Source organism: Nocardioides oleivorans (assembly GCF_004137255.1).
GTDB lineage: Bacteria > Actinomycetota > Actinomycetes > Propionibacteriales > Nocardioidaceae > Nocardioides > Nocardioides oleivorans.
Genome location: NZ_SDWT01000001.1, coordinates 620,697 through 675,493, shown reverse-complemented (window position 1 = coordinate 675,493; position 54,797 = coordinate 620,697). Strand labels below are relative to the sequence as shown.

The 54,797-nt window shown below is 72.5% G+C and carries 60 protein-coding genes and 1 tRNA gene (2 of these 61 cut by a window edge); 23 read left to right on the top strand and 38 right to left on the bottom strand.

Annotation, left to right across the window (positions count from 1 at the left end; translation table 11 throughout):
- Both EUA93_RS03285 and EUA93_RS22145 read left to right on the top strand, forming a co-directional pair.
- Positions 1-480, top strand: the 3' portion of a protein-coding gene (locus EUA93_RS03285; RefSeq protein ID WP_129398702.1) for a geranylgeranyl reductase family protein. The gene continues 762 nt to the left of window position 1, outside the view; the window shows 480 of its 1,242 coding nt (coding positions 763-1,242); its start codon lies off the left edge, out of view; it ends in the stop codon at positions 478-480.
- Positions 481-516: 36 nt separating this feature from the next.
- Positions 517-1,326: a lysophospholipid acyltransferase family protein gene (locus EUA93_RS22145; RefSeq protein ID WP_129398701.1), complete on the top strand. Its 810-nt coding sequence runs from the start codon at positions 517-519 to the stop codon at positions 1,324-1,326.
- Here EUA93_RS22145 and EUA93_RS03275 read toward each other — a convergent pair.
- A complete protein-coding gene (locus EUA93_RS03275; protein ID WP_129398700.1) occupies positions 1,253-2,284 on the bottom strand; it encodes an acyltransferase family protein in 1,032 nt (343 codons plus the stop codon). The genes EUA93_RS22145 and EUA93_RS03275 overlap by 74 nt on opposite strands.
- A 42-nt stretch (positions 2,285-2,326) precedes the next feature.
- Between EUA93_RS03275 and EUA93_RS03270 the strand changes: the two genes are divergently transcribed.
- A complete protein-coding gene (locus EUA93_RS03270) occupies positions 2,327-3,223 on the top strand; it encodes an NUDIX hydrolase (protein ID WP_129398698.1) in 897 nt (298 codons plus the stop codon).
- A 109-nt stretch (positions 3,224-3,332) separates the two neighbouring features.
- Entirely contained in the window at positions 3,333-4,538 is a 1,206-nt protein-coding gene (locus EUA93_RS03265; protein WP_129398696.1) for a class I SAM-dependent methyltransferase, read from the top strand.
- Here EUA93_RS03265 and EUA93_RS22140 read toward each other — a convergent pair.
- Entirely contained in the window at positions 4,535-4,669 is a 135-nt protein-coding gene (locus tag EUA93_RS22140) for an MFS transporter small subunit (protein WP_129398694.1), read from the bottom strand. The two genes, EUA93_RS03265 and EUA93_RS22140, sit on opposite strands and share 4 nt — an antisense overlap.
- On the bottom strand, positions 4,666-6,060 hold the full coding sequence (locus EUA93_RS03255) for an OFA family MFS transporter (RefSeq protein ID WP_207208595.1): 1,395 nt from the start codon (positions 6,058-6,060) through the stop codon (positions 4,666-4,668). Before EUA93_RS03255 ends, EUA93_RS22140 begins: the two co-directional genes overlap by 4 nt.
- A gap of 129 nt (positions 6,061-6,189) precedes the next feature.
- Here EUA93_RS03255 and EUA93_RS03250 point away from each other — a divergent pair, with 129 nt between their 5' ends.
- Positions 6,190-7,068 (top strand): hypothetical protein, encoded by an 879-nt coding sequence (locus EUA93_RS03250; protein ID WP_129398690.1) that lies wholly within the window; start codon positions 6,190-6,192, stop codon positions 7,066-7,068.
- 31 nt (positions 7,069-7,099) lie between these two features.
- Here the strand turns inward: EUA93_RS03250 and EUA93_RS03245 are convergent, their stop codons facing one another.
- Both EUA93_RS03245 and EUA93_RS03240 read right to left on the bottom strand, forming a co-directional pair.
- Positions 7,100-7,789, bottom strand: a complete 690-nt coding sequence (locus EUA93_RS03245; RefSeq protein WP_129398688.1) for an aspartate/glutamate racemase family protein — start codon at positions 7,787-7,789, stop codon at positions 7,100-7,102.
- 20 nt (positions 7,790-7,809) lie between these two features.
- Complete coding sequence (locus tag EUA93_RS03240; RefSeq protein WP_129398686.1) at positions 7,810-8,562, bottom strand: SDR family NAD(P)-dependent oxidoreductase; 753 nt, start codon at positions 8,560-8,562, stop codon at positions 7,810-7,812.
- A gap of 25 nt (positions 8,563-8,587) precedes the next feature.
- Between EUA93_RS03240 and EUA93_RS03235 the strand changes: the two genes are divergently transcribed.
- From EUA93_RS03235 to EUA93_RS03220, 4 genes are all read left to right on the top strand, one after another.
- Positions 8,588-9,484 (top strand): ribonuclease HI family protein, encoded by an 897-nt coding sequence (locus EUA93_RS03235; protein WP_207208594.1) that lies wholly within the window; start codon positions 8,588-8,590, stop codon positions 9,482-9,484.
- 50 nt (positions 9,485-9,534) lie between these two features.
- Positions 9,535-9,909, top strand: a complete 375-nt coding sequence (locus EUA93_RS03230) for a hypothetical protein (protein ID WP_129398683.1) — start codon at positions 9,535-9,537, stop codon at positions 9,907-9,909.
- Positions 9,910-10,013: 104 nt separating this feature from the next.
- Positions 10,014-11,279, top strand: a complete 1,266-nt coding sequence (mshA, locus tag EUA93_RS03225; protein WP_129398681.1) for a D-inositol-3-phosphate glycosyltransferase — start codon at positions 10,014-10,016, stop codon at positions 11,277-11,279.
- A gap of 12 nt (positions 11,280-11,291) precedes the next feature.
- Positions 11,292-11,828: a type III secretion system chaperone family protein gene (locus EUA93_RS03220; protein ID WP_129398679.1), complete on the top strand. Its 537-nt coding sequence runs from the start codon at positions 11,292-11,294 to the stop codon at positions 11,826-11,828.
- Positions 11,829-11,835: 7 nt separating this feature from the next.
- On the opposite strand, the gene EUA93_RS03215 is transcribed toward EUA93_RS03220, so the two are convergent.
- The 4 genes from EUA93_RS03215 to EUA93_RS03200 form a co-directional block, all read right to left on the bottom strand.
- Positions 11,836-12,753 (bottom strand): DMT family transporter, encoded by a 918-nt coding sequence (locus EUA93_RS03215; protein WP_242497218.1) that lies wholly within the window; start codon positions 12,751-12,753, stop codon positions 11,836-11,838.
- 69 nt (positions 12,754-12,822) lie between these two features.
- Positions 12,823-13,710 (bottom strand): outer membrane protein assembly factor BamB family protein, encoded by an 888-nt coding sequence (locus tag EUA93_RS03210; RefSeq protein ID WP_129398677.1) that lies wholly within the window; start codon positions 13,708-13,710, stop codon positions 12,823-12,825.
- Positions 13,711-13,776: 66 nt separating this feature from the next.
- Positions 13,777-14,454, bottom strand: a complete 678-nt coding sequence (locus EUA93_RS03205; RefSeq protein WP_129398675.1) for a response regulator transcription factor — start codon at positions 14,452-14,454, stop codon at positions 13,777-13,779.
- Positions 14,451-15,671, bottom strand: coding sequence for a sensor histidine kinase (locus tag EUA93_RS03200; protein ID WP_207208593.1), 1,221 nt, complete (start codon positions 15,669-15,671; stop codon positions 14,451-14,453). Before EUA93_RS03200 ends, EUA93_RS03205 begins: the two co-directional genes overlap by 4 nt.
- A 121-nt stretch (positions 15,672-15,792) precedes the next feature.
- Between EUA93_RS03200 and phoU the strand changes: the two genes are divergently transcribed.
- Positions 15,793-16,443: a phosphate signaling complex protein PhoU gene (phoU, locus tag EUA93_RS03195; RefSeq protein WP_129398673.1), complete on the top strand. Its 651-nt coding sequence runs from the start codon at positions 15,793-15,795 to the stop codon at positions 16,441-16,443.
- 39 nt (positions 16,444-16,482) lie between these two features.
- Here the strand turns inward: phoU and EUA93_RS03190 are convergent, their stop codons facing one another.
- The 3 genes from EUA93_RS03190 to EUA93_RS03180 are packed head-to-tail and all read right to left on the bottom strand — an operon-like array spanning position 16,483 to position 18,413.
- The gene (locus tag EUA93_RS03190) at positions 16,483-17,226 is read right to left on the bottom strand and encodes a phosphoglyceromutase (RefSeq protein WP_129398671.1); all 744 of its coding nucleotides are present in this window, start codon (positions 17,224-17,226) and stop codon (positions 16,483-16,485) included.
- Positions 17,223-17,693 (bottom strand): copper chaperone PCu(A)C, encoded by a 471-nt coding sequence (locus EUA93_RS03185; protein ID WP_129398669.1) that lies wholly within the window; start codon positions 17,691-17,693, stop codon positions 17,223-17,225. Before EUA93_RS03185 ends, EUA93_RS03190 begins: the two co-directional genes overlap by 4 nt.
- 21 nt (positions 17,694-17,714) lie before the next feature.
- On the bottom strand, positions 17,715-18,413 hold the full coding sequence (locus EUA93_RS03180) for a UbiA prenyltransferase family protein (RefSeq protein ID WP_165355040.1): 699 nt from the start codon (positions 18,411-18,413) through the stop codon (positions 17,715-17,717).
- Between the two features lie 156 nt (positions 18,414-18,569).
- On the opposite strand from EUA93_RS03180, the gene EUA93_RS03175 reads away from it, so the two are divergent.
- From EUA93_RS03175 to EUA93_RS03165, 3 genes are all read left to right on the top strand, one after another.
- On the top strand, positions 18,570-19,055 hold the full coding sequence (locus tag EUA93_RS03175; RefSeq protein WP_056602200.1) for a CarD family transcriptional regulator: 486 nt from the start codon (positions 18,570-18,572) through the stop codon (positions 19,053-19,055).
- Positions 19,056-19,152: 97 nt separating this feature from the next.
- Entirely contained in the window at positions 19,153-19,686 is a 534-nt protein-coding gene (locus tag EUA93_RS03170) for a hypothetical protein (RefSeq protein ID WP_129398665.1), read from the top strand.
- The gene (locus EUA93_RS03165; RefSeq protein ID WP_129398663.1) at positions 19,683-20,372 is read left to right on the top strand and encodes a 2-C-methyl-D-erythritol 4-phosphate cytidylyltransferase; all 690 of its coding nucleotides are present in this window, start codon (positions 19,683-19,685) and stop codon (positions 20,370-20,372) included. The genes EUA93_RS03170 and EUA93_RS03165 overlap by 4 nt, the downstream gene beginning before the upstream one ends.
- On the opposite strand, the gene EUA93_RS03160 is transcribed toward EUA93_RS03165, so the two are convergent.
- From EUA93_RS03160 to ispF, 17 genes are all read right to left on the bottom strand, one after another.
- Entirely contained in the window at positions 20,341-20,649 is a 309-nt protein-coding gene (locus tag EUA93_RS03160; RefSeq protein ID WP_129398662.1) for a hypothetical protein, read from the bottom strand. The two genes, EUA93_RS03165 and EUA93_RS03160, sit on opposite strands and share 32 nt — an antisense overlap.
- Positions 20,646-21,443, bottom strand: a complete 798-nt coding sequence (locus EUA93_RS03155; RefSeq protein ID WP_242497217.1) for an IspD/TarI family cytidylyltransferase — start codon at positions 21,441-21,443, stop codon at positions 20,646-20,648. Before EUA93_RS03155 ends, EUA93_RS03160 begins: the two co-directional genes overlap by 4 nt.
- 62 nt (positions 21,444-21,505) lie before the next feature.
- A complete protein-coding gene (locus EUA93_RS03150) occupies positions 21,506-22,834 on the bottom strand; it encodes an NAD(P)H-dependent oxidoreductase (RefSeq protein WP_129398660.1) in 1,329 nt (442 codons plus the stop codon).
- A complete protein-coding gene (locus EUA93_RS03145) occupies positions 22,831-23,235 on the bottom strand; it encodes a PTS glucitol/sorbitol transporter subunit IIA (RefSeq protein ID WP_129398658.1) in 405 nt (134 codons plus the stop codon). Before EUA93_RS03145 ends, EUA93_RS03150 begins: the two co-directional genes overlap by 4 nt.
- Entirely contained in the window at positions 23,232-23,603 is a 372-nt protein-coding gene (locus EUA93_RS03140) for a PTS glucitol/sorbitol transporter subunit IIB (RefSeq protein ID WP_129398656.1), read from the bottom strand. The genes EUA93_RS03145 and EUA93_RS03140 overlap by 4 nt, the downstream gene beginning before the upstream one ends.
- A gap of 91 nt (positions 23,604-23,694) precedes the next feature.
- Positions 23,695-24,279 (bottom strand): PTS glucitol/sorbitol transporter subunit IIB, encoded by a 585-nt coding sequence (locus EUA93_RS03135; protein ID WP_129398655.1) that lies wholly within the window; start codon positions 24,277-24,279, stop codon positions 23,695-23,697.
- Entirely contained in the window at positions 24,276-24,905 is a 630-nt protein-coding gene (gene srlA / locus EUA93_RS03130; RefSeq protein WP_242497216.1) for a PTS glucitol/sorbitol transporter subunit IIC, read from the bottom strand. The genes EUA93_RS03135 and srlA overlap by 4 nt, the downstream gene beginning before the upstream one ends.
- Positions 24,906-25,050: 145 nt before the next feature.
- Positions 25,051-25,449, bottom strand: coding sequence for a transcriptional regulator GutM (locus EUA93_RS03125; protein WP_165355039.1), 399 nt, complete (start codon positions 25,447-25,449; stop codon positions 25,051-25,053).
- A 1-nt stretch (position 25,450) separates the two neighbouring features.
- The gene (locus EUA93_RS03120; protein ID WP_129398651.1) at positions 25,451-26,434 is read right to left on the bottom strand and encodes a sugar-binding transcriptional regulator; all 984 of its coding nucleotides are present in this window, start codon (positions 26,432-26,434) and stop codon (positions 25,451-25,453) included.
- A gap of 189 nt (positions 26,435-26,623) precedes the next feature.
- Entirely contained in the window at positions 26,624-27,085 is a 462-nt protein-coding gene (locus tag EUA93_RS03115; protein WP_129398650.1) for a PTS sugar transporter subunit IIA, read from the bottom strand.
- The gene (locus tag EUA93_RS03110) at positions 27,082-28,473 is read right to left on the bottom strand and encodes a PTS galactitol transporter subunit IIC (protein ID WP_129398648.1); all 1,392 of its coding nucleotides are present in this window, start codon (positions 28,471-28,473) and stop codon (positions 27,082-27,084) included. The genes EUA93_RS03115 and EUA93_RS03110 overlap by 4 nt, the downstream gene beginning before the upstream one ends.
- A gap of 51 nt (positions 28,474-28,524) precedes the next feature.
- Complete coding sequence (locus EUA93_RS03105; protein WP_129398646.1) at positions 28,525-28,800, bottom strand: PTS sugar transporter subunit IIB; 276 nt, start codon at positions 28,798-28,800, stop codon at positions 28,525-28,527.
- Positions 28,797-29,771: a sugar-binding transcriptional regulator gene (locus EUA93_RS03100; RefSeq protein ID WP_129398644.1), complete on the bottom strand. Its 975-nt coding sequence runs from the start codon at positions 29,769-29,771 to the stop codon at positions 28,797-28,799. Before EUA93_RS03100 ends, EUA93_RS03105 begins: the two co-directional genes overlap by 4 nt.
- Before the next feature lie 127 nt (positions 29,772-29,898).
- Entirely contained in the window at positions 29,899-31,149 is a 1,251-nt protein-coding gene (locus tag EUA93_RS03095; RefSeq protein WP_165355038.1) for a dihydrolipoamide acetyltransferase family protein, read from the bottom strand.
- Positions 31,149-32,162, bottom strand: coding sequence for an alpha-ketoacid dehydrogenase subunit beta (locus EUA93_RS03090; protein WP_207208592.1), 1,014 nt, complete (start codon positions 32,160-32,162; stop codon positions 31,149-31,151). The genes EUA93_RS03095 and EUA93_RS03090 overlap by 1 nt, the downstream gene beginning before the upstream one ends.
- Before the next feature lie 28 nt (positions 32,163-32,190).
- Positions 32,191-33,168, bottom strand: a complete 978-nt coding sequence (locus EUA93_RS03085) for a thiamine pyrophosphate-dependent dehydrogenase E1 component subunit alpha (RefSeq protein WP_129398640.1) — start codon at positions 33,166-33,168, stop codon at positions 32,191-32,193.
- Between the two features lie 185 nt (positions 33,169-33,353).
- Entirely contained in the window at positions 33,354-33,827 is a 474-nt protein-coding gene (gene ispF / locus EUA93_RS03080) for a 2-C-methyl-D-erythritol 2,4-cyclodiphosphate synthase (RefSeq protein ID WP_129398639.1), read from the bottom strand.
- Positions 33,828-33,861: 34 nt separating this feature from the next.
- Here ispF and EUA93_RS03075 point away from each other — a divergent pair, with 34 nt between their 5' ends.
- Positions 33,862-35,376 (top strand): molybdopterin-dependent oxidoreductase, encoded by a 1,515-nt coding sequence (locus EUA93_RS03075; protein WP_129398637.1) that lies wholly within the window; start codon positions 33,862-33,864, stop codon positions 35,374-35,376.
- Between the two features lie 16 nt (positions 35,377-35,392).
- Here the strand turns inward: EUA93_RS03075 and EUA93_RS03070 are convergent, their stop codons facing one another.
- Positions 35,393-36,598, bottom strand: a complete 1,206-nt coding sequence (locus EUA93_RS03070) for a peptidase C39 family protein (protein ID WP_129398635.1) — start codon at positions 36,596-36,598, stop codon at positions 35,393-35,395.
- Between the two features lie 105 nt (positions 36,599-36,703).
- Here EUA93_RS03070 and cysS point away from each other — a divergent pair, with 105 nt between their 5' ends.
- The 4 genes from cysS (at position 36,704) to EUA93_RS03050 (ending at position 42,356) form a co-directional block, all read left to right on the top strand.
- Positions 36,704-38,104 (top strand): cysteine--tRNA ligase, encoded by a 1,401-nt coding sequence (cysS, locus tag EUA93_RS03065; protein ID WP_129398633.1) that lies wholly within the window; start codon positions 36,704-36,706, stop codon positions 38,102-38,104.
- 63 nt (positions 38,105-38,167) lie between these two features.
- The gene (gene rlmB, locus EUA93_RS03060) at positions 38,168-39,127 is read left to right on the top strand and encodes a 23S rRNA (guanosine(2251)-2'-O)-methyltransferase RlmB (protein WP_129398631.1); all 960 of its coding nucleotides are present in this window, start codon (positions 38,168-38,170) and stop codon (positions 39,125-39,127) included.
- A gap of 7 nt (positions 39,128-39,134) precedes the next feature.
- Entirely contained in the window at positions 39,135-40,640 is a 1,506-nt protein-coding gene (locus tag EUA93_RS03055; RefSeq protein WP_129398629.1) for a metallophosphoesterase, read from the top strand.
- A gap of 207 nt (positions 40,641-40,847) precedes the next feature.
- Positions 40,848-42,356 (top strand): HEAT repeat domain-containing protein, encoded by a 1,509-nt coding sequence (locus tag EUA93_RS03050; RefSeq protein WP_129398627.1) that lies wholly within the window; start codon positions 40,848-40,850, stop codon positions 42,354-42,356.
- A 25-nt stretch (positions 42,357-42,381) separates the two neighbouring features.
- Here EUA93_RS03050 and EUA93_RS03045 read toward each other — a convergent pair whose 3' ends face one another.
- Positions 42,382-43,590, bottom strand: a complete 1,209-nt coding sequence (locus EUA93_RS03045) for a DUF4032 domain-containing protein (protein ID WP_129398625.1) — start codon at positions 43,588-43,590, stop codon at positions 42,382-42,384.
- Between the two features lie 9 nt (positions 43,591-43,599).
- Complete coding sequence (locus EUA93_RS03040; RefSeq protein WP_129398623.1) at positions 43,600-45,429, bottom strand: glycoside hydrolase family 13 protein; 1,830 nt, start codon at positions 45,427-45,429, stop codon at positions 43,600-43,602.
- Positions 45,430-45,478: 49 nt separating this feature from the next.
- Here EUA93_RS03040 and EUA93_RS03035 point away from each other — a divergent pair.
- Positions 45,479-45,551: transfer RNA gene (locus EUA93_RS03035), tRNA-Thr, on the top strand.
- Between the two features lie 21 nt (positions 45,552-45,572).
- Here the strand turns inward: EUA93_RS03035 and pdxY are convergent.
- The 6 genes from pdxY to EUA93_RS03005 form a co-directional block, all read right to left on the bottom strand.
- Positions 45,573-46,436, bottom strand: a complete 864-nt coding sequence (gene pdxY, locus EUA93_RS03030; RefSeq protein ID WP_129398621.1) for a pyridoxal kinase PdxY — start codon at positions 46,434-46,436, stop codon at positions 45,573-45,575.
- Between the two features lie 23 nt (positions 46,437-46,459).
- Positions 46,460-47,233, bottom strand: coding sequence for a dioxygenase family protein (locus EUA93_RS03025; protein WP_129398619.1), 774 nt, complete (start codon positions 47,231-47,233; stop codon positions 46,460-46,462).
- Between the two features lie 75 nt (positions 47,234-47,308).
- Positions 47,309-48,019, bottom strand: coding sequence for a uracil-DNA glycosylase (locus tag EUA93_RS03020; protein ID WP_129398617.1), 711 nt, complete (start codon positions 48,017-48,019; stop codon positions 47,309-47,311).
- Positions 48,019-49,476 carry a pyridoxal phosphate-dependent decarboxylase family protein gene (locus EUA93_RS03015; RefSeq protein ID WP_129398616.1) on the bottom strand — a complete coding sequence of 486 codons (1,458 nt, stop codon included), beginning with the start codon at positions 49,474-49,476 and terminating at the stop codon, positions 48,019-48,021. Before EUA93_RS03015 ends, EUA93_RS03020 begins: the two co-directional genes overlap by 1 nt.
- Positions 49,473-50,831 (bottom strand): MFS transporter, encoded by a 1,359-nt coding sequence (locus tag EUA93_RS03010; RefSeq protein WP_129398614.1) that lies wholly within the window; start codon positions 50,829-50,831, stop codon positions 49,473-49,475. Before EUA93_RS03010 ends, EUA93_RS03015 begins: the two co-directional genes overlap by 4 nt.
- Complete coding sequence (locus tag EUA93_RS03005) at positions 50,828-52,141, bottom strand: alpha/beta fold hydrolase (protein WP_129398613.1); 1,314 nt, start codon at positions 52,139-52,141, stop codon at positions 50,828-50,830. Before EUA93_RS03005 ends, EUA93_RS03010 begins: the two co-directional genes overlap by 4 nt.
- Positions 52,142-52,240: 99 nt before the next feature.
- On the opposite strand from EUA93_RS03005, the gene EUA93_RS03000 reads away from it, so the two are divergent.
- The 4 genes from EUA93_RS03000 to EUA93_RS02985 form a co-directional block, all read left to right on the top strand.
- Positions 52,241-52,888, top strand: coding sequence for a fasciclin domain-containing protein (locus EUA93_RS03000; RefSeq protein WP_129398611.1), 648 nt, complete (start codon positions 52,241-52,243; stop codon positions 52,886-52,888).
- 83 nt (positions 52,889-52,971) lie between these two features.
- Positions 52,972-53,538 (top strand): RNA polymerase sigma factor, encoded by a 567-nt coding sequence (locus tag EUA93_RS02995; RefSeq protein ID WP_129398609.1) that lies wholly within the window; start codon positions 52,972-52,974, stop codon positions 53,536-53,538.
- Positions 53,519-54,223, top strand: coding sequence for an anti-sigma factor (locus EUA93_RS02990; RefSeq protein ID WP_129398607.1), 705 nt, complete (start codon positions 53,519-53,521; stop codon positions 54,221-54,223). Before EUA93_RS02995 ends, EUA93_RS02990 begins: the two co-directional genes overlap by 20 nt.
- Before the next feature lie 70 nt (positions 54,224-54,293).
- A protein-coding gene (locus EUA93_RS02985) for an FMN-binding glutamate synthase family protein (RefSeq protein ID WP_129398605.1) crosses the window boundary here: on the top strand, positions 54,294-54,797 show its 5' end (the start). It continues 1,068 nt past the right edge of the window; 504 of the gene's 1,572 nt are visible here — the first part of the coding sequence; its start codon is at positions 54,294-54,296; its stop codon lies beyond the right edge, outside the window.

Genomic DNA, 54,797 nt, shown 5'->3' with positions numbered 1-54,797 from the left:
GACACGATCGGCAAGGACTTCGGCCTCTCCGGCGAGCTGCGGATGCCGACGTCGGCGCTGCTGCCGATGGGCGGCGCCGTGAGCAACGTCGCCGGTCCCAACTGGGCGCTGATCGGCGACGCCGCTGCGTGCGTGAACCCGCTCAACGGCGAGGGGATCGACTACGGCCTCGAGACCGGGCGGCTCGTCGCCGAGCACGTCGCGAGCGGCACGGGCCTCGGCGAGGCGTGGCGCTCGACCCTCGTCGAGCACTACGGCGAGGCGTTCTCCATCGCCCGCCGGCTGGCCGGGATCGCCACCCAGCCGAAGGTCGTGTCCGCGCTCGGGCCTGTGGGGATGCGCTCGGACTGGCTGATGACGCTGGCCCTGCGCTGGATGGGCAACCTGGTCGACGACGCCGACCGCGACCGCGCCGCGCGGGTGTGGCAGTGGGCCGGGCGGCGCTCGATGGCGCGCGACGCCCGGCCGCCCTTCTCGTGAACCGATCCCCAGGGCGTGCCGCTACGAAGCACCTCCATGGGTGAGGCCGTCTACCGTGCGACCAACGTGCTCGGTCGCGGCGTGCTCCGACTGCTCGGGGTGCGCACGGAGTGGTCGGGGCTCGAGCACCTGCCCGAGGTCGGCCCGGTCATCCTGGCCGCGAACCACGTGGGCTTCCCCGACTTCGTCGTCGTCGAGCAGGCGGCCGTGGAGCGAGGGCGCTACGTCCGCTTCCTGTGCCGTCACGACATCTGGGACGCACCGCTCGTCGGCCGTGCGATGGACCGGATGCGGCACGTGCCGGTGGACCGCGACGCTCCCGCGGGGGCGTACGTCGCCGCCCGCCGGCTGCTGGCCGGGGGCGAGGCCGTGGGGATCTTCCCCGAGGCCGGGGTCAGCCAGTCCTTCACGGTGCGGTCGCTGATGCGGGGAGCGGCGAGCCTGGCGCGCGAGACCGGTGCCCCGGTGGTGCCGGTGGCCGTGTGGGGCACGCAGCGGATCTGGACCGCCGGGAGGCGGCCGGACCCGACCCGCGGGAGACGGGTCGACCTGCGGTTCGGCCGGCCGATGACCATCGGCCCGGGGGACGACCTGACCGGATGGACCGAGAGGCTCGGCGCGGCGCTGACCGAGCAGCTCGAGGCGCTCCAGCGGCTGCCGCACCACCGGCCGGAGCCCGGCGAGACCGCGCCGTGGTACCCCGCGCACCTCGGTGGTGACGCGCCGACCCGGGCGGCGGCGGCACACCTCGACAGCGTGCCGCGGTCGGCGGTCAGCCCGACGTGGGGGCCGTGCGCTCCCGAGCGGCGGAGCGACGCTTCTCCACCCAGCCCAGCGGGTTGGTGAACGGTTCGAGCACCCGGCGCACGGGTGGGCTCGCCAGCGCGAGCGCCAGGACGACCGCGCCGAGCACGGTGAGCACCAGCCCCAGCACCGGGTGCGCGGCGGTGTAGTCGGGCCAGCCGAGGGCCTTGACGGTCTTGATGACGAAGCCGTGGAACAGGTAGACCACCATCGTCGCCGTGCCCATCGTGGTGAACCAGCCGAGGTTGCGCCGCGGCACCAGCGACATCGCCGCGAAGGCTCCGACGAGGCCGACCATCATCACGGTGAGCCGGGTCTGGAAGACGAACTCGTCGTCGATCGGGATGTCGGAGTAGCCGGTGTCGTACCAGAGCAGTGCCGCCGCGGCCCAGGTGTCGGTGTAGACCGCCATCACCCCGATCCCGACGAGCATCGGCACGGCCGCGAGGCGGACCCACACGTCGTCGAGGTGCTTGAGGTGGCGCGGCTTGAGGTGGAGGCCGAGCACGAAGAACGGCAGCAGCCCGAGGAAGCGCGGGATCATCAAGGTGGTGTCGGTCCACAGGCCGCCGAGCAGGCTGACGAGCACCGAGAGCGGCAGGAAGAGCCAGTGCCGCTTGAGGATCGGTGTCACGAGGCGCCACATCAGCAGCACGATGAGATACCACATCGTCCAGTGCGGGACGAGCCAGATCGGCCCCTGCACGTCCTCGCCCGCGACGCCGCGGCGGAAGTAGAACAGGGCCGGCTCGAAGAGCAGGTAGGGGATCAGCAACGTGTAGACGAGGCTCTTGAGCCGACGCGGGTCCCACTCGAACGACTTCGAGAGGTAGCCGCTCACGAACACGAACGCCGGGATGTGCCAGAGGTAGATGAAGTCGTAGACCCAGTGGCTGCCGGCGCTCTCCTCGACCAGTCCGATCGCGTGCCCGACGACGACGAGGGTGACGAGGACCATCTTGACGTTGTCGAGCCAAGGGTCGCGGGACGGGGGAGCCACGGCGCTCACCGTACTTCACGCCCGCCTCACTAGGTTGGGGGCATGAGCACCCTCCCGCGGCGACAGCGAGTGGCCGCGTACGCCGTCATGCTGCGCGAGCGCGAGGGCCGCGTCGAGATCCTCCTGAGCCGCCTCGCGCCGAAGGTCTCGCGCTCCGAGCTGTGGACACTGCCCGGCGGCGGCGTCGACCACGGCGAGGACCCGCGGGCCGCGCTGGTGCGCGAGATCCACGAGGAGACCGGGCTCGACGCGACGGTCGGCGAGACCGCGCACGTCTACAGCGCGCACCTGCCGCGCGCCACTCGCGACGGTCGGCTCGTCGACGCCCACGCGATCCGGATCGTGTACGACGCCTGGGTGCCGACCGACGCCCCTGCGCCGCGCGTGGTCGAGGTCGACGGCTCCACGATCGAGGCGGCCTGGCACGCCCTGGACGACGTCGCCTCGGGCGCCGTGCCCGTGGCCGCCCAGGTCACCGACGCCCTCGTCGACCACCAGCCCTACCGCCTGCAGCGGGTGGCGGCCTACGCACTCGTGCGACGCGGCGCCACCGGCGAGGGAGAGGTCCTGCTCACCCGCCTGTCGCCGCGCGCGGCCCACCCGGGACGCTGGACCCTGCCCGGCGGCGGCGTCGACCACGGCGAGCACCCGTCGGTCGCCCTGGCGCGCGAGGTCGAGGAGGAGTGCGGCCTCACCTGCGAGGTCGGCGAGCTGCTCGGGGTGCACGACACCCACTTCTCGGGCCACGCCCCCTCCGGTCGCATCGAGGACTACCACGGCATCCACCTGGTCCACCGGGCCACGGTGGGCGCGGGCGAGCCCCGCGTGCAGGAGGTCGGCGGCACGACCGACGAGGTCGCCTGGGTGCCGGTGGCGGACGTGCGGTCCGGCGAGGTGCCGGTGCTCGACCTCGTCACCTACGCCCTCGCGATGTCCTGACCGGCATCCGCGCGACCTAGGATGCAGGGGTGAACCCCCGCCACCGTCGACTCGTGATCCCGGTGGCGTTGGGGGCACTGATCCTCATCGTCGTCCTCGCCGCCGTCCTGTGAGCGAGTGGGAGCAGCTCAGGTCTGCGATCCTCGCCCCCGACCGGCTGGTCCGGGCGCTCGCGAGCGGCCGTCGCAAGGGGCAGCCGGCGCCGGTCGTCGGGAGCCGGGAGGTCCGCCGGGTCGAGGTCCGGGTCGTCGACCTCAAGTCCGGGCCGCACCTGCAGGTGGTGTCGTACGACGCCACGCAGGCGTACACCACCAACCACGCGATTGGTGAGGCTGCGGACGCGGCGGTCGATGCGCTGCTCGCCGAGCCGTTCGCCAACTGGCACGTCGACACCATGGGCGAGACCCACCAGCTCCGGGTGACGAAGAAGGGCGTGCCGATGCTGCACACGGCGCCCCGCAGCGAGGCGGTCGAGGTGTCGCGCGACCACGACCGCGCGAAGGACCGGCTGCTCGCGGAGGACGACCCCGTGCTCGTGGCGCTCGGCATCAGCGACGCGCAGGGGCGGGTCAAGCCCACCCGGCAGGCGAAGTACCGCCAGGTGGAGGAGTTCGTCCGGCTCCTCGACGCGAGCCTCATCGAGGCGATCGCCCAGGGCCAGGTCCGCACGCCGACGCCCGACGACCCGCTGCGGGTCGTCGACCTCGGCTGCGGCAACGCCTACCTGACCTTCGCTGCGCACGCCCACCTCGCTCGGCGGGTCCCGGTCCGGATGACCGGCGTCGACGTGAAGCAGCAGTCGGCCGACCACAACTCACAGGTCGCGGCCGGCCTCGGCATCGACGCGGCCTTCGTGGTCGGCACGATCGCCGACGCGGACCTGGACCGGGCACCCGACGTCGTGCTCGCCCTGCACGCCTGCGACACCGCGACCGACGACGCCCTCGCGCGGGCGCTGGAGTGGGAGGCCTCGCTCGTGCTCGCCGCCCCCTGCTGCCACCACGACATCGCCGCCCAGCTCCGGACGACCGAGGTGCCGGAGCCCTACGCGATGCTGACGCGCTACGGCATCCTGCGCGAGCGGTTCGCCGACACCCTCACCGACGCCCTGCGGGCCTCGCTGCTGCGACGCGAGGGCTACCGGGTCGACGTGGTCGAGTTCGTCGAGAGCGCGCACACCCCGCGCAACACGCTCCTGCGGGCCGTGCGCACCGGCGCACCCAGCGCCGACGCGGCACGGGAGTACGACGACCTCCTGGCGTCGTGGGGCGTGCGCCCGAGGCTGGGCGAGCTGCTCGGCCCGTCCGCCGTCTAGCCCGTGAAGAGCGCCGACGCCCGGTCGATCGTCTGCCACAGGCCGTAGGCCAGCGGGATCCCCACCAGCAGCCAGGCCAGTGCCACGAGGACGGGACTGGTGGTGGTCGTCGTGGTGCTCGGCTCGCTCATCGGGCGGCCTCCTGTCGCTGGCTGATGCGGTCCTCGTTGGCGGCGTGCGCGTCCTGGTCGAAGTGCGTCTCGGCGACCGGCTTGATCATCAGGTTCGACACGAAGCCGACGGTCAGCACGCCCACCATGGTGAGCAGGGCGGGACGGTAGTCGGCGGCGACCAGGTTGCCCGGCTCGCCGATGCTGTCGAGGATGCCGTTGACGATGAGCGGCCCGGCGACGCCGGCCGCGGCCCACGCGGTGAGGAGCCGGCCGTGGATCGCGCCGACCTCGAGGGTGCCGAAGAGGTCCTTGAGGTAGGCCGGGACGGTCGCGAACCCTCCGCCGTAGTAGGAGATGATCACGACCGCGAGCGCCACGAAGACGACGGTCGAGCTGCTGCCGAACAGCGCCAGCAGCAGGTAGAGCACGAGTCCGACGCCGAGGTACATGACGTAGGTCGGCTTGCGCCCGATCCGGTCCGACAGGCTCGACCACACGAAGCGGCCGAGCATGTTGGCCAGTGACAGCACGCCCACGAAGCCGCCTGCCGCTGCCGCGGAGATCGAGCTGGTGCCGTTCTCCCGGAAGAAGTCCTGGATCATCGGCGCGGCCTGCTCGAGGATGCCGATGCCCGCGGTGACGTTGCAGAACAGCACCACCCAGAGGAAGTAGAACTGCGGCGTGCGGATCGCCTGACGGGCCCGCACGAGCGCGCCGTTGGTGCCGGGGGAGTGCTCGGCGGTGCTGTCGTCGCCGTGGCCCGGGGGGACCCGGATCAGCGTGGCGCCGATCAGCATGAAGACCGTGTAGACGATGCCCAGCGTGAGGAACGTCTGCGCCAGCGCCGACCCGGACGCGACGGCGCCCGGCTCGGTCGGCACGAAGTCGGAGTCGTAGAGCGACATCAGCTTGTTGGACAGCGGCGAGGCGATCAGCGCTCCGCCGCCGAAGCCCATGATCGCCATGCCCGTGGCCAGGCCCGGGCGGTCCGGGAACCACTTGATCAGGGTCGAGACCGGCGAGATGTAGCCGATGCCGAGGCCGATGCCGCCGATCACGCCGTAGCCGAGGTAGAGCAGCCACAGCTGGGAGGTCGCGATGCCGGCGGAGCCGACCAGGAACCCGGTCCCCCAGCAGATCGCGGCCGCGAGCATCGCCTTGCGCGGCCCGGAGCGCTCGACCCACGTGCCGAGGACCGCGGCGGAGAGGCCGAGCATCACGATCGCGATCGAGAACACCCAGCCGATCGCGGTCAGGCTCGTGTCGAAGCTCGCGACCAGCGAGGTCTTGAACACCGAGAACGCATAGACCTGGCCGATGGACAGGTGGACCGCCAGGGCGGCGGGCGGGATCAGCCAGCGGCTGTAGCCCGGTCCGGCGACGATCGCCGACTTGTCGAGACGCGACATGCACATCTCCTTCCGAGAGACCCTCGTCACGTTAGGTCCGGGTGGTTGAGGTGTCACCTACCCGCAGGGAGGTCGCACGCCGAACGGTCGGTCCGGTACGCCCAACGGCCGCGCGGCTACGGTGGCGGCGTGCGAGCGCGGGGAGCAGCAGTGGCGGCGATGGTCGCGCTGCCCTTCCTGCTCGGTGCCGCGTCGGGGGAGCCGGGCGTCGACGCGCAGGAGGCGTTCCGCTTCGCCGACCCCGACGTCGTCGAGTCGAGCGGGCTGGTCGTCGTCGACGGCCTGGTGGTGACGGTCAACGACTCGGGCGACTCCGGCCGCGTGTTCGCCGTCGACCCGGCCACCGGCGAGACGGTCGGCGTCACGTCGTGGTCCCCCGCGCCGGTCGACGTCGAGGCCCTCGCCCCGGCGGGCCCCGGGCACGTCTGGGCCGCCGACACCGGCGACAACCGCCACGTGCGCGACTCGGTCGAGGTGCTCCGGGTCCCGGTGGGTCGCGGCGACCGCAGCGTCCGGCCCACGTCGTACGAGCTGGTCTACCCCGACGGTGCGCACGACGCGGAGGCACTCGTGCGCCACCCGCTCACCGGCCGCCTCCACGTGATCACCAAGGGCGTCTTCTCCGGGACGGTGTACGCCGCCCCGCCGCGGCTGCGTGCCGACCGCCCCAACGCGCTGGTGGCGGTGGGCGAGGCGCCGGGCATCGTCACCGACGCGACCTTCCTGCCCGGCGGCGGCGGGGTGGTGCTGCGGACCTACACCAGCGCCCACCTCGCGGCCTACCCCTCGTGGGAACCGGTGTCGTCGTGGGACCTCCCCGACCAGGACCAGGGTGAGGGTCTCGCGCTCGCCGGTCGCGAACTGCTGGTCAGCACCGAGGGAGCCCGCTCGCAGGTGCTGCGGGTCCCGCTACCTGCCGAGGCGCGTGCCACCGACCGGCGCTCGGTCGCGTGGACCGCCCTGTGCTGGCTCGCCATCGCACTCGGCGCACCGGCCAGCGCGGGTTGAGCAGGCCGCGCAGAGACCGTCGCGGAACCGGTCAGCCGAGCGCGAGGTCCAGCGCCGCCTGCACGTGGAGCGTCGTGCACGGGAAGACGGGGAGCTCGACGTCGGCCTGCTTGACCAGCAGTTCGAGCTCGGTGCAGCCGAGCAGGACACCGCCGGCGCCGGCGTCCCAGAGCTCCTCGATGATCCGGACGACCGCGCTGCGGGTGCGGGGGAGGACCACGCCGTGGACGAGCTCCTCGTAGATCGCGTCGTTGAGCAGGTCGTGGTGGGCGGCGTCCGGCACGAGGACGGTGAGGCCGTGGCTCTCGAGGCGCTCGACGAAGAACGACTCCGACATCGCGACCTTGGTGCCGATCAGGCCGACCGTGGAGACGCCGGCGGCCCTGACTGCCTCGGCCACCACGTCGGCGAGGTGCAGGACCGGGATCTCCACGGCCTCCTCGACCTGGTCGGCGACCTTGTGGAACGTCGTGGTGCACAGCAGCAGGAAGTCGGCCCCGGCCCGCTCGACGCCCTGCGCGGCGTCGGACAGCAGCGTGCCGACCTGGTCCCAGCGCTCCTCGTCCTCGAGGTGGGTGACCTCGGCGAAGTCGACCGTGGTCAGCGCCAGCTTCGGGGAGGAGAGGCCGCCGAGGCGCTCCTGCATCCCGAGGTTGAGGTCGCGGTAGTAGGCCGCGCTGCTCTCCCAGCTCATGCCGCCGACGAGTCCGATGGTCTTCACGCGCGGCAGTCTTCCACGACTCAGCTGCGGTGCACCTTGTGTGCCGCTGCTTGGGCGCGGGGCTTGATGACCAGCTCGTCGATGTCGACGTGGGAGGGCCGGGTGGCCACCCAGGAGATGGCGTCGGCGACGTCCTCGGCGAGCAGCGGCTGGTCGACACCGGCGTACACCGCGTCGGCCTTGGCCTGGTCGCCGTCGAAACGGACGAGCGCGAACTCGTCGGTGCGCACCATGCCCGGGGCGACCTCGCTGATCCGGATCGGCTCGCCGTTGAGCTCGAGGCGCAGGGTCTCGGTCACCACCTTCACGCCGTGCTTGGCGGCGGTGTAGCCGGCGCCGCCCTCGTAGGCCCAGCGGCCGGCCGTCGAGCCGACGTTGACGATGATCGCGTCGCCACTGGCCCGCAGGGCGGGCAGCAGCGCCTTGGTGACCCGGACCAGGCCGAGCACGTTGATGTCGTACATGTGGCGCCACCCGTCCAGCTCGGCGGCGTCGACCCGGTCGGCACCGACCGCGCCGCCGGCGTTGTTGACCAGCACGTCGCACGTCGGCACCGCCGCGGCGAGCGCGTCGACCGATGCCTGGTCGGTGACGTCGCAGGTGATCGCGACACCGCCGATCTCGGCCGCGAGCTCCTCGATGCGCTCGGTGCGGCGGGCGGCGCAGACGACCCGGAAGCCCTGGGCCGCGAGGGCGCGGGCGGTCGCGGCGCCGATGCCGCTGGAGGCTCCGGTGACGACGGCGGTGCGGGGGAGGGTCTGCTCGGAGGTCATGTGGCCATCCTGCCAAGATGCTCCTGTGATCTACGCGGCGGCCGACGGTTCGGCACTCGGCAACCCCGGCCCGGCGGGCTGGGCGTGGTACGTCGACGACGGCTGCTGGGCGTCCGGCGGCTGGCCCCGCGGCACCAACAACATGGGTGAGCTGATGGCCGTGCTCGACCTGCTCCAGCAGACCGCGCACCTCGACGACGACCTGCACGTCTACTGCGACAGCAAGTACGTCATCGACTCCGTCACGAAGTGGATGGCGGGCTGGAAGCGCAAGGGCTGGAAGAAGGGCGACGGCAAGCCGGTGCTCAACGTCGAGCTGATGAAGGCGCTCGACGAGGCCATGGACGGCCGTCGCGACCGGGTCCGCTTCGAGTGGGTCAAGGGCCACGCCGGCCACGAGCTCAACGAGGCCGCCGACAGGCGCGCCAACGCCGCCGCGTCGGCCTACCAGCGAGGCGCCGAGCCCGACGCCGGCCCGGGCTTCTCGGGCAGCAGCACCTCCCACCCGGCCGCGGCCGTCGGCCAGGTCGAGGAGGAGCCCGACCTGTTCAGCGACCTCGAGGACGTCGCGCCCACCACCGACGAGGAGCACGTCGTCGCGATGGAGCGGGCCCTGCTCACCGACGAGGTGCGCGGCGACCGGGCGGCGGTGGCCGCCCTGCTCCACCCGGCCTGGCAGGAGGTCGGCCGGTCGGGCCGGCTGTGGAGCCGCGACGACATGCTCGACGCGATCGGTCCGGGCGAGCCGGTGCGGCTCGACGTCGTCTCGGTCGAGCGGGTCGACCGCGACACCATCCTGCTCGTGTGGCGGGCGCTCGCCGATGGTCGCTCGACCCTGCGCAGCAGCCTCTGGGTCCGTGACGGCGGCACCTCCGGCGGGCGCTGGCAGCAGCGGTTCCACCAGGGCACCGACGAGCCCTGAGCTGCGCGCGCGCGCTGGGTGCGTCGGGCGTGACGTGGCACACTCGCTGGATGCCTCCCGCGAAGCTCGCAGCCTCCGCCGCAGTCCTCGGCGGAGTGCTCTGGATCGCCCACGCCGTGCTCGGCGGTGGTGACGACCCGCTCTCCAGCACCTTGTTCCTCGTCGGCCTGGCCGCCCTGGTGGTGGCCGCCGGCATCTTCGGCACGAGCCTCGTCAAGAGCAACGCCGTGGCCATGCGCGTCACCGTCGGGGTGGCCTCCGGCCTGCTGATGCTCAGCCTCGTCGAGGCGTTCCGCCCGCCGGGCACGGCCTGGTACAACGGCTTCTGGGGCATCCTCGCGCTCGTGGTGGGTGGCACCTCGCTCCTGCGCAGCCGCGGCAGGGCCGCCGACGGCCGCCCCGCCCAGGGCGCGCACGCTGGCTGACCCTCCCCGGCGACCCACCCCTCGGGGCGACGCCCGGGAATCCCGGGCACGCGTGGCAGGTTGTGCCTGAGGTGCCCGCTCCCGGGCGCCACCGACTCGAGCTCATGGAGGCAGCGTTGGGCGACCGCGTGGCGATGATCAGCCTGCACACCTCACCCCTGGACCAGCCGGGCACGGGGGATGCAGGCGGGATGAACGTCTACGTCATCGAGCTCTCCCGTCGCCTCGCCGCCCAGGGCCTCGCCGTCGACGTCTTCACCCGCGCCACCTCCTCGGCGCTGCCGCAGGTGGTCGAGGCCGCCGACGGGGTGCTCGTGCGCCACGTCGCCGCCGGCCCGTTCGAGGGCCTCGCCAAGGGTGAGCTGCCCGGCCAGCTGTGCACCTTCGCCCGCGAGGTGCTGCGCACCGAGGCCCTGCAGCCGCTCGGCCACTACACCGCCGTCCACTCCCACTACTGGCTCTCCGGCCAGGTCGGCGCCCTCGCGCGCGACCGCTGGAACGTCCCGCTGGTGCACTCGATGCACACGATGGCCAAGGTCAAGAACGAGGCGCTCGCGCTCGGCGACACCCCCGAGCCGGTCTCGCGGGTGATCGGTGAGGAGCAGGTGGTGGAGGCCGCCGACCTGCTCGTGGCCAACACCGACACCGAGGCCCGCCAGCTCGTCGACCTCTACGACGCCAGCCCCGACGCCGTCGAGGTGATCCACCCGGGCGTCGACCTGACCGTCTTCGCCCCCCGCGGTCGCGCCGAGGCGCGCCGCGAGCTCGGTCTGCCCGACGACGCGGTCGTGCTCCTCTTCGCCGGTCGGATCCAGCCGCTGAAGGCCCCCGACGTGCTCCTGCGTGCGGTCGAGGTGCTGCTGCGCGACGACCCGTCGCTGCGCCACCGCCTGGTCGTGCCCGTCGTGGGCGGTCCGTCCGGCAGCGGCCTCGAGCACCCGACGGCCCTGGCCGACCTCGCGGCCGACCTGGGCATCACCGACGTCGTGCGCTTCGTCCCGCCCGTGACCCAGCCCGAGCTGGCCGTGTGGTCCTCGGCCGCCACGGCCGTCGCGGTGCCGTCCTACAACGAGTCCTTCGGCCTGGTCGCCGTCGAGGCGCAGGCCACCGGCACCCCGGTCGTCGCGGCCGCGGTGGGCGGCCTCACCACGGTCGTCAGCGACGGCGTCAGCGGGCTGCTCGTCGACACGCACGAGCCGCGCGACTGGGCCGCCGCCCTGCGCCGCCTCGTCGACGACCCGGAGCTCGTCGAGCGGCTCGGCCGCGGGGCCGTCGCGCACGCCCAGGAGTTCTCCTGGGAGCGCACCGCGGAGCACACGCTGGCCGCCTACGAGCGCGCTGCTGCCCGCATGCGTGCGGTCCCCGCGTGATGGGATGAGGCCATGAGCACCTCGCCGGTCGAGACGATCCGCACCTACCTCGCGGACAACGGGATCGAGCACGAGGAGAGGACCCGTGAGGGCGTCGAGGGCGCGAGCTTCTCGCTGACCCTGCCGGGCGAGAAGAAGCTGCAGACGCCGGTGCGGCTCGACGTCGGACCGCACGCGCTCGGCGTGCACGCCTTCGTGTGCCGCAACCCCGACGAGAACCACGCCCGCGTCCACCGCTGGCTGCTCGAGCGCAACCTGAGGATGTACGCCGTCTCCTTCGCCGTCGACCGGCACGGGGACATCTACCTCGAGGCGCGGCTGCCGCTGGCCTCGGTGAGCGACGACGAGCTCGACCGCCTGCTGGGCTCCGTGCTCGCCAACGCCGACGAGTCCTTCAACGCGATCCTCGAGCTCGGGTTCGCCTCCTCCATCCGCAAGGAGTGGGACTGGCGGATCTCGCGCGGGGAGTCGACCCGCAACCTCGAGGCGTTCCGCGGCTGGCTCGAGGCCGGCGCCGAGCCGACGCCGGACTCCGCGCCCGACACCTGAGCCGGCGTCAGGCCGCGGGCACGGCCTTCGGCCTGCGACGGGTCATCAGCACCCCGGCGATCGCCAGCGCGCCGCCGACGAACGTCAGCGACGGCGGCACCTCGTCGATCGTGAGCCACGCGATCAGCGTCGCGATCAGCGGGACCAGGAAGGTCGTCAGCGACAGCGCTCCCGCGTCGGTGTGGGTGAGCGCGAACGCCCACGTGGTGAAGGCGATCGCGGTCGGGAAGACGCCGAGGTAGACGATCCACCAGAGCTCCGGGCCACCGTCGGCCACGATGCCGGGGAGGTCTCCCGAGAACGGCAGGCAGGTCACCGCGCCCATCAGGAACGAGACCAGCACCACCTGGACGGACGGGATGCGGCGCAGCAGGACCTTCTGGGTCAGCACGCCGACGGCGTACATCGCCGCGGCGACGAGGACGAGCACCACCCCGAGCAGGCTCGCGCCGGCGTCGGTCGAGGACCCGCGGGCGATCACCGCCACCCCGGCGAAGCCGACGAGCATGCCCGCGACCAGCCAGCGGTGCAGCACCTCGCCGAAGAGCGGGACCGCGAGCAGCGCCACGATCACGGGGCCGATCTGGATGATCATCGCGGCGGTGCCGGCGTCGACGTGCCGCTCGCCGGCGTTGAGGGCCAGGTTGTAGACGCCGAACCACCCGACACCGCCCAGCGCGAGCAGCAGCCACTCACGGCCCGTCGGGCGGACCCAGCCGCGGCGCAGCACCAGCGGCAGCACCACCAGCGCGGCGACGAGGAGCCGTCCGGAGCCGAGGGCTCCCGGGCTGACGTCGTGCGCCACGTGGCGGATGACCACGAACGCCGAGGCCCACATCACGAGCGTCACCGCCCCGGCTGCGGCGGGCAGCCAGGCGGGCGGGGCGGTAGTGGGAGCGGTCTCGGGGGAGGCGGTCGTCGTCACGAGTCAAGACTAGGAACGGTCATGACCCGCCGCCAGCGGTTTTCGGACGGGGATCGCCGAGATCCCGCCTCAGTCACCCAGGGCGGGGATCGGCTCCGACTCGACCGAGACCGACCACCCCGCACCCCGGACGACGCCAGGATCCCGGGGGTCGGCTCGCGGCGAGCCCGGCAGGCGCGACCCGGTCGCGGCGTCCAGCGCGAACACGTCGGGCCCGCGACCGGCCCCCGGTCGGGCGGTCACGACCACGGCGCTCCCCTGCGCCCGCACGCTCATCACGTAGCGGTCCTTCAGCGTGGTGGCGGTCCGGCGCCAGAGCACCGTCCCGTCGTCGGCCCTCACGCCGTACACCGAGCCCTCGGTGCTCGCGAGCACCACCACGTCGCCCACGTGCACGATGGCGGGGTCGCGGAGGACCGGCAAGGTGGTCTCCCAGCTGGGCGCGCCGGTGGCCGTACGTCGCTCCAGCCGTCGCTCGTCCGACACGATGTAGAGCGAGTCGTCGACGACACGCGCCCAGACCCGCTCGGGGTAGGTGGCCGCCATGCCGACACCGACGCCCGGGACCTCACGCCCGACGACCGGTTCGGCTTCCACCGAGTAGCCGTCGAGCGCGGCCTCGTCCTCGAGGACGAGCTCCTTCACCGAGTAGACGAAGCCGCCCGCGACGCCGACGGTCCCGCGCCCGTTGCCGGTCCGCACGACGTCCCCGTCGACGAGGTCGAGGAGGGTGAACCCGCACGGGTGGTGCACCAGGACGTAGCCGCCACTGATCTGCGGGGCCTGGTCGGTCGGCAGGGGGAGCGTGGTCCGCCAGTGCCTGTCGCCGTCGCTCGCCGAGACCGTCGCGTGCGCCCCCGCGCCACAGTCATCCGTGAACGGCGGCGCCTCCGGCCCGGTACAGCCGGTGAGCCCCACCATCGCGGCCACGCACAGGACCGCACCACGACGTCGCATGTGCGTCAGACGCAGGCGGTCCCGAGCCGGTTGCACCAGCCCGTCCGGCGGACCACCTCGCCGTGGTCAGAGGTCCAGCTTGTAGCCCAGGCCGCGGACCGTGACGAGGAACTTCGGCTCGCTGGGGTCGGGCTCGAGCTTGGCGCGCAGGCGCTTGACGTGCACGTCGAGGGTCTTGGTGTCGCCGACGTAGTCGGAGCCCCAGACGCGGTCGATGAGCTGCCCGCGGGTGAGCACCCGGCCGGGGTTGCGCAGGAACATCTCGAGGAGCTCGAACTCCTTGAGCGGCAGGCGCTGCTCGCTGCCGCCGACGGTCACGACGTGGCGCTCGACGTCCATCCGGACCGGTCCGGCCTCGAGGGTGTCGGGCATCAGGTCGGGCTCCTGGCCGCGGCGCAGCACGGCCCGGATGCGGGCGACGAGCTCGCGCGGGGAGTAGGGCTTGGTGACGTAGTCGTCGGCGCCGAGCTCGAGCCCGACGACCTTGTCGACCTCGTCGTCCTTGGCGCTGACCATGATCACCGGGACCGAGGAGGACTGCCGGATCTGGCGGCACACCTCGGTGCCGGGCACGCCCGGCAGCATGAGGTCGAGCAGGACGATGTCGGGTCCGAAGCGGTCGAACTCCGTGAGGGCGGTGTTGCCGTCGGCGGCGATCGCCACCTCGTAGCCCTCCTTGCGGAGCATGTAGGCGAGCGCGTCGCTGTAGCTCTCTTCGTCCTCGACGACGAGTACGCGGGTCATCTGCTGGTCTCCTGCTGTGTTCTGCGTGTGGGATCGGGGGTGCGGGTCATCGCGGGCGCGACGACCTCGACAGGGGTGGTGGGGCCGCCCTCGTGGGGGCCCGAGTTGCGGGGGAGGGTGAGGGTGAAGGTCGAGCCCTGGCCCTGCACCGACCACACCGAGATGTCGCCGCCGTGGGTCGCCGCGACGTGCTTCACGATCGCCAGGCCCAGGCCGGTGCCCCCGGTGGAGCGGTGGCGGGCCGGGTCGACGCGGTAGAACCGCTCGAAGATCCGGTCGATGTCCTCGGCGGGGATGCCGATGCCCTGGTCGACGACGGAGACCTGGACCTGCTCGCCCTCGGCGCGCGAGGTGACCACGACGCGCGAGCCGTTGTTGGAGTAGGCGACGGCGTTGGCCACCAGGTTGCTGATGGCGGCGCCGATCTGCTCCTGCGAGCCGAAGACCTCCAGGCCGTGCTCGCCGCGCGACTCGACGGTGATCTCCTTCGCGGTGGCCTCCATCGCGCTCGTGTCGACCGCGGTCGCGACGGCGGCGTCGACGTCGACCATCACCGGCTTCTCCAGGGGGTCGTGCCCCTGGAGGCGCGACAGCTCGATGATCTGCTGCACGAGCTTCGAGAGCCGGTCGCTCTCCTTGAGCATCCGGTTGGCGAAGCGCTGGACGGCCTCGGGGTCGTCGGAGGCGTCGGTGACGGCCTCGGCCAGCAGCCGGATGGCGCCGACCGGGGTCTTGAGCTCGTGGCTCACGTTGGCGACGAAGTCGCGCCGCACGGCCTCGACGCGGCGCTCGCGGGTGCGGTCCTCGACCAGCGCCAGCACCAGTCGCGCACCGAGGGGCGCGACCCGGGCGGTCAGCGTGCGTCCGAAGCCCCCGTCGGCGGCCGGCAGGTCGATCTCGCTCTCCCGGATCTGCCCGTCGCGGCGCACCTGGGCCACGCTGTCGAGCAGCTCCGGCACGACGACGGTGTTGCCGCGCACCAGCCCGAAGGCGTACGCCGGGGCGGAGGCCTTGAGCACGTGGTCGGACTCGTCGACGACGATCGCGCTCGAGCGCAGGATGCTCAGGACGGCGGCGGCGCCCTCCTGGACGGCGGGCTCCTCCCGGGCGGGCATGCTGGAGCGCTGGCGGTCACTGATGTGCCACGCCAGCACGGCCCCACCTGCCACGATGGCCCCGATGATGGCGGCCAACCCGGCCTGCATCGTCGGATCCACGCCCACCATCGTACGCACGCGGCGACCCCCGCCAGACCCGCTGGACGGTGGGCGCCGAGTGTTCATCCCGCGTTCATCGAGGACGTACGGGTGTTCGCTTCGGCTGCCTAGAGTGGCTCCCATGCGCGAGGCCTTCCACGACCAGCTAGACGGCATCTTTGCCGACCTGTCCGAGATCTGCGGTCAGGTCGAGGTGGCCGTCCGTGAGGCCACCAAGGCCCTGATGACCGGTGACGTCCACACCGCCGACCAGGTGATCGGCAACGACAAGGCGATCGACGCCGCACGCGAGCGCGTCGACGACACCGCCTTCTCGCTGCTCTCCCTCCAGCAGCCCGTCGCCGGCGACCTCCGGGTCATCGTCTCGGCGCTGCGGATGGCCACCGAGCTCGAGCGGATGGGCGACCTGTCCGTCCACGTCGCGAAGATCGCCCGCCTGCGGGTGCCCGCGGTCGCCGTGCCCGACGAGCTCCGCCCGACCATGCAGCGCATGGCCGAGACCGCGGAGGACATGGTCCGCCGGGTGCGCGACATCATCATCGAGCGCGACGTCGAGGCGGCCATCGAGCTCGGCCGTGACGACGAGGTGATGGACCAGCTCCGTCGCCGCAGCTTCACCGAGCTGCTGTCGGCCGACTGGCAGCACGGCGTCGAGGCCGCGGTCGACGTCGCCCTGCTCGGCCGCTACTACGAGCGCATCGCCGACCACTCGGTCTCGGTCGCCAACCGCGTCGTCTTCGTGGTCACCGGCGACCTGCCGTCCCGCGACTGAGCGATCCCGCCCGGGACCGGCTCCGTCGGCCCGCGCTGCTCAGCGACCCTGGTTGGCGACCGCGGCAGCGGCTGCGGCCGCGGCCTCGGGGTCGAGGTACTCGCCACCGGGGACGGTCGGCTGCAGCGACTCGTCGAGGCGGTAGACGAGCGGCATCCCGGTGGGGATGTTGAGCCCGGCGATGTCCTCGTCGCTGATGCCGTCGAGGTGCTTGACCAGCGCCCGGAGGCTGTTGCCGTGGGCGGCGACCAGGACCGTCCTGCCGGACCGGAGGTCGGGCACGATCTCGGACTCCCAGTAGGGGAGGAACCGGGCGATGACGTCCTTGAGGCACTCGGTGCGCGGCAGCTCGTCGCCGAGGTCGGCGTAGCGCGGGTCGTCGGCCTGGGAGAACTCGTCGGCGTCGTCGAGCGGCGGCGGGGGGACGTCGAACGAGCGGCGCCAGAGCATGAACTGCTCCTCGCCGTACTCCTCGAGCGTCTGCTTCTTGTCCTTGCCCTGGAGGGCGCCGTAGTGGCGCTCGTTGAGCCGCCAGCTGCGCTTGACCGGGATCCAGTGGCGGTCGGCGGAGTCGAGGGCGAGCGCGGCGGTGTTGATCGCGCGCCGCTGCAGGGAGGTGTGCACGACGTCGGGGAGGATGCCGGCGTCCTTGATGAGGGTGCCGCCGCGGACGGCCTCCTCGCGACCCTTCTCGGTCAGCGCGACGTCGACCCAGCCGGTGAACAGGTTCTTGGCGTTCCACTCGCTCTCGCCGTGGCGGAGCAGCACGAGCGTGTAGGTCATGAGGCGTCCATGCCTTCCCAGTAGCCGGAGTCGTCGGGGACGACGGGCACGTTCAGGGTGATGCGCTCGCCGTTTCCGAAGTCGACCGCGAGCGGGACGAAGTCGCCCGCGGCGAAGTCGCCGGTGAGCACGATGTCGGCGGCGGGATCGGCCAGGTTGACCAGGCCGCCCGGGGCGACGGCGATCGGGTCGAAGTCGGCCGCCTGGACCGAGCTGTCCTCGCCGGAGACGCCGGTGAAGCTCTGCTCCTCGTCGACGTCGTTGTTGGAGAGCGACGCGACGAACGTGCCCGACCCGTCGGCCGCCGAGACCACGACCGCGGAGAGGACGTCGACGACGCCGTCGCGGTTGTTGCTGCCACTGCCGGGGGTGTAGTCACGCTCGGTCGCGTAGCTGAAGCCGCAGGAGGACAGCGGAGCGGCGAGCGCGATGACCGCGGCAGCGGTCGCGAGGGGTCGAAGTCGCATGGCCCACAGCCTAGCGTCGGGTCACGTCAGTCCGACCGTCCGCCCTGCGATCAGGATGGCGACCACGGCGGCCGCGGTCCACACGCTCGCGATCACGAGCATCCGGGGCGTCCCGGTGCGCAGCGCGAGCAGCAGCGGGAGCGAGCGTTCGCCCTCCTCGTGGTCGTGCACGAGGCCCGGCAGCGCGAGCAGCACGTGCACCCCCAGCCCGAGGGCCGCGGCGAGCCCGACCATGAGCGGCGTCGGCGGGGTCGACGTACCGGCTCCGTTCCATCCTCCGTGGGCGAGGAAGACGGGGTAGAGGCCGAAGCTGACCACCCAGGGCACGAACGAGAGCACCGTGGCGTGCAGCAGGCGGTCGCCGATCGCGGAGACCGCCAGGAGCGAGAGGTACGCCGTCGCGGCCACGCGCCCGTGGGCGACCGCGAGGGGGACGACGAGCAGCACCGCGCAGGCGATCGCGAACCAGGCGGTGCCGGGGTCGAGGGACTCGTTGCCGAGCGGCTTCTCGGGCCGGTGCCGCGCGTCGCGCGGACGGTCGGCGAGGTCGTCGGCCCAGCCGAGGACGGCCTGCCCGACGAGCACGGTGCCGCCGACCAGCGCCACCTCCCGCAGGGGCCGCCCGGCCACGGTCGCGGCGGCCGCGAGGGCGGCGGCGGTGGCCAGGGCCTGGCGCGGGTGCGCGGCCCGGAGGAGGGCCAGCGTCGAGGACGTCGGCATGGCCCGCAGTATGCCCACCTGGGCCTCCCGAGGCTGCGCGCACCACATCGACATATGTTCTGTCAACCCCGGATGTGGCCTCTGACCTGCGGAAACGCGTCGGAGGCCGATTCGAACCCGTGTTAGAATGGACACCTAGGAAGGGGAACTGAACATATGACTTTCACCGTTGGCGAAACGGTCGTCTATCCCAATCACGGGGCCGCAGTCATCGAGGACATCGAGATGCGGACGATCAAGGGGGAGGACCGGCAGTATCTCGTCCTCAGGATTGTCGCTCAGCAGGACCTGGTCGTTCGCGTGCCGGCCTGCAACCTCGACCTCGTCGGCGTCCGTGACGTCGTCGACAAGGAGGGCCTCGACCGCGTCTTCGACGTGCTGCGTGCCGCCCACGTCGAGGAGCCGACGAACTGGTCGCGTCGCTACAAGGCCAACCTGGAGAAGCTGCACTCCGGCGACGTCATGAAGGTGTCGGAGGTCGTGCGCGACCTGTGGCGCCGCGAGCGTGACCGCGGCCTGTCGGCCGGCGAGAAGCGCATGCTGGCCAAGGCTCGCCAGATCCTGGTCTCCGAGCTCGCGCTGGCCGAGAAGACCAACGAGGACAAGGCCGAGGCCATGCTCGACGAGGTCCTCGCCTCCTGAGCGCAGGCTCACCCGCACCACGACCCGACCCCCGGCACACGTCCCGTGCCGGGGGTCGCGTCATGTCCGGGGCCGACGGGGATAGCGTGGCCCCGCGATGGACCCAGCGATGATCGACGACGACGACCCCACCCCTGCCCTCGGCATGGTCGTGGACGAGGGGCGCGGTGCCCTTCCCTACCAGCTGGTCCACGGCGAGTCGCTCGTCGCCTGCGCCGCTTGGGCGCTGGGCCGGTCCGGGGTCGACCTGGTCGACGCGAGCGTGCCGTGGTCCGGCCTCGTCGAGGCGGGCGAGGACCTCGTGCTGCACGACGCGCTCTGCCCGATGACCCCACCCGAGTTCATCGCGGCCTGCCTCGCCGCGTCCCGCGAGACCGGGCTCCCCGTCGTGGGAGTCGAGGAGTCGGGCGCCGTCCTCTCGCCCGTCGTGCTCCCGGCCCGCGTGCTCGGCACGCTGCCGCAGCAGCCCTCCCCGGACCTGGGCCGGCTGGTCGAGGTGCTCGAGGCGTCGTACGACGTCCAGCGGCGGGTCGCACCGGCCGCCGCTGCCCGCGTCGCCTCGGCCGACGAGATCGCGGCCCTCGAGCGGCTGACCACCCCCGACGTCGACGACGTCCAGGCGGACGCGTGAGCGCCACCGCGGTGCTCGCGATGGCCGGTCGCGGGGGACTGCCGTTCGCCTCGCTGCACCGTGCGCCCCTCTACCTCCACGCGCTGCGGTCGCTGGCCGCGTCGGGCGTGGACCGGCTCCTGGTGGCCGTCGACGCCGCCGACCACGACCGGGTGGTGCGCGAGGTGCGCCACGCAGGCGTCGCCGCCGAGGTGCGGGCCGGCGCGGGCTGGTGGGACGAGCTGCGCGCTGCCGGCACGACCTCCGCCCTCCTGGTGCACGACGCGCTCTGCCCGCTGGCCTCGGCGGAGTTCCTGCGCGAGGTCCGCACCGGTGCTGCCGCGACGCCGGAGGTGTCCGCGCTTGCCTTCCGTCCGGTCACCGACACGGTGAAGACGGTCGTGGACGCCCGGATCGGCGGGACGATCGACCGCGAGGGGCTCGCCGCGCTGGTGTCGCCGGCAGTGGTCGCGGCGCCGGTGCTGGCCGCGGCGCTCGAGCGCGACGCCCGGCCGCCGATCGACGACTTCGCCCGCCTGGCCGCCTGGCTCCGGGCGCACGGGGAGGTCGGGCTGGTGCGCGCCCCCTCGCTCGCCCGGCGCGTCGACGACGCGTCGTCGGTGAACCTCCTGGAGTGCGTCGACGAGCTCTCGCGGCGGGTGCGCCGCGAGCCCGTCAGCGACGCAGGAGCCCCCGGAACTCCCTGAGGAACTTGCCGGGCTGGCGCAGCACCGCCCGCGGCAGCTGGCGCACGTAGCCGACCGGGTCGCGCGCGACCCGGCGCATCATCCGCCGCGGCTTGCTGACCAGGCGCTGCTCGAGGTCGAGGGCGTACGCCGGGATCAGCGCACGCGAGGACAGCTCGACGTGGGTGCCGCAGCGGGTGCAGCGCACGGAGTCGAGCAGGCGACCGGTGTAGTGCAGCTCGTGGTCGGTGAGCAGGTGGCACACCTCGCAGTGCAGCTCGGCCTCGCTCGTGCTCATGAGCGGTCACGCTCCCCGTGGGGGAGCAGGTCCCGCAGGTGAGACATCGCAGACTCCCGTCGGTGGCGCTGCCGTCCGGACAGGTCCCAGTCTGCCTTGGCGAGCAGCCGCTCGGCGAGGAAGAGGTCCTCGGGGAACGTGATCTTGATGTTGCCGGCGTCGCCGTCGACGCAGAGCACCGGCACGTCGGTGTAGCGCTCCATGCAGCTCGCGGTGTCGGTGCCGACGAAGCCGTCGGCGTCGGCGAGGCGGTACGCCTCGAGCAGGGGACCCGCCCGGAAGGCCTGCGGGGTCTGGACGGCCACCACGCGGTCCGGGGGCTGCTCGCCGCCGTCGTCGAGCGCGGTGAGGTGTCCCTGGTCGCGCACCGGGATCGCGCCGCCGTGCTCGAGCGCGGCCTCGATGACGGAGGCGAACATCGTCGTCACCGCCAGCGGGCGGGCCGCGTCGTGGATCACCACCACGTCGATCTCGCCGGCCTCGATCATCGGGGCCAGCGCCTGGAGGGCCTGCCACTCCGAGCTGTGCCTGCTGTCGCCGCCGACGACGACGGCCACGTCGGGCTGGCCCACCTCACGGTCGAGGGTGGCCATCACGGTCTCCCGGTCCTCCTCGCGGATCACCAGGACGGTGTGGGTCACGGTCGCGAGCCGGCGGGCCGACTCGATGGACCAGGTGAAGACCCCGCGACCGGCCAGCGGGAGCAGGACCTTGTTGGTGTGGTGCCCACTGCGGCGCCCCTCGCCCGCGGCGAGCATGACGACCGCGGCGCGGGCGGACGGGGGGAGGGGCACCGCGCGAGCCTAGGACATCGCGCGGCTCGCGACGGCGTACGCCCTCCTCCCGCCGCCTGCGGTCACCCTGCGAGCAGGGCCGCCAGCTCGCCGAGGTTCGGGACGTCGCTGCCGTCCTTCTCCATCGACTCCTGGATCCGGCGCATCCGCACGATGAGCGAGGACTCGTCGAGCTCGACGTCGTCGTAGGTCAGCGTGTGGTCGACCGGCACGTCGTGCTTGAGCGTCGCGCCCGCGAGCACGCCGAGGGGCACGAGGTTGTCGCGGGCGAAGTCCTCGGCCGGGTCGATCAGGCCGCGGACCATCATGCCGCCGATGCCGTCGATGCGCTCGCCGGCCTTGAGGGCGCGCTTGGCCTGCGCGCCGACCTCGGCCGTCCAGTGCTCCGAGGTCAGGCTCGGGCGCTTGTCGAGGACGATCTCGTAGACCGTCAGCGGCGCCTCGATGCTGGCCAGGTGGTAGGGGCGGTAGAGGGCGAAGTAGGGCCCGTCGCCCATCTGGAGGTAGGTCATCTCGTGGTGCACGTAGGGGTCGTCGGTGCGGATGATGACGAAGACGCCGGGGGCGACGTCGCCGGTGCAGTAGTCGACGACGCCGGCCTGCTCGATGATGCCGCCGTCCTTCGCGAGCGCGAAGGTCTCGTGGAGGGTGGCGACCGACGACGGCGGGCCGTGCATGCCGCGCTTGCTGACGCCCAGGCCGGTGGTGTTGGCCAGCGACGCCATCTCGATCATGGCCTTCGAGCCGTCGACGAAGCTCGTGAGCATCTTCGGGTTCATCTGCTTCTGGGCCGCGCGGTCGGCGAGCGACTCCGGGGTGGCGTAGGGGTCGAGCGGGTTGTTCTTGCCCTTGCCGGCGCAGATGACCTCGAAGTTCAGGTCGCGCGCGTAGTCGACGAGGATCTTGGTCTCGACCGGCTCGTCGCCGCGGCAGACCGAGTAGACCGCCTCGGACTCGTCGGCGAGCTGGGCGAGGTAGCGGCCGACGGTGACGTCGGCCTCGACGGTGAGGGTGGCGACGCTGATCCCGGCGGCGAGCGCCTGGACGGCGACGGACACCGCGACCTCGGGGACGCCGGTGGCCTCGACCACGACGTCGAGCGGCAGCCCGGCGAGGCGGTCGACGCTGGTGAGCGCGACGCTGCCGCCGCCCTCGATGACGGCGACGGCGGTGGCCGTGTCGGCCGCGTCGGTGGGGGTGATGCCGGCCTGGGTCAGCGCCTCGACGGCGCGCTCCTGCTGGACGTCCAGCACGGCGGACAGCGTTATGCCGGGCATCCGGAGCAGCTGGGCGGCGAAGCCGCGACCCATCTGCCCGGCGCCGACGAGGCCGACCCGCAGGGGGCGACCCGTCTCGTCCAGCCGGTGCTGGAGCCTGTCTCGGTAGCTCATGAGTGGTCCTGTTCGGGGGTGTTTTCCTGCCGGGTGATGCGGAACGCGTCTCCCGTGGCCAGGAGGGGGATGGGGCCCTTGCGGACGCAGACGTCGCCGGGCAGCTTGGCCTCGGTCAGGCCGTCGGCCTTGATGTCCATGTGGCCCAGGTTGAGGAGGTTGTCGCGTACGACGTCTCCCACCGCGAGGACCTCGAGGGTCTCCTCGCCGAGGTGGACGAGGTCACCGGGGCGGGGGCCGTCGTCGCAGACGGTGACCCGGTGGAGGACCGAGATGTCGTGGAGCTCGGCGGGGGCGTGGTCGCCGAAGAAGATGAGGATCCCGTGCTCGAGGAACGCGGGGACCTGCTCGCCCACAGCGGTCACCGTGGTGTCGTAGACCGTGGTGGTGCCGGTGCTCACGTCTCCTGCACGTCCTCGGGCTTCACGCCGGAGACGAAGAGCTCCTCGGTGATGAACTGCGCGAGCGGGCCGGCCGGGCTGGTGGCGTGCACGTCGACCGTGAGCACCTTCTTCATCGGGTAGACGCCGACGCGGGCGGTGCCGCCGCAGTCGATGACGGCCACGGCGATCTTGTCGAAGGGGGCCGAGGACTTGAAGCCGTCGAAGGCCTGGCCGCCGGTGAGGTCGGCGATGCGCTGGGCGACGGGGTGGATGCCTCCGCCGGTGATCGAGGCCACCAGGGGACGGTCGTCGGTCGGGAGGACGGTCAGGGGACCGCCCCAGCCGCCGCGGCCCTTGCTGACGACGACGGACTTGTACTCGCTCATGACTTCTCCTAGGGGTTGGGGGGAGGGGGTCGAGTCGGGTGATCAGGGGGTGGTGGTCCGGCCGGCGGGGTCGCCGGCCGGACCGGGTGGATCAGCTGCTGCTGCTGTAGAGGCCGAAGCTCGCGAAGTAGGCGATGACGACCGACAGCGGTCCGGTGACCAGGCGGGAGATCAGGACGGCGGGGACGCCGACCTCGACGGTCTCCGGCTCGGCCTCACCGAGGGCCAGGCCCACGGGGATGAAGTCGCAACCGACCTGCGGGTCGATGGCGAACAGGGCCGGGAGGGCGTACTGCGGGGGGATGTCGCCCTCGCCGATCCGGGTGCCGAGCACCACGCCGACGACCTGCGCGATGACGGCACCGGGGCCGAGCACCGGCGAGAGCACCGGCAGGGCGCAGAAGACGCTGATCGCGAGCAGGCCCACGAGGCTGCCGGCCAGCGGCTCGATCAGGTGCGCGAGCCAGTCGCCGAGACCGGTCTCGTTGATGATGCCGATCAGGACCGCGATGAAGGCCATGAAGGGCAGGATGTTGCGGATGACGGTGTCGATCGTGTCGCGGCCGGCCTGGTAGAGGGTGCCGACGACACCACCGACAGCGGTGCCGATCTTGACGAGGACCTTGTTGATCCCGTCCATGCCGCCGCCGGACTTGGTCTGGGTGGTGGTGCTCATGCCGAGACCTCCGCGTTGCTCGTGCGGCGGGCCAGCATGCGCGTGGTGATGATCTCGGTGAGGACGCCGCGGATGAAGATCACGACGAGGCCGACGATCAGGTAGCGCACGGCCAGGTCGCTGGTGTTGAGGCCGAGCGTGGTGATGCCGGCCGCGATGCCGAGGTAGACGAACAGCTCACCCGCGTTGGCGTGCGGGAAGATGCCGGTGATCGGGTGCACGAAGCTCACCGCGGAGTCGTAGAAGGCGGGCTTGTACTTCTCGGGGAGGAAGCGGCCCATCGTGTACGCCATCGGGTTGGTCAGGAAGAACACCGACAGCACCGGCAGCAGCAGGTAGCGGACCGGGTAGTACTGCAGCCCCGGTCGCGCGGCGACCTCGCCGAGCTTGTCGATCTTCTCCGGGCCGATCATCCGGATCAGCGCGTTGACGAAGGTCAGCAGCACGATCAGCGTCGGGATGATGCCCGTCACGAGGCCCACGAAGGTCTCGCCACCGGCGTTGAAGATGCCGATGAACCAGTTGGCGGCGTCGGCGAGGGCGCCGAAGACACCGGTCGGCGGGTCGACCGTGGGGGTGTCGGCGGCCAGCGGGAGGCCCGCCAGCGCCATGGGGGTGAATGGCATGATTGCTCCTGTCGAGTCGGCTCTGTGGTGAACCTGGTCGTGATGCTTGCCCGGCATCTCTCTCACCGGCGGACGTGATCCGCTCGATGTCTGACCCACCGTCCGGCCCCGGGCTCCACCCCGGGGCGGGTCGGTGGTGTTGCTGCTACACCTCGGCGCGGACCGACGTGCGTGCTGCGCCGTAGAGCTCCGCTGCCTGGCGTGCGGCCAGGCGCTGGGACGGCGAGACGTGGGGGATCGCGCGGTCGCCGCGAACGACGGAGACCTTGAGGTCGAAGAGCCCCGGGAGGGGCTTGGACCGCGCGAAGGTGGTGAGGCCGCCGAGGGTGATCGCGTCGCGGACGATGCCGTCGGGGTCGATGGCGATGGCGACGAACGAGCGGCGGCCCTTGTAGCGGTTGCCGCCGACGCCGACGCTCACGGTGCCCTTCGTGCGCAGGGTGCGGACGTCGTCGTTGAAGGCCATGGACTGGCGGTAGGTGAAGAAGATCTGGACCAGCCAGCCCGCCACGAGGGCGGCGATGATGATGAATCCTGCGTGCACGTCAGTTGCCTCCGTGGGTGGAGCCGGAGCCGGCAGCGCTGAGCACGCTGCGGGCGAGGGCCTCGTCGCAGACGAGGGAGTCGATGATGCGGCCGCGGAGGGCGCCCAGGACGCCGGGCGCCTTGGCGCGACCCGAGGCGACGCCGACCACGTTGGGGATCTCGAGCAGGTCCTCGAGGCTGATGCCGAGGACGCGGTCGTCCACGCCTCCGCGGATCGGGGTGCCCTGGGCGTTGTAGTAGCGGGCGGCGACGTCGCCGACCGGCTCGTGGCTCCAGAACTCGTCGCGCTCGGCAGGGCTGAGGCTCAGCGAGTCGAGGATCGCCGACGACGAGCCGTGGGTCGGGGTGCCGACCCCGATGAAGGCGATGTCGGCGCTCTTGGCGTCGTCGAGGGCGTCGGTGATCGACGGCTCGGCGAGCAGCGCGTCGCGGGAGGTCGAGCTCTCCAGCGTCGCCGGCGCGTGGAGGAAGCGGTACTCCGCGCCGAGCCGCACGGCGAGCTCGCGCACGAGCTCCTGGCCGCTGATCTCGTTGCTGATCGACGACAGGCCGCCGACGAGCTGGACCAGGGTCACCCGGTGGTGCTCGTGGTCGGCCGTCGTGGCGTAGACCATCGACTGCAGGGCGTGGCCCCACGACATCGCGACGGTCATCGAGTCCTTGAGCTCGTCGAGCAGGAGGCGCGCGGCCTGGGTGCCGACGGCGTCCTCGACCCGGAGGCCGGGGACGTTGCGGGTGTGGGCGACGCGGACCTCGCTGAGGCCGAAGGTCGTGCGGAGCTCGTCCTCGAGCTCGTGCACGCGGCCCTCGGGGTCGTTGATGCGGATCTCGACGATGCCCTGGCGCTGCGCCTCGGTGAGCATCCGGGAGACGTTGGAGCGGCTGGTGCCGAGCGTGGCGGCGATCTCGGCCTGGGACCGGTCCTGCTGGTAGTAGAGGCGCGCTGCTGCCAGCAGCGTGGCCGGGTCGCGTGGGGCTGGCATCGTCACCTCCGTGCAGATAGGTCGTCACATATGATCGGGCTGGAGCAATGAAAGCCTGTGGCGTCGGTCACGTCAAGACCCCCGGCCGAAGTTGTGGCAAGCCTGTGGAGATCGGCGCGACGCACGACGCCCCCGCACCCGGGTCGGGTACGGGGGCGTCGCGGTGCGGGGCCCTGCGGGGTCGGTGGACTAGGCCAACAGCGCGTTGAACCGTGCCGCGAGGTCGTCGGGGCCGGTGAGCCCGGCCAGGAGCGTCTCGTCGAGGTCGGGTGCCCGGAGGAGCCCGATCACCCGTCCGAGGAGCGGCACCTGGGCCTGCGGGTCGGTGACGAAGAGCATCAGCACCAGACGGGCCTCGATCGTGCGGTCCCGGCTGCCCATCTCGCCGAAGACGAGTGGCGAGCGGGGCACGAGCGCGCCCAGCGCGGGCCGCGCGACGTGCTCGGCGCCCACGTGCGGGATCGCCGCCGGCACGGGGAGCGGGAGCCCGGTGGGGTACTCCTCCTCGCGCGCCAGGACCGCGTCGACGTACGACGGGTGCGCCACGCCCTCGGCCACGGCGCGCTCGGCCAGGAGCCGGATCGCGGCCCCGGCGTCGGCGACGTCGGCGTCGAGCACGCAGAGCCCGGCCTCGAGCGAGGCTGCCGTCATGCGGCGGCCCCGGCGGTCTCCTGCTGGGCCTCGGCGGCGTCGCGGCGGGCCACGATGCGTCGTACGACGAAGGCGAACGCCAGGGCGACCACGAGCATCACGATCGCGGCCACCGGCCCGAGCTCGCCCATCCCGACCAGCAGGCCGGTCAGCGGGTTGGCGCCGTCGACGAGCGAGGAGATCCGGTTCGACCCGGAGACGTTGTCGAAGCCCGAGGCGAGCGCGACCGAGGTGAAGGTGCCCGAGATCGCGGTGGCGATGAACAGTCCGCCGCCGATCGCGATGGCCCCGCCGATGACCGAGCGGACGATGTTGCCGCGGAAGAGCGGCACCATCACGGCCACGATGAACGGGATCGTGGCGAGGTCGACCAGCGGGAGGACGCGGTTGCCCAGGGGTGCGAGCAGGATCGCGACGAGGAGCGTGACCGGGACCAGGATGAGCGACGTCGCCACCACGGCGGGCTGGCCGGCCGCGATCGCGGAGTCGAGGCCGATGTAGTAGCGGCGGCCCGGGAAGCGCTTCTGCATGAAGGTGCGGGCGGACTCCGAGACGGGGACCAGGCCCTCCATGAGGATCGCGACCATCCGCGGCAGGATCACCATGACCGCGGCGACGGTGATGCCGAGCGTCAGGATGGCGATGGAGTCGGCGCGCGGGTCGTCGAACCCGTAGCCGGCGAGGCCGATCACGAGGCCGATCACCAGGCCGAGGAACATCGTCTCGCCGAACAGGCCGAAGCGCTTCTGGATCGAGGCCGGGTCGGCCTCGAGCTTGTTGAGGCCCGGGATCTTGTCCATCAGCGAGTTGAGCGGGATCGCCAGCAGCGCGTAGGGCGCCGACGTCATGTGCGGGAAGGAGATGTCGGGGAACCCGAAGTACTTCTGGATCATCGGTGCCGAGAGGTCGGCCAGGGCGAGGGTGATGATCATCGCGATCCCGGCGCCGAACAGCCCCCACCAGAAGCTGTCCATGACCACGGCCACGAGCGCGCCGCCGAGGGCGAAGTGCCAGTAGTTCCACAGGTCGATGTCGAAGGTGCGGGTCAGGCCGGTCAGCAGCAGCACCACGTTGAGCGCGAGGCAGAACGGGATGATGACGGCGCCGACCTTGGAGCCGAACGCGATCGCCGCGCTCGAGGGCCACCCGACGTCGACGATGTCGAGGTTGACGCTGAGCCGGGTGGCGAGCTCGGTGGCGGCGGGGCCGATCGAGCTGCCGAGGAGGCCGATGACGAGGTTGACGCCGATGAAGCCGACGCCGATCAGGATGCCCGAGCGCAGGGCGCGGCCGGGCTTCTGGCCGATCGCGATGGCGAACAGCGTGATCAGGACGGGGAGGACCACGGCGGCGCCGAGGTCGGTGATGTAGGAGGAGAACGCTTCCATGGGGTGCCTGTTCTGACGGGGGACGGGAACGTGGCCCGAGCCGGGGAGGGGCTACTGCAGGTGGGAGACGACCTCGGCCAGGGCGGCGTCCTGGCCGATGCCGGTGAGGAACGCGAGGCCGGCGACCACCGGCACGGTCACCGTGTCGGGGACCGCGGTGGTGGCGACGATGAGGTCGACGTCGGGGGTGCCGTTGACGAGGTCCATGACCTTGCCCTGGCTGATCTGGGCGTCGATGCCCTGGCTGGCGAGGTGGTCCTTGATGCTGCTGGCGACCATGGTCGACGTGGCGACTCCGGTGCCGCAGATGACGAGGATCTTCTTCATGTGGTGCCTTCCTGGCTGGGGGACTGGTGGGTGAGGAGGCTGCGGGCGAGGCTCTCGTCGCAGACCAGGGCGTCGACGTGGTGGCCGAGCAGCGCGCCGTGCACCGCTGCCGTCTTGTCGCGGCCCAGGGCCACCCCGATGACGAGCGGGATCGCGGCCAGGTCGTGCAGGCTGACGGAGATGACGCGGTCGTCGACGGGCCCGTCGACCGGGGCGCCGGTCGCGGTGAAGTAGCGCCCGGCGAGGTCTCCGACGGGCTCCTGGTCCCAGAACGCACGGGCGTCGGCCGCGTCGAGGGCCAGGGACTCCACGACGGCGGCCGAGGAGCCCGAGGCGGGCGTGCCGATGCCGACCAGCGCGATGTCGCAGCTGCGGGCGGCCTCCAGCGCCTGCGCGACGCTGGGCTCCTCGCGCAGGGCCTGCGCGGCCTCGGGCGAGCCGAGGGTGGCAGGTGCGTGCATCAGCCGGTAGGTGCCGCCCAGGGCCACCGCGAGGGAGCGGGCGAGCTCCTGCCCGCTGACCTCGTTGCCGATGGCCGACATGCCACCGAGGAGCTGGACGACGGTGACGTCGTGGTCGCGGTCGGTGCTCATCGCCTCGACCGAGGCGTGGAGGGCGCGGCCCCACGAGATGCCCACCGTCGTGGACTCCCCGAGCTGGTCGAGCAGGAGCCCGGAGACCAGGGCGCCGACGCGTGAGGCGGTCTCGCCCGCGTGCGGGTTGCGCGCCGAGACCCGGACCTCGCTGAGCCCGAAGGCCTGTGCGAGCCGGCGCTCGAGGTCGCGGACGCGTCCGCTCGGGTCGTGCACCTTGATCTCGACGATGCCCTGCCGCTGGGCCTCCTTGAGCATGCGGGAGACGTTGGGGCGGCCCGTGGACAGCAGCTCGGCGATCTCGGCCTGCGACTTGTCCTCGAGGTAGTAGAGCTCGGCGACCCGCATCAGGATGGCGGGATCGCGTGCGGCGGGCATCGGCACCTCCGTGCTTATGGGTGGCACGGGAGTGCCTAGGCGGGAACCGTAGATGTGATCGGGGTCACGGTCAAGAGCCACAGCGGGCGCGCGGACGGAGGTCCGCGCGCCCACCGGGAGGGTCGGCTCAGAGGCCGCCGGAGAGCCGCCTCGAGAACGCCTCGAGCAGCTGGGCGCCGTGCGCCCCGTCGGCCACCCGGTGGTCGACGGTGAGGCCGGCGTTGACGGTGAGCGCGACACCCAGCCCGCCCGGCACGGCGACCGGCCGCTGGGTGATCGTGCCCAGCGACAGCACGCTCGCCTGCGGCGGCGTGAGCAGCGCCTGGAACTGGTCCACGCCCAGGCCGCCGAGGTTGGACACCGAGCCGTTGGCCACGCCCATGTAGGCCGGGTCGAGCTTGCCCTTCTGGACCTGCGCCACCACCGAGCGCACCTCGGCGTCGACGTCGGCGATCGGCCGCGCGTCGGGCTCGAGGAACGTCGGCACCATGAGCCCGCGCTCGGTGGCGACCGCGAGCGCGATCGCCGGCGGGCCGGCCTCGGTGGGTGCGTCGTCCTCCCAGCGCGACAGCAGCTCGGGCACGTCGCGGAGGGCGGCGGCGTACGCCCGCAGGAGGACGGTCGTCCACGAGACGCCGTTGCGCACCGCGTTGGCGGTGTCGAGGTGCACCTGGCGCCAGACGGTGAACTGCGGGATCGCCGCGGTCGGCACCATCTTGCGCGCGACCGCCCGGCGGACCGCGATGCGGCGGTCGTCGGTCGGCCTCGGCGCGCTCGCCGCCGCCGGTGCGGCTGCGACGGGAGCAGGCGCGACGGGAGCGGGCGCAGGGGCGGCAGGGGCGGGGGGTGCGGGTGCGGCGGCAGGGGCAGCCGGCGCGGCTGCCGGCCGTACGACCTGCTCGACGTCCTCGACGCGCACCAGTCCCTCGGGGCCGGTCGGCGTCACGGAGGCGAGGTCGACCCCGTTGTCGCGGGCCAGGGCCCGGGCGCGCGGCACAGCCGGCACGATGCCCGTGGCGGCGGGGGTCGCCGGCTCGGGCTCGGGTGCCGCCGCGACCGGCTCGGGCTCGGTCGCGGTCACGTCGGCGTCCGGCTCCGGGGCAGGGCCGGCGAGCAGGTCGCCGAAGCCACCGCCGGTGTCCTCGCCCTCGACCCAGCCGATGGGCTCGCCCACCTCGACGGTGCCGGACTCGACGACGATCTCGACGAGGGTGCCGGAGACGGTGCTCTCGACCTCCATGTCGACCTTGTCGGTCATCACCTCGCAGACGACGTCGCCCTCGGCGACCTCGTCACCGACGCGCACCATCCACTCGTTGACCTCGCCCTCGGTCATCGTCATCGACATCTTGGGCATCCGGATCGCGAGCCTGGCCATCAGGACTCCTTCATCATCGTCTTGGCAGCCTCGACGATGTTGTCGACCTGCGGGACGGACGCCTTCTCCAGCTGCGGGGCGTAGGGGATCGGCGCGTCGAGGCCGCTGAGCCGGCGCACGGGCGCGAGCAGCCGGTAGATCGTCGGGGACTCCGCGATCCGCGCGGAGAGCTCCGCGGTGAAGCCGACGTGGCCGGGTGCCTCCTGCACGAGCAGCGCGCGGCCCGTGCGCGAGACGTCCTCGTGGATCGGGGCGTCGTCGAGGGGGGTGAGGGTGCGGGGGTCGATCACCGAGACCTCGATGCCGTCGGCGGCCAGGATCTCGGCGGCCTCGAGCGAGCGGGAGACCATGACGCCCGTGGCGACGATCGTGATGTGCTCGCCGCGGCGGTGCACGGCACTCTTGCCGAGGGGGACGCGGACGGCCTCCTCCGGGACCGGGCCCGAGGTGCGGTAGAGCAGCTTGTGCTCGAGCACGATGACCGGGTTCGGGTCGTCGATCGCCGAGAGCAGCAGGCCCTTGGCGTCAGCGGCGGTCGCCGGCATGACGACCTTGAGCCCGGGCACGTGGGCGAACCACGCCTCGAGGCTCTGCGAGTGCTGGGCGGCCGCACCGGTGCCGGAGCCCAGAGGCGCGCGCAGCACCATCGGCACCGACATCGCACCGCCGAGCATGTAGTGGATCTTGGCGGCCTGGTTGACGATCTGGTCCATCGCCTGGTTGGTGAAGTCGGAGAACTGGATCTCCACGATGGGGCGCATCCCGGCGAGCGCCGCGCCGACGGCCGCGCCGACGATGCCGAGCTCGGAGATGGGGGTGTCGCGGATCCGGTCGGCTCCGAAGCGGTGGTAGAGGTCGCCGCTGACGCCGAAGGCGCCGCCGTAGATGCCGATGTCCTCACCGAGCATGAAGACGCGCTCGTCGGCCTCCATGGCCTGGCCGATGGCCTCGCGGACTGCCTCGGAGTAGGTGATGACGCGGTCGGTGCCGGTCTCGTTCTGAAGGGTGCTCACGGGGATGTCTCCTGTGTCTGGTCGCGGGTCAGGCGCGGGCGAAGACCGCGTCGAGGAGGTCGGACGGGTCGGCGTCGGGTGCGGCGTTGGCCTGGCGCACGGCCTCGCGCATGTCCTCCATGGCCTGGGTGCGGATGGCCTGCACCTCCTCGTCGGTCAGCAGGCCGGACTCCTTCACCTGCGCCTCGAAGCGGAGGATCGGGTCCTTGGCACGCCAGTCGGCGATCTCCTCCTTGGTGCGGTAGAGGTTCTTGTCCGACTTGCTGTGGCCCTTCCAGCGGTAGGTCAGGTTCTCGACAAGCGTGGGGCCCTCGCCGGCGCGGGCACGGGCCACGGCGGTGCTGACGGCGTCGTGCACCGCGTCGAGGTCGTTGCCGTCGACGGTGACGCCGGGGATGCCGTAGGCCGCGCCGCGCTCGGAGATGTTCTCGATGGCGAAGGACTTCTCGGTGGAGAAGGACATGCCGTACTTGTTGTTCTCGCAGATGAAGACGACCGGGAGCTTCCAGATCGCGGCCAGGTTGACCGCCTCGTGGAAGGCGCCCTCGTTGGCGGCGCCGTCGCCGAAGAAGCAGGCCACGACGCGGTCCTCGCCGCGCATCTGGAAGGCGAGCGCCGCACCTGCGGCGATCGGGATGCCGCCGGCGACGATGCCGTTGGCGCCGAGGTTGCCGGTCGCGGTGTCGGCGATGTGCATGGAGCCGCCGCGACCGCGGCAGTAGCCGGTCTCCTTGGCGAGCAGCTCGGCCATCATCCGGGTGAGGTCGGCGCCCTTGGCGATGCAGTGGCCGTGGCCCCGGTGGGTGGAGGTGATGGCGTCGTCGGTGCGCAGGGCCAGGCACGCGCCGGTGGCCGAGGCCTCCTGGCCGATGGAGAGGTGCATCGTCCCGTGCATGAGGCCGCGTGCGAACAGGTCGTCGACGGCCTCCTCGAAACGACGGATGGTCCACATGGTCAGCAGGGCGTGCGCGGCGGTGTCGTGGTCCGTGCCGGGGGTGGCAGTCATGCGAGCTCCTATATGCACATATGTGCTTGTGGTCGTCACGTTTGACCCGATGGTAGGTGACGGCTGTCACCGGGCGCAAGGGTCCGGGCGTGCCGGATCGGCCCCGGGGCGCGCGGCATCGTGGCGGCGCGCGGCCGCGCGCGGGCCGGGCCGGAGCGCGTACGCCGCCGGGGTGGCGGGACGTGTCAGCCGGTGACGAGCGCGGTGGCGATGGCGGCGACGCCCTCGCCGCGACCGGTGAGGCCGAGGCCGTCGGTCGTGGTGGCGGAGATGCTGACCGGTGCGCCGACCGCGGCGGAGAGCGCCTCGGCGGCCTCGGCGCGACGGGGGCCGAGGCGCGGCACGGTGCCGATCACCTGCACGGCGACGTTGCCGATCTCGAAGCCGGCCCCGCGCACGCGGCGGGCGGCCTCGGCCAGGAGCGTCGCCCCGGACGCGCCGGCCCACTGGGGCTCGGACGTGCCGAAGTTCGAGCCGAGGTCACCCAGCCCGGCGGCGGAGAAGAGGGCGTCGCACGCGGCGTGGGCGGCGACGTCGGCGTCCGAGTGGCCCTCGAGACCGGCCGGCTCGTTCGGCCACGCGAGCCCGGCGAGGTGCATCGGGACCCCGGCGACCAGGCGGTGCACGTCCGTGCCGATGCCGATCCGGGGTGAGGTCACGCGGGCATCATGCCCGACGCGCAAGAATGGTCCGATGACCACCCGTGCGCACTGGCGGCTGGCCGGCGTCCTGGCTGGGCTGGCCGGCCTGGCGACCAGCTACGCGACGGCGATGATCTTCACGATCCGGGAGTCGCCGGTCGTCGCGGTCGCCGAGCTGGTCATCCGGCTCACCCCCGGATCGGTCGCCGAGCGGGCGATCCAGGTCCTCGGCCACCTCGACAAGCCGGTGCTGGTGACCGGGGTGCTGGTCGTCGTGCTCGCCGCGTTCGCGTGGGCGGGGTCGCTGGCTCGCCGGGCCTGGTGGCGCCCCCTGCCGGTGTGGGTCGCGCTCGCCGCGGTCGGGCTGGTGTCGGTCCTGGCGCAGCGGGGCGCGGGCCTGGTCGACGTGCTCCCGGTGGGGGTCGGGCTGGTCACCTGGATCGCCGTCCATGCGGCACTGACCGACGCCCTGCACCGCGGCGTGCTGCGTCCCGACCTCGAGTCGCGCGAGCGGCGCGTGTTCCTCCTCGTCGCGGGCACGATCGGCATCGCCTCGCTCGGCATCGCGGTCGCCGGCCGCGTGGTCGGCGCCGGTCGTCGCCAGGTCGAGACCAGCCGCCAGCTGCTCCGGATCCCCGGCGTGACCCGCCGACCCGCCCCGCCGGCGACCTCGCTCGGGCTCGCCGGGATCAGCCCGTGGCAGACCCCCAACGACGACTTCTACCGGATCGACACCTCGATCACCGTGCCCACGATCGAGCCCGACGCGTGGTCGCTGCGCATCCACGGCCGGGTCGACCGGGAGGTGACGCTCACCTACTCCCAGCTCGTCGCGCGCCGGCTGACGGAGTCGTGGATCACCCTCAACTGCGTCAGCAACGAGGTGGGCGGCGACCTGATCGGCAACGCCCGCTGGAGCGGCGTACGCATCGCCGACCTGCTCGAGGGCCTCGGCGTGAGCGCGGAGGCCGACTGCGTGCTGCAGACCTCCCACGACGGGTGGACCTGCGCGACCCCGCTGGCGGCGCTCACCGACGACCGCGACGCGATGCTCGCGGTGGCGATGAACGGCCGTCCGCTGCCCATCGAGCACGGCTTCCCCGTGCGCACGGTGGTGCCGGGGCTCTACGGCTACGTCTCGGCCACGAAGTGGGTGGTCGACATGGAGGTCAGCACGTTCGCCGACTCGGTCGGCTACTGGACGACGCGCGGCTGGTCGGCCGAGGGGCCGGTGAAGATCGCCTCGCGCATCGACGTCCCGCGCTCCGGCGACGACGTGGCCGTCGGCCCGGTGGCGATCGGTGGCGTCGCGTGGCACCAGCACACGGGCATCTCGCGGGTCGAGGTCCAGGTCGACGGCGGCGCGTGGGAGCCCGCGGAGCTCGGCCGGGTCCCGTCCGACGACACCTGGGTGCAGTGGGCGCTCACCGTCGACCTGGACGAGGGCGACCACGAGGTCCGGGTCCGCGCGACCGGCAAGGACGGCGAGACCCAGACCAGCGTCGTCGTGCGGCCCGACCCCGACGGCGCCACCGGGTGGCACACCATCGAGGTGACCGCACGCTGAGGCGAGCTCCCGGCGGCTAGCTGTTGCGGATGACGTACGCCGTCCCGCCGGAGGCCGCGATCCAGATCCGCTCGAGCTGCGCGCGGTCGTAGACCCGGCGCACCTCGGCGTCGGTGGCGCCGGCGGGGTCGTTGACCACGACGTCGCCGTCGGCCTCGAAGCCGACGATGACGAGCAGGTGGCCGTTGCTGGCCGAGATCGGCGCGCCGGTCAGCTGGTTGCGGCCGAAGGCGATCGACACGACCAGCGGCACCCCGGCGGCGATGTAGTCCTCGGCCTCGCGCAGCCCGCTCATCCGGGTGACGTAGGAGTCGCCGGCCACCAGCGTGGCGGCGTAGGCGGTGTTGAAGGCCCAGTTGCCGGTGCCGCGGTAGCCGTGGTCGTAGACCATCTTCGCGGTGTGGTCGACGACGGCGTCGACGTGACCGGCCGCGATGCCCGTGGGGGCGGGGGCGATGCCGTAGTAGCCCAGGACCATCGCGGTGGAGGTCGCCGAGCACCACGCCTCGCCGCCACCTCCCCACTGCGGGTAGTGGCCGGTGTGCACCATCTGCGACAGGGGCGGGACGTCGAGCACCGTGCCCACGCCGGGGCCGGGGACGGACGTGGGCCGCGGGGTCTTCTCGCCGGCCGAGGCGACGGCGCCGACGCGCTCGAGGGTCACGGCGTTGGTCGATCCCTTCGGCCGCATCAGCGTGACCCGGACCTGCCAGGCGCTGATGGTGCTCGCGGCGGTCCAGGTGTCCACGTTGACCGAGCCGAGGTCGTCGGCCTGCCCGGAGTACGTCGTCCGCCTGACCGGGCGGTTGGTCCGGGACCAGTCGGCCATGGTGTCCCAGCTGCCGGTGCGACCGTCGCTGCCCTTGGCGCGGACCTCGACGCGGACCATGCTCCGCCCGGGGGTCGAGGCCTCCCAGGTCGGGACCAGCGACGTGGCGCCGAAGCCGGGGGTGGCCCAGGGCGAGGTCCAGGTGCCGGCCTCGTAGGCCCGGCCCGCGACGGTGCGCGGCTTCGCGGCGCGCACCGAGACCAGCCCGCGGCCGAGCTTGAGGCCGCTGCGCGTGCCCGCCTTGAAGTCGGCGTACGTGCTCCACGACGTCAGGGCGACCTGCGACGCCGCGCGGGTGCGTACGACGTCGTGGTCGGACGCAGTGGCCGGCGCGGTGAGCCCGCCGAGCAGCAGGGTGGCGGGAAGGGCGAGGGAGGCGACGCGTCGGAGCACCGGTCGACGATAACCCGCGAGGTCCCACACGTCACAGGAGTCACAGGATCCGTGGCTGCGTCCGTCGAGTCGGGGGATCGCCGATCCGCCCCTAGACTTGCGCGGGTGACACTCAGGCTCCACGACACCGCCACGCGCGAGACGCGCGACTTCGTCCCCCTCGTCGAGGGCCGGGCAGGCATCTACGTCTGTGGGCTCACCGTGCAGTCCGAGCCGCACGTCGGGCACGTGCGCTCCGCGGTCAACTTCGACGTGCTGCGGCGCTGGCTCTCCGCGACCGGCCACGAGGTCGACTTCATCCGCAACGTCACCGACATCGACGACAAGATCCTCACCAAGTCGGCCGAGCAGGGCGTCCACTGGTACGCCCTCGCCGCCGCGATGAAGCGCGAGCTCGACAAGGCCCTCGCGGCCATCAACGTGCTGCCGCCGACCTACGAGCCGGGCGCCACCGGCCACGTCCCGGAGATCGTGGAGCTGACCGAGGAGCTGATCGCGAAGGGCCACGCCTACGCCGCCGAGGACGGCAGCGGCGACGTCTACTTCGACGTGCGCAGCTGGCCGGCCTACGGCGAGCTGACCCGGCAGAAGGTCGACGACATGGAGCCCGCCGGCGACGCCGACCCGCGCGGCAAGCGCGACCCGCGCGACTTCGCCCTGTGGAAGGGATGGAAGAAGGAGTCCGAGCCGCAGACCGCTGCCTGGCCGTCCCCGTGGGGTCCCGGTCGTCCGGGCTGGCACATCGAGTGCTCGGCGATGGCCGGCAAGTACCTCGGCCCCGCCTTCGACATCCACGGCGGCGGTGTCGACCTCCGCTTCCCGCACCACGAGAACGAGCAGGCGCAGTCGCGTGCCGCGGGCCGTCCGTTCGCGTCGTACTGGCTGCACAACGCCTGGATCACCACCGCCGGCGAGAAGATGAGCAAGTCGCTCGGCAACTCGCTCCTGATCCCCGAGGTGCTGAAGCGGGTGCGCGGCCAGGAGCTGCGCTACTACATGGTCGCCGCCCACTACCGCTCGCACGTCGAGTTCAGCTTCGAGGCGCTCGACGACGCCGCGACCGCGTTCCGGCGGATCGAGGACTTCCTCGACCGCGCCGCCCCGGTCGTGGGTGAGTGGTACGCCGCCCTGCCGGACGCGTTCGTCGCCGCGATGGACGACGACCTCGGCACCCCGGCGGCAGTGGCCGTGATCCACGACTCCGTGCGCGAGGGCAACCGGCTGCTCGCGGACGGTGCGTCCGAGGCGCTCTCCCAGAAGTTCGGGGAGGTCCTCGCGATGCTCGACGTGCTCGGCCTGAGCCCGGCCGACGAGGCATGGGCGACCGGCGGCTCCGACGACAAGCTGACCGAGGTCGTGGACGCCCTGGTGCAGGGCCTCCTGGCCGACCGGGCGGCGGCGCGCGAGGCGAAGGACTGGGCCCGCGCCGACGCCATCCGAGACCAGATCAAGGCGGCCGGCGTCGAGGTGGAAGACACCCCGACCGGCCCGAAGTGGAGTGTGTAGGAATGGCCGGGATTTCGAGACGGGCGCTGCGCGCCCTCCTCAATCACCGAAAGGGGTCACTCCGTGGCTGGTAACTCTCAACGCAAGGGCTCGATCAAGAAGACCGGCAAGGGCAACCCCACCGCCGGCTCGGGTGGTCGCGTCCGTCGCGGGCTCGAGGGCAGGGGCCCGACGCCGAAGGCGAAGGACCGGCCCTACCACCAGGCGCACAAGGCGGCCAAGCGCACCGAGCGCGCCAAGGAGACCCGTCCCCGGCGGCGTACGTCCTCGGACGCCGAGTGGGCGGCCGGCCGCAACTCCGTGCTCGAGCTGCTCCAGGGCGGCGTGCCCGTCACCGCGGTCTACGTCGCCGAGGGCACCGAGCGCGACGGCCGGATGCGCGAGGTGTTCAAGCTCGCCGCCGAGCAGGGCCTGACCATGCTCGAGGTCACCCGCAACGAGATGGACCGGATGACCAGCGGCGCGGTCCACCAGGGCCTCGCCGCCCGGCTGCCGGCCTACGAGTACGCCCACGCCGACGACCTGCTCGAGCGGGCCGACGAGGCCAAGGAGCCGGCGCTCATCGTCGCGCTCGACTCGGTGACCGACCCGCGCAACCTCGGCGCCGTGATCCGCTCGGCCGCAGGCTTCGGTGCGCACGGCGTCGTCATCCCGGAGCGGCGCGCGGCCGGCATGACCGCCTCGGCGTGGAAGACCAGCGCCGGTGCGGCCGCCCGCCTCCCCGTCGCGCAGACGGTGAACCTGACCCGCCAGCTGAAGGCCTACCAGGACGCCGGCTGCATGGTCGTCGGCCTCGCCGCCGACGGCGACCTGTCGCTGCCCGAGCTCGTCGCGCCCGGTGGCCTGGCCGAGGGCCCGCTCGTCGTGGTCGTCGGCTCGGAGGGCAAGGGCCTGGGCCGGCTCGTGTCCGAGACCTGCGACCAGGTCGTGTCGATCCCGATGGCCGGCCAGCTGGAGTCGCTCAACGCCGGCGTGGCAGCCTCGGTCGCCCTCTACTCGATCTCGCAGGCCCGCCTGCAGTGAGCACCTGATGGGCCGCCGCCGTCGCCTCGTGGCGGGCATCGTGGTCGTGTGCCTGAGTGTGCTGCTCGGGGTCTCGGTCGCGGTCTCGCTGTTCCTCAACAGCAGCCGGACGACCGTGCTGGTCGGCCACGACACCGTCGTGCGCCCGACGCTCGAGCGCGACGCGGTCGTGGAGACCGGCCCGCTGCTGCCGGACTTCCGGTTCCGCGACGTCGGGCCGGTCGGGGTGACGCTCGCCCTCGGCAAGACCGAGGTCGGCTCGATCGAGGAGCTCGTCGAGCGCTACGCCTACATCGCCGGCGACCCGACCGCGCCGGTCGGGAAGGTCGAGGACGTCGTCGTCGACATGGCCGTGTCGGCCGCGCTGCGCGGGCTCGGCGTCGGGCTCGTGCCGATCGCGTTCTACTTGCTGCTCGGCCGGCACCGCCGTGGCCAGCTCTTCCGCGGGCTGCGCACGCGCAACGGCATCCTGGCCCTCGCCCTGCTGCTCGCGCTGCCGGTCCTCGTCTGGCAGCCGTGGGAGGCCGACGAGGAGACCCAGGAGGACCAGGGGACCTGGCAGACGCTCGCCGAGCTCGCCGGCCCCGACGTGACGCTCCCGGCGGAGACGCGCGGCATCGAGGTGCGGACCGGACCGGTCACGACCGAGAGCAAGAAGCTCGTGCTGAGCGCGGTCGACACCTACGAGAAGAGCAAGGAGTTCTACTCCACGGCAGCCGAGGGTGCCGCCGACCTCGACGTCCGCCAGCCCGAGGAGGGCGAGACCGTGGCGCTGCTGGTGACCGACCGTCACGACAACATCGGCATGGACCGGGTGGCCCGGGCGATCGGCGAGGCGGCCGGTGCGACCGTCGTGCTCGACGGCGGCGACGACACCTCGACCGGCCAGCCGTGGGAGGCCTTCAGCCTCGACTCGCTCGCCGCCACGTTCGAGGAGTGGGAGCGCTTCGGCATCGCCGGCAACCACGACCACGGCACCTTCGTCAGCTCCTACCTCGCCGACAAGGGCTGGACGATGCTCGACGGCGAGGTGGTCGACGCACCCTGGGGCGGCACGCTGCTCGGCGTGGACGACCCCCGCAGCAGCGGCCTCGGCAACTGGCGCGACGAGTCGGGGCTGAGCTTCACCGAGGTCGGCCTCCGCATCGCCGACGCGGCCTGCGCCGCCGAGGACGACGGCGAGCGGGTCAGCACGATCCTCGTCCACGACGCGAACCTCGGCCGCGAGGCCCTGGCCCGCGGCTGCACGGACCTCGTGCTCGGCGGGCACACGCACGTGCAGGCCGGCCCCGACGCGGTCGAGGGCGAGGACGGCGAGGTCGGCTACACCTGGACCAACGGCACCACCGGCGGGGCGGCGTACGCCATCGCGCTGGGCAGCAAGCCGCGCCGCGACGCCGACGTCAGCCTGGTGACGTACGCCGACGGGCGACCGGTCGGCCTGCAGTGGGTGCGGCTGCGCACCGACGGCTCCTGGCTGGTGGGGGACTACTCCCCGATCGAGCCGGGCTGAGCGAGCCGGGCTGAGCGAGCCGGGCTGAGCGAGCCGGGCTGGTCGAGCCGGGCTGGGCCCCCACGGTCCCAACCCGGCCCCGTCGATCCTCCGTTCCGTCAAGGCGCGGGCAAGCCGGGATTCAGTTTCGGCTCCCGCTGAAACCCGTTCCCCTCAAGATCCGGACGGCACGCGGTCACGTGTCAGGGATTCCCTGATACTCGCCACGTGCCGGAGCAGCCGCGGATGACGGTCGTCGACGACGCCACGCCCCTGGGTGGCGCGTCGATCGACGTCGCGGCGCGCATCGCCTGGACGCTGCGGATGGCGCGGACGACCTCGGGCGCCCCCGACAGCCGGATGAGGTCGCTCGCCTCGTCACTGGGCACCAGCACCGCCCGGCTCTCGCGCGCCGAGACCGGACAGCTGCGCGACGGCTCGCTGGTCGACGGCTACGAGCAGGTGCTCGGCCTCCCCGAGGGGTCGCTGCGTGCGCCGATCGACGTGCTCGCGCGCACCTTCCCGTCGGCCAGCCCGCCGGACGTCCGGCCGGGGGAGGTGATCACGTCGGTGGCCGAGCTGTCCGAGCTCACCGAGCGGCTCGACTCGGGCACGACCGCGACCGGAGGTGACTGGCTGCGATGGACGCGGGCGATCGCGGCACCCGGCAACATCGGGATGCCCGTGCCGCTGGCCCAGCGCGTGGTCGGCCGGCTGGTGCGCGAGCTGGCCCGCTCGTGCGGCCACGGCTACCCGAGCCGCTACGAGGCTCTGGCCAAGCTCCGCTGCAGCGACTACGGCTTCCTCGTGCTCAGGGCCGCGCAGCACGAGGTCGCGCACCCGCATGCGCAGGGCCTCGCCGACCTGCTCAGCGCCGTGGGCGAGGCCGTCACCCCGGACGGGGTCGAGTGGTGCCTGGAGCTGCTGCGCTCGGACCAGGCCCACCTCGCGCTGTGCGGAGCCCTCGCGCTGGAGAACATGGGGGAGATCAGCCCGGCCGGCACCTTCTGGCCCGGGGTGCTCCCCGGGCTCGTCACGGCCTTCGACCGCTCCGAGCCGGGATCCTCGCAGGAGGAGTGGGCGGCGCACCTCGTCCGGCTGGTGCCGCCGGCGACGTGGCGCTCGTCCACCACCAAGCCGGGCCGGTCGCTGCCGCCGGCACCCGAGGTCGAGGGCTTCGACCGGCACCGGGCCAACCGCCAGTGGCAGCAGTGCGCGGCGATCGCCAGCGACGTCGGCCACGAGGTCGGGGTGGGCGACCAGCCGATGCTGGCCCGACTCGTCTTCGACATCGGCTACGGGCACTGGGAGACGCGTGGCGTCACCGGCTACCTCCTGCTGGCAGGGCTGCCCGCCCTGGCCGCCCCCGTGTGGGACCGGTTCCGGACGCTGGTCGACGCCGAGCCCGACCAGCGGATCCGTCACCGGATGGCCCGACGCCTCCACGGCGCCCTCGCCGGGCGGGCGATCCCCGGCATCGCGGAGTGGCTCGACTCGCCCGACCCCGTGCTGCGCTCCGCCGCGCTCCAGGTGCTGGGCTCGGCGGGGCAGGTGCTCCCGCTCGACGACGTACGCACCGCGCTCGCCGACCCGGGCACGGTCCGGGCCGCGACCTACGCGGTCGGCATGAGCGGGCACCCGGCGCTGCCGCGGATCGCCCGGGACAGGACGCTCGACGCGCACGTGCGTGGATCCCTGGCGTGGTGGCTGGAGCGGGGCTCGCGCCTCACCGTCTGAGGCCGGCCGCTCACGGGTGGGCCGGTCACTCCTCGCCGGTGATGGCCTCGTCGGGGCGTGCGGTGAGGTAGCGGTCGATGTAGTCGCGGGCGGTCTCGTGGATGCCGACCTCGTGGCCGGCGCGCTCCGAGAGGTACCACCGGTGCTCGAGGATCTCGTGGAAGACCTCGGCCGGCTCGAGCTTGCCGGTCGCGTCGGGCGGGATCATCGCCATGATCGGCTCGAAGATCTCGTGCATCCACTTGCTGGCGACCAGGTGGCGGTCCTCGCGCCCGAGGTCGAAGTGGGCGGTGAAGGCGGCGAGGTCGTTGAGCAGCCGACGGGCCTGGTTCTCCTCGACCGACATGCCGGTGAGCGCCTGGACCTCGCGGGCGTGGTGGCCGAGGTCGACGACCTTCGGCTGGATGCGGATGGTGTCGCCGCCGAGGTCGGTGACGATGTCGAGCTCGTCGACGTCGAAGCCGAGGTCGTTCAGCCGCTCGACGCGGCGCTCGATGCGCCACATCTCGTCGGCGCCGAACTCCTCGAGGTCGGTCAGCTCGCTCCACAGCGCCTCGTAGCGCTCGCGGAGGTGGCTGATGATCGCGAAGCCGTCGATCGGGTGCTGCACCGCACCGCTGGCGCTGAGGTCCATCAGCTCGGCGAAGATGTTCTCGCAGCCGACGGTGATGTCGTAGTCGCGCATCCGCTCGCTGACCGCCTCGTGCAGCTCGCCGGTCTCGGCGTCGACGAGGTAGGCCGCGAACTCGCCGGCGTTGCGACGGAAGAGCACGTTGGACAGCGACACGTCGCCCCAGAAGAAGCCGGCCAGGTGCAGGCGCACCAGCAGCACGACGATCGCGTCGATCAGCACCGGCACGTGCTCGGTGGTCATGCCGCGGCTGAAGAGGCTGCGGTAGGGCAACGAGAACTGCAGGTGCCGGGTGACCAGCGCAGCCGGCAGCTCCGTCCCGTCCGGGGCCTCGCGCCCGGTGACGACGCCCTGCGGGACGACCGAGGGCATCCCCAGCCGTTGCAGGTCGCGCAGCATCCGGTACTCCCGGAAGGCGATGTCGTCCTGGGTCTCCTTGACGGCGTAGACCCGCTCGCCGAGCCGCACGATCCGGACGACGTGCCGCGACAGCCCGCGCGGCAGGGGTACGACGACGTCGTCCGGCCAGCCCTCGAGCGGGGTGTCCCACGGCAGGCCGAGGATGGCCGGGTCCGGCCGGCTGGCGACGATCCGCATGGCCATCCGAGCAACCTACTCCGTCGTGACGCTCCACAGGTCGACCCGCGGGCCGTCGCTCGCCGGGACCTCGAGCCCGTCCGGTCCGGCGACCAGGTCGGCGCCGCCGGGCTCGGAGCCGAAGAGGTGCGTGGCACCGGCCAGCGGCAGGGTGAAGGCCGCGCCGCCCGCGCGGCGCGCGACCACCAGCACCGAGCCCTCGGGGTGCTCGCGCAGGTGGGCGATGGTGTCGTCGTCGACGTGCGCCCACCGCAGGCCCCCGCGGCGCAGGGCCGGGTGCGAGCGCCGCAGCCGGGCGAGGTCGGCGTACGCCGTCATCGTGGTGGTGTCCCACTCGTCGCTGAGGTGCCAGGGCATCGTCCGGCGGGCGTCCTCGCCGTTGACGCCCTCGAGCCCGATCTCGTCGCCGGCGAAGACCATCGGCACGCCGGGCAGGGTGAACTGCAGGCCCACGGCGACCCGGTGCACGGCGGCGTCGCCTCCGACCACCGTGCGGATCCGGGCGGAGTCGTGGGAGTCGAGGATGTTCCAGCTGTTGGCGCTCGCCCGCCACCCGAGCGTGCCTTGCCAGGCGCGGAAGGTGTCGACGACGGCCTGGCCGCCGCGCCGGGGCACCGGCACGGGACGGCCGAAGGCGCGCGCCGGCGACGCGGGGTCGCGCACCCACGACCAGACCGGCCACGAGAAGCCGGAGTAGTTCATCGTGCCGTGCCAGCCGTCCCCGTCGACGTCGCCGGTGGCGTCGTGGTTGTGCTCGCCGATGACCCACGGGTCCTCGCGCAGCGCGGCGGCGGTCGCGCGGGTGGCGCGCGCGACGTCGTGGGCGACGTCGATCGGGCCCAGGCGACCGGTCATGTTGGCGACGTCGATGCGCCAGCCGTCGACGTCGAAGGGCTTGCGCAGCCAGCGCCCGACGACCGAGTCCGGACCCTCGACCATCGCGGCGCGCAGGTCGGGGTCGGTGTGGTTGACCTTGGGCAGCGTGCCGTGGCCCATCCAGCAGGCGTAGGTGCCGTCGTCGTCGAAGTAGTAGTAGGTCCGGTGCGGCCCGGTGGGGTCGTCGCTGGCCGACAGGAACCACTCGTGCGTGTCGCCGGTGTGGTTGGTGGTGAGGTCGCCGAGGATCCGCCACCCGCGCTGGTGGACCGCGGTGCTGAGCCGGTCGTAGGCCGCGTCGCCGCCGAGGAGCGGGTCGACCTCGGTGAAGGTGGTCGCGTTGTAGCGGTGGTTGCTCTCGCCGGGGAAGACCGGTGTCGTGTAGAGGATGTCGGCCCCGACCCGCTCGATGTGGTCGAGGTGCTCGGTGATGCCGTCGAGGTCGCCGCCGAAGAGCTGCATCGGGGTGCGCGGGTCGGTGCCCTCGAAGGCCACCTCGTCGTCCCACGCAGCGGCCAGGGCCCAGTCGGGCAGCTCGCGCGAGTCGGCCGCCGCCGAGCGGGCGAACCGGTCGGGGAACACCTGGTAGACGACGCCGTCGCGGCCCCAGTCGGGAGCCGCCGGGTAGGCGGCCAACCGGAAGTCGGCCCCGTCCGGGACGTCGTGGGCCACCAGGCCGGCGCCGGTCAGCCACTCCTGCTCCTCGCCCGTCACGAGCAGGAAGCGGTAGTGGGTCACCGGGTTGTGGACCGGCAGCTCGGCAGCCCACCAGACCACGCCGCCCTCGGTCGAGGCGGTCGTCGGGTGGTAGACCGGTTCGGCGTCGTAGGTCGTGCGCAGCCAGACCGCGTCGACCGGGTGGCTCGCGCTCGTGCGCACCCGGACGACCACGGTGTCGCCCAGCGTCGGCGCCTCGTCGGAGACGAACAGCGCGGAGCCGTCGTGGTGGGGGAGGTGGAGGAGGCTCACGGGCCCCATCCTTCCTCACCTAGGATGGCCGCCGCGCCGCAAGGCGCACGCCGGTGTAGCTCAGTTGGTAGAGCGTTTCTCTTGTAAAGAAAATGTCGCGGGTTCGATTCCTGTCACCGGCTCGACCCCTTGCTGCTGGACCGTCAGCGGACCTGCTCGACCACGAACTCGTTGGCCGGCGACGCGATCGCGTCCTGGGCCTCGATGAGGCGCAGCTCGCGCTCACCGGACTCGTGGGTCGCCCTGAGGACGGCGAAGACCGACGACGCCGTGCGGGCGAGCGCGTCGGCGGCGGAGCCGGTGGTCCTCAGGTGCGCGGTGAAGAGCGCGGCGGTGATGTCGCCCGAGCCGTTGGCCTTCATCGGCAGGCGCGGGGTGGTGACCAGCCAGGCCTCGTCGCCGGTGACGGCGAGCATCTCGATCGAGTCCTCGGGCGCGCCGATCCGGACGACCGAGGTGACCAGCACGGTCGACGGGCCGAGCGCGCGCACCTCGTCGACGGCCTCGAGGACGCTCTCCAGCGACGACGCCCCGCTGAGCCCGTCGCGGTCGGTGATGAAGCCGAGCTCGAACTGGTTGGGCGTCAGCAGGTCGGCGACGGGGATGATCGTCGAGCGGTACTTCGGCGGGATCGCCGGGTTGACGAAGCAGCCCGAGGTCGCGTTGCCCATGACCGGGTCGCAGGTGTACGTCGCCTCGGGGTTGGCGGCCTTGACCTGCGCGACCGCGTCGACGATGACGTCCGCGATCTCCGGCGAGCCCTGGTAGCCCGACAGGATCGCGTCGCAGGTCGCGAACGCGCCGCGCTCGCCGATGCCGGTGATCACCTCGGCGACGTCCTCGGCGGCGATCAGCGGCCCGCGCCACTCGCCGTACCCGGTGTGGTTGGAGAAGTTCACCGTGAGGACCGGCCACACCTCGTGACCGAGGCGCTGGAGCGGGAAGACGGCTGCGGAGTTGCCGACGTGGCCGTAGGCGACGTGGGACTGGATCGAGAGGACGCGCACGTCCCGAGGGTAGTCCCGCGCGGTCAGGCCACCTGCAGGGACCGCTTGGACAGGCCCATCCAGTAGCCGTCGATCACCTGGATGCCGGGTACGTCGGCGGCGGTCGCGGCGCCCAGCGTCACGAACAGCGGCGTGTAGTGCTCGACGGTCGGGTGGGCGTACGGCATGCCGGGCGCCTTCGCCCGGTAGTCCGACAGGGTGTCCACGTCACCGCGGGCGAGCGCCTCGGCCGCCCAGAGGTCGAAGTCCGTGGACCACCCCGGAGCGGCCGCGTCGATGCGGAACTCCTTGAGGAACGGCAGGCCGTGGGTGAGGAAGCCGGAGCCGATGATGAGCACGCCCTCCTCGCGGAGCGGACGCAGCCGCTCGCCGAGCCTCATCAGCCGGTGCGGGTCGTCGGTGGGCAGCGACATCTGCAGGACCGGGATGTCGGCCTCGGGGTACATGATCTTCAGCGGCACCCAGGCGCCGTGGTCGAGGCCGCGCGAGACGTGCTGGTGCACGGGCTCGCCGGTCGGCATCATCGCCGCGACCCGCTGCGCCAGCGCCGTGGCGTCGGGCGTCTCGTAGGTCATCTGGTAGTACTTCGGCGCGAACCCGCCGAAGTCGTAGACCAGCGGCGCACCGCTGGCCGTCAGGCTCACGGGGGCCGACTCCCAGTGCGCGGAGACGATGAGGATCGCCTTGGGGCGGGGAAGGTCCTTCGCCCAGGCGGCCAGCTGCCCCGACCAGATCGGGTCGTCGAGCAGCGGCGGCGCGCCATGGCCGATGTAGAGCGCAGGCATGGAGTCAGTCATGGTCACCTCAATAGTCCGGAATTCAACTATATTCCCGAAGCGGGCTGATGGCAATCGACCGGCTGCCCGTGGAGGTCAGCGTGGAGGTACGTCGTCGTAGGCCGGCAGCGTCCAGTCGACGGGCGCGGCACCCTGCTCCTCGAGCAGCCGGTTGACCTGGCTGAAGGGCTTCGACCCGAAGAAGCCGCGCCGCGCGCTGAGCGGGGAGGGGTGCACCGACTCGACCCACGGGATCGACCCGAGCAACGGCTTGAGGTTCTTCGCGTGGCTGCCCCAGAGGATCGCCACGCACGGTCCGCCGCGCTCGGCGAGGGCGGTGATCGCGCGCTCGGTGACGGCCTCCCAGCCCTTGCCCTGGTGGCTGTTGGAGTCGCCGGGCCGGACGGTGAGCGACCTGTTGAGCAGCATCACGCCCTGGTCGGCCCACGCGGAGAGGTCGCCGTGCCTGGGCGGCACGATGCCGAGGTCGTCGCGGAGCTCGACGTAGATGTTGAGCAGGCTCGGCGGGAGCGGCCACACGTGCCGCTCGACGGCGAAGCTCAGCCCGATCGGGTGCGACGGGTTCGGGTAGGGGTCCTGCCCGACCACCAGGACGCGGACGTCGGCGAGCGGGCGCTCGAACGCCCGGAAGATCCGCTCGGCGCCGGGCTGGTAGCCGCGACCGGCGGCCTCCTCGTCGCGGAGGAATCGGCCCATCGCGGCGACCTGGTCGTCGACCGGCTCCAGCGCGGCGGCCCAGTCCGCCGCCATCCGACCCGAGTCGACCAGTCCCGTCAAGGAGCTCATCAGCGCTCCCCCCGCGACGGCCGCTGCAGCCGGTCGAGGAACGCCACCAGCAGGGCCTCCCGCATGGCGGGCGAGGCCACGTCGAGCATCGCGTTGACCTCGGCCATCCGGGTCGGCAGCTCGAGCTCCCCGTCCGCCGACGCACCCACCAGCCCCGACGCGGCGAGCAGCCCGTCGAAGTCGTCGTCGCCCAGCGCGGCCGGGTCCAGCGCCTCGATGAAGGCGACCACGCCCGGGTCGACGGAGACCGGGCCGGCCGCCACGGCGGCGGCGACCGACTCCGCGAGCGCGGTCGCGAGCTCGTCGACGTGCGCGAGGGTGCCCGCGCTGACCGACAGGTGGATGCTCGGCCCGTCGTCGGCGTGCGACAGCTGCGGCTGGACGTACCACCCGCGTGCGAGGAGCTCGTCGGTCAGCGTGAACGGGTCGAGCGAGTCGTCGGTCGCGAGCGTCACGAGCGTCGAGTCCGGCGGCACGACCAGCCGCAGCGCCGGGGAGGCGTCGATCTCCGCCACGATCGCGTCGACCGCCTCGAAGGCGCGTCCGGCCAGCGCGAGGTAGCCGTCGTCGCCGACGTGCTCGACCACGGCCCACGTCCCGGCGATCGGCCCGCCGGACCGCGTCGACTGCGTCGTCGCGTTGAGCATCGTGTAGCCCGGCCACGCGGCCGAGGCGAAGAACTGCGGCCTGCGCAGCGACGCCTCGCGGTGCAGCAGCAGCGACGTGCCCTTGGGGGCGTAGGCGTACTTGTGGGTGTCGACGCTGATCGAGGTGACCCCCTCGACGGCGAAGGTCCACGGCGGCACCTCGCGCCCCAGCCGGGCGGCGTACGGCAGCACCCAGCCGCCGATGCACGCGTCGACGTGGCAGCGCACCCCACGCGCTGCGGCGGCCGCGGCGACCTCGGTGACCGGGTCGACCACGCCGTGGGCGTACGACGGCGCGCTGGCCACGACGAGCACGGTCGAGTCGTCGATCGCGGCCGCCATCGCCGCAGGGTCGGCGCGGAAGTCGGGGCCGACCGGAACGAGCACGGCCCCGACGCCGAAGTAGTGCGCGGCCTTGTGGAACGCGGCGTGCGCGGTGCTCGGCAGCACCATCGTGGGCCGTACGACGTCGGGGCGGGCGTCACGGGCGCCCTGGACCGCCAGCAGGATCGACTCCGTGCCGCCCGAGGTCACCGTGCCGACGGCCGAGGCGGGCGCGTCGAGCAGGTCGCAGGCGAAGCCGACGAGCTCGTTCTCCATCTGGAGCAGGGACGGGAAGGCAGTCGGGTCGAGCGCGTTGGACGCGGCGTAGGCGGCCACCGCCTCCCGTGCGATGCGGTCGACCGTGGGCTCACCGGAGTCGTAGACGTAGGCCAGGGTCCGGCCACCGTGCACCGGCAGGTCTGCGCCCTGGAGCGCCTTCAGCCGCTCGAGCGGGCCGAGGGGACTGGTCACGCGGTGCTCCGTCATGCAGGGGCTCCTTCCGCAGCCGCCACCTCGGCGGCGTCGAGGGTGTACTGGCGCAGCCACCACAGGCTGAGCAGGGTCAGCGCGGCCGGGAGCAGCGAGAAGCCGAGCGTGATCGCGGTCAGCGCCGAGCCGGGCTGGGTGATCTCACGTCCGTCGCTGGAGAGGTAGCCACCGAGGGCGAGCACGACGGCGAAGACGGCCGGGCCGAGCGCGAGGCCCAGGGTCTCCCCGGCGGTCCAGACACCGGTGTAGACACCCGTGCGGTTCTCGCCGGTCCTCGCGGAGTCGACGGCGGCCGCGTCAGGCAGCATCGCCATCGGGAAGACCTGGCAGCCCGCGTAGCCGACGCCGACGAGCGCGGTCGCGGCGAACACGACGCCCGCCGGCGCCACCTGCGCGGACGCCGCCAGCAGGGCGCCGGCGGCCAGGATGAGCGAGGAGATGACGTAGCCGCGGCGCTTGCCCACCCGCATGCCGAACGAGGTCCAGACCGGCGTCAGCAGCAGCGCCGGTCCGACGAAGCAGACGAAGAGGATCGTGGCCGCGCCGGTGCTCTCGAGGACGTCGCCCGCGAGGTAGTCGACGCCCGCCAGCATGCAACCGGTCGCCAGGGCCTGCAGCACGAACGTCGTCAGCAGCACCCGGAAGTCCCTGGCCCGACCGACGATCCGCAGCTGCTCGCGCAGCGACCCCGCACCGGCCGCCACCGCGCCGATCGGCGCCCGCCGGGTGCCCCACCACGCGCTCACCACGCCGACCACGATCAGCACGGCCATCACCACGCCCATCACGCGGTAGCCGTCACGCCCGCCGACCGCGTCGCGGATGACCGGCGCCGTGGCCCCGGCCAGCATGATCGTGAACGCCAGGATCGCGACCCGCCACGTCATCAACCGCGTGCGCTCGTCGTAGGACGACGTGATCTCCGCCGGCATCGCGACGTAGGGCACCTGGAAGAAGGCGTACGCCGTGGCCGCCAGCACGAAGAACACCAGCACCCAGCCGGCCTCGAGCAGCTGGCTGCCGAGGTCGGGTGCGGCGAAGATCAGGGCGAACGCACCGGCCAGCATCAGCCCCGCCCGGATCAGCCACGGGCGACGCGGACCGGCCGGGTCGAGGGTGCGGTCACTGACCCGGCCGGCGATCGGGTTGAGCACGACGTCCCACGCCTTCGGCAGGAAGACGATCACGCCCGCCCAGAGCGCGGCGATGCCCAGCTCGTCGGTGAGGTACGGCAGCAGCATCAGGCCCGGCACCGTGCCGAAGGCGCCCGTGGCGACCGAGCCGCTGCCGTAGCCGATCCGGACGGAGCGAGGAAGCCGGGCTGCCTCGCCCGGCGTCGTCGTGGTGCTCACTGCTGGCCCAGCGCCCGCGACCCGGCGGAGCCGTAGCGGCGTGAGGGGTTGGAGCCGATGGTGCTGGCCGACGACTTCTTCGCGGCTGTCTTCTTCGCGGCGGTCTTCGCCGGAGCCTTCTTCACCGGAGCCTTCTTCGCAGCAGCCTTCCGGGGTGCGGCCTTCTTCGCGGCAGCCTTCTTCGCCGGAGCCTTCTTCGCAGCGGCCTTCTTCGCAGTGGCCTTCCGGGCCACCGGCACCACGCCGACCGACCACTCCTCGACCCACTCGTCGATCGCGGTCCACGTCGTCCCGCGCGCGGCGCGGCCGGTGAGCATGCCGAGGTGGCCGCCGGGCACGACCTCGAAACGCACCTGCCGTGAGCCGGCCAGCAGCGGCACCACGGCACGTACGGCAGGCAGGGGCGCGATGCCGTCGGTGTTGCCGGCGAAGACGAGCACCGGCACCTCGATCGCAGCCAGGTCGACGGTGCGCGAGCCGATGTCCATGCTGCCGCCCGCGAGGGCGTTGCCCTTGACGAAGCGGTGGTAGAGCTGGCCGAACGTCCGGCCCGGGTAGGCCGTCATGTTGGCGCGGAACCGGTCGACCGCCTCGAGCTGGGCGAGGTAGTCGGTGTCGTCGAGGTGGGTGAGGACGGCCAGTGGCTTGGTCACCAGCTTCTGCGCCGACGCGGCGTTGAACGCCCAGTTGACGAGGGGGACCGGAACCCCTCCGAGCGCGCGGTAGGCGCGGGTGATCGCGCCCCGGCCCTGCGTGAGGTTGAGCAGTGGCCGGACGGGCGCCACCAGCGGCACCTTGCGGACGTCGACGGGCGAGCCGAGCACGGTCAGGGAGGCGATCGGCAGGTCCCGCCGGTCGGCGGCGGTGAGGAGGGCGAAGAGCCCGCCCAGGCTCCAGCCGACGAGGTGCACGCCGCGGCCGCCGGAGTGCTCGTGCACGGCCCGGACCGCCTCGGGCAGGACCTCGTCGACCCAGTGCTCGACGCCGAGCGACCGGTTCTTGAACGACACCTGCCCGTACTCCAGCAGGTAGGTAGGGCGCCCCTGGGCGACGAGGTGCTCGACCAGGGAGCAGCCGCGGCGCAGGTCGAAGCACAGTGCCGGCGCGGCCAGCGGGGTCACCAGGAGCACCGGGTCGCCGCTCTCGGGCACGTCCCTGGCCGGGCGGTAGTGGTAGACCTCGCGCAGCTCGCCGTCGTCGATGAGCGTCCGGGGCATCGGGCGCAGGTCGGCGAGCCCGCCGTAGAGCACGGTGTGCGCGACATTTCCGGCCGCCGCGACCACCTGGTCGGGCGTGGGGATCAGGTCCATGGGAAGAATCTACGCACCGGGTGCATCCAACCGCGGTGTTCGCACCGAGAAGGTGAGGACAGGGTGCCGACCGGCACCCCCGATGGAAGGAAACCCTCGATGAACCGACGCGTTCCCGCCCTCCTCGCCGCTTCTGCCCTCGCGCTCGGCGCGATGGCGACGGCTCCCGCCGCGACCGCCCAGGTGGCCTCCACCAAGGCAGGCGACGACAGCCTCGCCGCGCTGCTGACGGCCGACGGCAACAAGTTCGACAACAACAAGAATGACTTCGACATCACGACCGAGGCCGTCCTCGCCGTCATCGCCGCCAAGCCGGACTCGCCGGTCGCGCTCCTCGCCGACGGCTCGCAGCGCCTGACCGCGTTCGTGCCCACCGACGAGGCCTTCCGCCTGCTGGCCAAGGACCTCACCGGCAAGACCATCAAGAGCGAGAAGAAGATCTTCAGCTCGCTCGTGGAGCTCGCCGGTGTCGACACCATCGAGACCGTCCTGCTCTACCACGTGGTCCCGGGCAAGACGCTCACCAGCAACAAGGTGCTCAAGGCCAACGGCGCCTCGCTCAAGACCGCGGCCGGCAAGACCCTCAAGGTCAAGGTGCGCACCAAGCCGTCCGTGTCGGTCACCTTGAAGGACAAGGACAAGAACGCCCAGGACCCGATGGCGGTCCTGAAGCTCCTCGACCTCAACAAGGGCAACAAGCAGGTCGCGCACGGCATCGACCGCGTGCTGCGCCCGATCGACCTCTGAGAAGAGGCTGGCGCGCCGGTCGAGCGGCTCACCCCGCTGCTCGGCCGGCGCCCGGCAAGTACCTTGTCCCCGTGGTGAGTGGGGTGAGCGAGTTCGAGGGCCGAGACGACGTCCGGTCCCTCGCCTCGCGCCTGGTCGCGGGTGAGGAGTCGGCGCTCGAGGCCATCTTCGATCGCTGGTCGGCCCTGGTGCACACCTTCGCCCTCCGCGCCCTCGCCGACCACCACGACGCCGAGGAGGTCACCCAGCAGGTGTTCGTCGCGGCCTGGCAGGGGCGCCACACGCTGGTCCCGACCCCGGGGGCGCTACCGGCCTGGCTCCTCGGGATCGCCCGCCACAAGGTCGCCGACGTGCGGGCCGCGCGTGCGCGCGACGTGCGCAAGGTGACGCGCGTCGCCGCGGTCCCGGACCCCGTGACGGTCGTCGACGACGAGCTGGTCGACCGGGTCGTGGTACGCCAGGTGGTCGAGGAGATGCCCGATCCGCGCCGCACGATCCTGCGGCTCGCATTTTGGGGTGACCTGACACACAACCAGATCGCCGACCGCACCGAACTACCACTGGGCACCGTGAAGAGCCACCTGCGCAGGGGGCTGCTGGAGCTCCATCGCCGACTCGAGGAGGTGCGCGATGACCCATCCTCATCCTGACGACCTCGCGGGCCTGGTGCTCGACGGCTCCGACGTGGACCCGCTCGTCCGCGAGCACGTGTCCGGCTGCGAGGACTGCGCCGCCCTGGTCGACCGGCTGGCCGGCGTCCGGTCGACGGCCGTCGAGTCCGAGGCGCTGGTCGCCCCGCCCGAGGACGTACGCCGCCGGGTGCTCGCCGAGATCGCGGGCTCGAGCGCCCAGGTGGTGCCGCTGACCCCGCCCTCGAACCGTCGTCGTGCCCTGCCGACCTGGGTCGCCGGGCTCGCCGCCGCCGTCGCGCTGGTGGTCGGCCTCGGCCTGGGCAGGTTGACCCTCGACGACCCCGCTCCCTCGCCGGATCCGCGCGACCCGGCGACCGTGGTCGCCGCGGCCGACCTCACGGCCCTCGACAGCGAGCAGTCGCGTGGCGTGGCCGAGGTCGTGCGTGACGCCGACGCCGTCACGCTGCGCGTCGAGGCGCGCGACCTCGGCGAGGAGGACGGCTTCCACGAGGTCTGGCTGATCAACCTCGACGGCAACCGGATGGTGGCCCTGGGAGTGCTCGGCGACGGTGAGTCGGGGGAGTTCCGGGTGCCCGGCGACCTCGTCGACGAGGGCTACCGGATCGTCGACATCTCCATCGAGCCCGACGACGGCGACCCCACCCACTCCGGGGTGAGCCTCGCCCGCGGCGAGCTCGCCTGAGCCGACACTGCCGTGCACCGTTCGCGCGCGGTTCCTCGACATCGCCCGGCGCGAGGGCTAGGCATGACCCATGAGGTGGAGGTACGCGATCCTGGGCGGCGCAGCGGCGGCCACTGCGGCGACGGCGGCGCACGACCTGGTCCAGAGGAAGCACGCGATCCTGCGCAACTTCCCTGTCCTGGGCCACGGCCGGTTCCTGGTCGAGAAGGTCGGTCCCGAGCTGCGCCAGTACATCGTCACCGGCAACGACGAGGAGCGGCCGTTCAGCCGTGACCAGCGCCGCTGGGTCTATGCCAGCTCCAAGATGGAGAACAACTACTTCGGCTTCGGCACCGACAACGACGTCGAGAACCTCACGGGCTACCCGATCATCAAGCACCGCACCTTCACCGGCCCCGGTGCCGCGACCATGCCGCACGCGCAGGAGGAGATCGCGCTGCCCTGCGCGAAGGTGATGGGCGCGGCGCGGGGTCGTACGCACTCCTTCCGCCCGCAGTCGGTCGTGAACATCTCCGGGATGAGCTTCGGCTCGCTGTCGGGCAAGGCCGTCGAGTCGCTCAACAAGGGCGCCGCC

Excerpts from the sequence above, each read along its gene's own strand:
- EUA93_RS22145 (WP_129398701.1), top strand. The coding sequence starts at position 517 with ATGGGTGAGGCCGTCTACCGTGCGACCAACGTGCTCGGTCGCGGCGTG.
- EUA93_RS03270 (WP_129398698.1), top strand. The coding sequence starts at position 2,327 with ATGAGCACCCTCCCGCGGCGACAGCGAGTGGCCGCGTACGCCGTCATG.
- EUA93_RS22140 (WP_129398694.1), bottom strand. The coding sequence starts at position 4,669 with ATGAGCGAGCCGAGCACCACGACGACCACCACCAGTCCCGTCCTCGTG.
- EUA93_RS03255 (WP_207208595.1), bottom strand. The coding sequence starts at position 6,060 with ATGTCGCGTCTCGACAAGTCGGCGATCGTCGCCGGACCGGGCTACAGC.
- EUA93_RS03240 (WP_129398686.1), bottom strand. The coding sequence starts at position 8,562 with ATGACCTCCGAGCAGACCCTCCCCCGCACCGCCGTCGTCACCGGAGCC.
- EUA93_RS03230 (WP_129398683.1), top strand. The coding sequence starts at position 9,535 with ATGCCTCCCGCGAAGCTCGCAGCCTCCGCCGCAGTCCTCGGCGGAGTG.
- mshA (WP_129398681.1), top strand. The coding sequence starts at position 10,014 with ATGGAGGCAGCGTTGGGCGACCGCGTGGCGATGATCAGCCTGCACACC.
- EUA93_RS03220 (WP_129398679.1), top strand. The coding sequence starts at position 11,292 with ATGAGCACCTCGCCGGTCGAGACGATCCGCACCTACCTCGCGGACAAC.
- EUA93_RS03210 (WP_129398677.1), bottom strand. The coding sequence starts at position 13,710 with ATGCGACGTCGTGGTGCGGTCCTGTGCGTGGCCGCGATGGTGGGGCTC.
- EUA93_RS03205 (WP_129398675.1), bottom strand. The coding sequence starts at position 14,454 with ATGACCCGCGTACTCGTCGTCGAGGACGAAGAGAGCTACAGCGACGCG.
- phoU (WP_129398673.1), top strand. The coding sequence starts at position 15,793 with ATGCGCGAGGCCTTCCACGACCAGCTAGACGGCATCTTTGCCGACCTG.
- EUA93_RS03190 (WP_129398671.1), bottom strand. The coding sequence starts at position 17,226 with ATGACCTACACGCTCGTGCTGCTCCGCCACGGCGAGAGCGAGTGGAAC.
- EUA93_RS03185 (WP_129398669.1), bottom strand. The coding sequence starts at position 17,693 with ATGCGACTTCGACCCCTCGCGACCGCTGCCGCGGTCATCGCGCTCGCC.
- EUA93_RS03180 (WP_165355040.1), bottom strand. The coding sequence starts at position 18,413 with ATGCCGACGTCCTCGACGCTGGCCCTCCTCCGGGCCGCGCACCCGCGC.
- EUA93_RS03175 (WP_056602200.1), top strand. The coding sequence starts at position 18,570 with ATGACTTTCACCGTTGGCGAAACGGTCGTCTATCCCAATCACGGGGCC.
- EUA93_RS03170 (WP_129398665.1), top strand. The coding sequence starts at position 19,153 with ATGGACCCAGCGATGATCGACGACGACGACCCCACCCCTGCCCTCGGC.
- EUA93_RS03160 (WP_129398662.1), bottom strand. The coding sequence starts at position 20,649 with ATGAGCACGAGCGAGGCCGAGCTGCACTGCGAGGTGTGCCACCTGCTC.
- EUA93_RS03150 (WP_129398660.1), bottom strand. The coding sequence starts at position 22,834 with ATGAGCTACCGAGACAGGCTCCAGCACCGGCTGGACGAGACGGGTCGC.
- EUA93_RS03140 (WP_129398656.1), bottom strand. The coding sequence starts at position 23,603 with ATGAGCGAGTACAAGTCCGTCGTCGTCAGCAAGGGCCGCGGCGGCTGG.
- EUA93_RS03135 (WP_129398655.1), bottom strand. The coding sequence starts at position 24,279 with ATGAGCACCACCACCCAGACCAAGTCCGGCGGCGGCATGGACGGGATC.
- srlA (WP_242497216.1), bottom strand. The coding sequence starts at position 24,905 with ATGCCATTCACCCCCATGGCGCTGGCGGGCCTCCCGCTGGCCGCCGAC.
- EUA93_RS03120 (WP_129398651.1), bottom strand. The coding sequence starts at position 26,434 with ATGCCAGCCCCACGCGACCCGGCCACGCTGCTGGCAGCAGCGCGCCTC.
- EUA93_RS03115 (WP_129398650.1), bottom strand. The coding sequence starts at position 27,085 with ATGACGGCAGCCTCGCTCGAGGCCGGGCTCTGCGTGCTCGACGCCGAC.
- EUA93_RS03110 (WP_129398648.1), bottom strand. The coding sequence starts at position 28,473 with ATGGAAGCGTTCTCCTCCTACATCACCGACCTCGGCGCCGCCGTGGTC.
- EUA93_RS03105 (WP_129398646.1), bottom strand. The coding sequence starts at position 28,800 with ATGAAGAAGATCCTCGTCATCTGCGGCACCGGAGTCGCCACGTCGACC.
- EUA93_RS03100 (WP_129398644.1), bottom strand. The coding sequence starts at position 29,771 with ATGCCCGCCGCACGCGATCCCGCCATCCTGATGCGGGTCGCCGAGCTC.
- EUA93_RS03095 (WP_165355038.1), bottom strand. The coding sequence starts at position 31,149 with ATGGCCAGGCTCGCGATCCGGATGCCCAAGATGTCGATGACGATGACC.
- EUA93_RS03085 (WP_129398640.1), bottom strand. The coding sequence starts at position 33,168 with ATGACTGCCACCCCCGGCACGGACCACGACACCGCCGCGCACGCCCTG.
- EUA93_RS03075 (WP_129398637.1), top strand. The coding sequence starts at position 33,862 with ATGACCACCCGTGCGCACTGGCGGCTGGCCGGCGTCCTGGCTGGGCTG.
- EUA93_RS03055 (WP_129398629.1), top strand. The coding sequence starts at position 39,135 with ATGGGCCGCCGCCGTCGCCTCGTGGCGGGCATCGTGGTCGTGTGCCTG.
- EUA93_RS03045 (WP_129398625.1), bottom strand. The coding sequence starts at position 43,590 with ATGGCCATGCGGATCGTCGCCAGCCGGCCGGACCCGGCCATCCTCGGC.
- EUA93_RS03025 (WP_129398619.1), bottom strand. The coding sequence starts at position 47,233 with ATGACTGACTCCATGCCTGCGCTCTACATCGGCCATGGCGCGCCGCCG.
- EUA93_RS03020 (WP_129398617.1), bottom strand. The coding sequence starts at position 48,019 with ATGAGCTCCTTGACGGGACTGGTCGACTCGGGTCGGATGGCGGCGGAC.
- EUA93_RS03015 (WP_129398616.1), bottom strand. The coding sequence starts at position 49,476 with ATGACGGAGCACCGCGTGACCAGTCCCCTCGGCCCGCTCGAGCGGCTG.
- EUA93_RS03005 (WP_129398613.1), bottom strand. The coding sequence starts at position 52,141 with ATGGACCTGATCCCCACGCCCGACCAGGTGGTCGCGGCGGCCGGAAAT.
- EUA93_RS03000 (WP_129398611.1), top strand. The coding sequence starts at position 52,241 with ATGAACCGACGCGTTCCCGCCCTCCTCGCCGCTTCTGCCCTCGCGCTC.
- EUA93_RS02990 (WP_129398607.1), top strand. The coding sequence starts at position 53,519 with ATGACCCATCCTCATCCTGACGACCTCGCGGGCCTGGTGCTCGACGGC.